This window comes from Janthinobacterium sp. SUN118 (assembly GCF_030397695.1).
GTDB lineage: Bacteria > Pseudomonadota > Gammaproteobacteria > Burkholderiales > Burkholderiaceae_D > Janthinobacterium.
Map to the genome: position 1 here is coordinate 1,952,907 of NZ_JAPUBV010000001.1, position 57,445 is coordinate 2,010,351.

53 protein-coding genes and 1 tRNA gene (2 of these 54 only partly in view) are annotated in these 57,445 nt (G+C 63.4%); 38 read left to right on the plus strand and 16 right to left on the minus strand.

What is annotated here, in order from left to right:
* A protein-coding gene (locus O0880_RS08930) for a pirin family protein (protein ID WP_289886062.1) crosses the window boundary here: on the plus strand, positions 1-206 show its end. It extends 697 nt beyond the left edge of the window; the window shows 206 of its 903 coding nt (coding positions 698-903); its start codon lies beyond the left edge, outside the window; the stop codon is at positions 204-206.
* A 6-nt stretch (positions 207-212) separates the two neighbouring features.
* Here O0880_RS08930 and O0880_RS08935 read toward each other — a convergent pair whose 3' ends face one another.
* From O0880_RS08935 to O0880_RS08955, 5 genes are all read right to left on the minus strand, one after another.
* Complete coding sequence (locus O0880_RS08935) at positions 213-2,675, minus strand: TonB-dependent receptor (RefSeq protein WP_289886064.1); 2,463 nt, start codon at positions 2,673-2,675, stop codon at positions 213-215.
* Between the two features lie 115 nt (positions 2,676-2,790).
* Positions 2,791-3,768 (minus strand): FecR domain-containing protein, encoded by a 978-nt coding sequence (locus O0880_RS08940; protein ID WP_289886065.1) that lies wholly within the window; start codon positions 3,766-3,768, stop codon positions 2,791-2,793.
* Complete coding sequence (locus O0880_RS08945; protein WP_289886066.1) at positions 3,768-4,277, minus strand: sigma-70 family RNA polymerase sigma factor; 510 nt, start codon at positions 4,275-4,277, stop codon at positions 3,768-3,770. The genes O0880_RS08940 and O0880_RS08945 overlap by 1 nt, the downstream gene beginning before the upstream one ends.
* Before the next feature lie 109 nt (positions 4,278-4,386).
* Positions 4,387-4,986, minus strand: coding sequence for a metal-dependent hydrolase (locus O0880_RS08950; RefSeq protein WP_071323094.1), 600 nt, complete (start codon positions 4,984-4,986; stop codon positions 4,387-4,389).
* Between the two features lie 579 nt (positions 4,987-5,565).
* On the minus strand, positions 5,566-6,921 hold the full coding sequence (locus O0880_RS08955) for an FHA domain-containing protein (protein WP_289886067.1): 1,356 nt from the start codon (positions 6,919-6,921) through the stop codon (positions 5,566-5,568).
* 738 nt (positions 6,922-7,659) lie between these two features.
* On the opposite strand from O0880_RS08955, the gene O0880_RS08960 reads away from it, so the two are divergent.
* Entirely contained in the window at positions 7,660-8,085 is a 426-nt protein-coding gene (locus tag O0880_RS08960) for a DUF2177 family protein (protein WP_289886069.1), read from the plus strand.
* On the opposite strand, the gene O0880_RS08965 is transcribed toward O0880_RS08960, so the two are convergent.
* The 3 genes from O0880_RS08965 to O0880_RS08975 form a co-directional block, all read right to left on the minus strand.
* On the minus strand, positions 8,082-9,011 hold the full coding sequence (locus O0880_RS08965) for a protein phosphatase 2C domain-containing protein (protein ID WP_289886071.1): 930 nt from the start codon (positions 9,009-9,011) through the stop codon (positions 8,082-8,084). The genes O0880_RS08960 and O0880_RS08965 overlap by 4 nt on opposite strands.
* A 144-nt stretch (positions 9,012-9,155) precedes the next feature.
* Positions 9,156-9,602 carry a glycine zipper domain-containing protein gene (locus O0880_RS08970; RefSeq protein ID WP_071323097.1) on the minus strand — a complete coding sequence of 149 codons (447 nt, stop codon included), beginning with the start codon at positions 9,600-9,602 and terminating at the stop codon, positions 9,156-9,158.
* Between the two features lie 121 nt (positions 9,603-9,723).
* Positions 9,724-10,233: a GNAT family protein gene (locus O0880_RS08975; RefSeq protein WP_289886074.1), complete on the minus strand. Its 510-nt coding sequence runs from the start codon at positions 10,231-10,233 to the stop codon at positions 9,724-9,726.
* Positions 10,234-10,454: 221 nt separating this feature from the next.
* Here O0880_RS08975 and O0880_RS08980 point away from each other — a divergent pair, with 221 nt between their 5' ends.
* Together O0880_RS08980 and O0880_RS08985 are read left to right on the plus strand one after the other, a co-directional pair.
* Positions 10,455-11,903 carry a M20/M25/M40 family metallo-hydrolase gene (locus tag O0880_RS08980; RefSeq protein ID WP_289886075.1) on the plus strand — a complete coding sequence of 483 codons (1,449 nt, stop codon included), beginning with the start codon at positions 10,455-10,457 and terminating at the stop codon, positions 11,901-11,903.
* Positions 11,904-12,001: 98 nt separating this feature from the next.
* Positions 12,002-12,235 (plus strand): hypothetical protein, encoded by a 234-nt coding sequence (locus tag O0880_RS08985; RefSeq protein ID WP_289886076.1) that lies wholly within the window; start codon positions 12,002-12,004, stop codon positions 12,233-12,235.
* 6 nt (positions 12,236-12,241) lie between these two features.
* On the opposite strand, the gene O0880_RS08990 is transcribed toward O0880_RS08985, so the two are convergent.
* A complete protein-coding gene (locus O0880_RS08990) occupies positions 12,242-13,099 on the minus strand; it encodes an MBL fold metallo-hydrolase (protein ID WP_289886078.1) in 858 nt (285 codons plus the stop codon).
* 176 nt (positions 13,100-13,275) lie between these two features.
* On the opposite strand from O0880_RS08990, the gene O0880_RS08995 reads away from it, so the two are divergent.
* Entirely contained in the window at positions 13,276-13,512 is a 237-nt protein-coding gene (locus O0880_RS08995; protein ID WP_071323102.1) for a hypothetical protein, read from the plus strand.
* Positions 13,513-13,623: 111 nt separating this feature from the next.
* On the plus strand, positions 13,624-13,872 hold the full coding sequence (locus O0880_RS09000) for a hypothetical protein (protein ID WP_034783948.1): 249 nt from the start codon (positions 13,624-13,626) through the stop codon (positions 13,870-13,872).
* Here O0880_RS09000 and O0880_RS09005 read toward each other — a convergent pair.
* Complete coding sequence (locus tag O0880_RS09005) at positions 13,869-14,171, minus strand: hypothetical protein (RefSeq protein ID WP_289886081.1); 303 nt, start codon at positions 14,169-14,171, stop codon at positions 13,869-13,871. The genes O0880_RS09000 and O0880_RS09005 overlap by 4 nt on opposite strands.
* Before the next feature lie 87 nt (positions 14,172-14,258).
* Here O0880_RS09005 and prpB point away from each other — a divergent pair, with 87 nt between their 5' ends.
* The 8 genes from prpB to O0880_RS09045 all read left to right on the plus strand — a co-directional run bounded on the left by prpB (position 14,259) and on the right by O0880_RS09045 (position 25,247).
* Entirely contained in the window at positions 14,259-15,146 is an 888-nt protein-coding gene (prpB, locus tag O0880_RS09010) for a methylisocitrate lyase (RefSeq protein ID WP_070220951.1), read from the plus strand.
* A 69-nt stretch (positions 15,147-15,215) separates the two neighbouring features.
* Complete coding sequence (gene prpC / locus O0880_RS09015) at positions 15,216-16,370, plus strand: 2-methylcitrate synthase (RefSeq protein WP_289886083.1); 1,155 nt, start codon at positions 15,216-15,218, stop codon at positions 16,368-16,370.
* Between the two features lie 23 nt (positions 16,371-16,393).
* Complete coding sequence (gene acnD / locus O0880_RS09020; protein ID WP_289887328.1) at positions 16,394-18,988, plus strand: Fe/S-dependent 2-methylisocitrate dehydratase AcnD; 2,595 nt, start codon at positions 16,394-16,396, stop codon at positions 18,986-18,988.
* A gap of 121 nt (positions 18,989-19,109) precedes the next feature.
* Complete coding sequence (gene prpF / locus O0880_RS09025) at positions 19,110-20,306, plus strand: 2-methylaconitate cis-trans isomerase PrpF (protein WP_289886084.1); 1,197 nt, start codon at positions 19,110-19,112, stop codon at positions 20,304-20,306.
* 168 nt (positions 20,307-20,474) lie between these two features.
* Positions 20,475-22,022: an MBOAT family protein gene (locus tag O0880_RS09030; protein WP_289886085.1), complete on the plus strand. Its 1,548-nt coding sequence runs from the start codon at positions 20,475-20,477 to the stop codon at positions 22,020-22,022.
* 9 nt (positions 22,023-22,031) lie between these two features.
* Entirely contained in the window at positions 22,032-22,910 is an 879-nt protein-coding gene (locus O0880_RS09035; RefSeq protein WP_289886086.1) for a hypothetical protein, read from the plus strand.
* Positions 22,889-23,272 (plus strand): hypothetical protein, encoded by a 384-nt coding sequence (locus O0880_RS09040; protein WP_289886087.1) that lies wholly within the window; start codon positions 22,889-22,891, stop codon positions 23,270-23,272. Before O0880_RS09035 ends, O0880_RS09040 begins: the two co-directional genes overlap by 22 nt.
* Positions 23,273-23,360: 88 nt before the next feature.
* Complete coding sequence (locus tag O0880_RS09045; protein WP_289886088.1) at positions 23,361-25,247, plus strand: propionate--CoA ligase; 1,887 nt, start codon at positions 23,361-23,363, stop codon at positions 25,245-25,247.
* Between the two features lie 45 nt (positions 25,248-25,292).
* Here O0880_RS09045 and O0880_RS09050 read toward each other — a convergent pair whose 3' ends face one another.
* The gene (locus O0880_RS09050) at positions 25,293-26,006 is read right to left on the minus strand and encodes a S24 family peptidase (RefSeq protein WP_289886089.1); all 714 of its coding nucleotides are present in this window, start codon (positions 26,004-26,006) and stop codon (positions 25,293-25,295) included.
* A gap of 169 nt (positions 26,007-26,175) precedes the next feature.
* Here O0880_RS09050 and O0880_RS09055 point away from each other — a divergent pair, with 169 nt between their 5' ends.
* From O0880_RS09055 to O0880_RS09145, 19 genes are all read left to right on the plus strand, one after another.
* The gene (locus tag O0880_RS09055) at positions 26,176-26,568 is read left to right on the plus strand and encodes a FeoC-like transcriptional regulator (protein WP_289886090.1); all 393 of its coding nucleotides are present in this window, start codon (positions 26,176-26,178) and stop codon (positions 26,566-26,568) included.
* Between the two features lie 24 nt (positions 26,569-26,592).
* Positions 26,593-27,135 (plus strand): hypothetical protein, encoded by a 543-nt coding sequence (locus O0880_RS09060; RefSeq protein WP_289886091.1) that lies wholly within the window; start codon positions 26,593-26,595, stop codon positions 27,133-27,135.
* 348 nt (positions 27,136-27,483) lie between these two features.
* The gene (locus O0880_RS09065; protein ID WP_289886092.1) at positions 27,484-28,689 is read left to right on the plus strand and encodes a phage tail tube protein; all 1,206 of its coding nucleotides are present in this window, start codon (positions 27,484-27,486) and stop codon (positions 28,687-28,689) included.
* An 82-nt stretch (positions 28,690-28,771) separates the two neighbouring features.
* Complete coding sequence (locus O0880_RS09070; RefSeq protein WP_289886093.1) at positions 28,772-29,215, plus strand: hypothetical protein; 444 nt, start codon at positions 28,772-28,774, stop codon at positions 29,213-29,215.
* A gap of 11 nt (positions 29,216-29,226) precedes the next feature.
* Complete coding sequence (locus O0880_RS09075; protein ID WP_289886094.1) at positions 29,227-29,559, plus strand: hypothetical protein; 333 nt, start codon at positions 29,227-29,229, stop codon at positions 29,557-29,559.
* 61 nt (positions 29,560-29,620) lie between these two features.
* Positions 29,621-34,264 (plus strand): phage tail length tape measure family protein, encoded by a 4,644-nt coding sequence (locus O0880_RS09080; RefSeq protein ID WP_289886095.1) that lies wholly within the window; start codon positions 29,621-29,623, stop codon positions 34,262-34,264.
* Between the two features lie 20 nt (positions 34,265-34,284).
* Complete coding sequence (locus tag O0880_RS09085; protein WP_289886096.1) at positions 34,285-35,754, plus strand: hypothetical protein; 1,470 nt, start codon at positions 34,285-34,287, stop codon at positions 35,752-35,754.
* Entirely contained in the window at positions 35,751-36,605 is an 855-nt protein-coding gene (locus tag O0880_RS09090; RefSeq protein ID WP_289886097.1) for a hypothetical protein, read from the plus strand. Before O0880_RS09085 ends, O0880_RS09090 begins: the two co-directional genes overlap by 4 nt.
* Positions 36,598-36,888 (plus strand): hypothetical protein, encoded by a 291-nt coding sequence (locus tag O0880_RS09095; RefSeq protein WP_289886098.1) that lies wholly within the window; start codon positions 36,598-36,600, stop codon positions 36,886-36,888. The genes O0880_RS09090 and O0880_RS09095 overlap by 8 nt, the downstream gene beginning before the upstream one ends.
* A complete protein-coding gene (locus O0880_RS09100) occupies positions 36,885-37,613 on the plus strand; it encodes a hypothetical protein (protein WP_289886099.1) in 729 nt (242 codons plus the stop codon). The genes O0880_RS09095 and O0880_RS09100 overlap by 4 nt, the downstream gene beginning before the upstream one ends.
* Positions 37,613-38,482: a hypothetical protein gene (locus O0880_RS09105; RefSeq protein WP_289886100.1), complete on the plus strand. Its 870-nt coding sequence runs from the start codon at positions 37,613-37,615 to the stop codon at positions 38,480-38,482. Before O0880_RS09100 ends, O0880_RS09105 begins: the two co-directional genes overlap by 1 nt.
* On the plus strand, positions 38,482-40,095 hold the full coding sequence (locus O0880_RS09110) for a tail fiber domain-containing protein (protein WP_289886101.1): 1,614 nt from the start codon (positions 38,482-38,484) through the stop codon (positions 40,093-40,095). The genes O0880_RS09105 and O0880_RS09110 overlap by 1 nt, the downstream gene beginning before the upstream one ends.
* A 170-nt stretch (positions 40,096-40,265) precedes the next feature.
* Positions 40,266-41,909 (plus strand): hypothetical protein, encoded by a 1,644-nt coding sequence (locus O0880_RS09115; RefSeq protein ID WP_289886102.1) that lies wholly within the window; start codon positions 40,266-40,268, stop codon positions 41,907-41,909.
* 558 nt (positions 41,910-42,467) lie between these two features.
* Positions 42,468-42,896, plus strand: a complete 429-nt coding sequence (locus O0880_RS09120; protein WP_289886103.1) for a hypothetical protein — start codon at positions 42,468-42,470, stop codon at positions 42,894-42,896.
* Positions 42,893-43,408 carry a glycoside hydrolase family 19 protein gene (locus O0880_RS09125; RefSeq protein WP_289886104.1) on the plus strand — a complete coding sequence of 172 codons (516 nt, stop codon included), beginning with the start codon at positions 42,893-42,895 and terminating at the stop codon, positions 43,406-43,408. The genes O0880_RS09120 and O0880_RS09125 overlap by 4 nt, the downstream gene beginning before the upstream one ends.
* Positions 43,405-43,731, plus strand: coding sequence for a hypothetical protein (locus tag O0880_RS09130; protein ID WP_289886106.1), 327 nt, complete (start codon positions 43,405-43,407; stop codon positions 43,729-43,731). The genes O0880_RS09125 and O0880_RS09130 overlap by 4 nt, the downstream gene beginning before the upstream one ends.
* Before the next feature lie 8 nt (positions 43,732-43,739).
* Positions 43,740-44,036 carry a hypothetical protein gene (locus tag O0880_RS09135; RefSeq protein ID WP_289886107.1) on the plus strand — a complete coding sequence of 99 codons (297 nt, stop codon included), beginning with the start codon at positions 43,740-43,742 and terminating at the stop codon, positions 44,034-44,036.
* Between the two features lie 487 nt (positions 44,037-44,523).
* A complete protein-coding gene (locus tag O0880_RS09140; protein WP_289886108.1) occupies positions 44,524-46,023 on the plus strand; it encodes a nucleobase:cation symporter-2 family protein in 1,500 nt (499 codons plus the stop codon).
* Positions 46,024-46,091: 68 nt separating this feature from the next.
* Positions 46,092-46,178: transfer RNA gene (locus O0880_RS09145), tRNA-Leu, on the plus strand.
* Positions 46,179-46,514: 336 nt separating this feature from the next.
* Here O0880_RS09145 and O0880_RS09150 read toward each other — a convergent pair.
* From O0880_RS09150 to O0880_RS09160, 3 genes are all read right to left on the minus strand, one after another.
* On the minus strand, positions 46,515-48,812 hold the full coding sequence (locus O0880_RS09150; protein ID WP_071326359.1) for a TonB-dependent receptor: 2,298 nt from the start codon (positions 48,810-48,812) through the stop codon (positions 46,515-46,517).
* 438 nt (positions 48,813-49,250) lie between these two features.
* Entirely contained in the window at positions 49,251-49,640 is a 390-nt protein-coding gene (locus tag O0880_RS09155) for a nuclear transport factor 2 family protein (protein WP_289886109.1), read from the minus strand.
* Positions 49,640-49,852, minus strand: coding sequence for a hypothetical protein (locus O0880_RS09160; RefSeq protein ID WP_071323125.1), 213 nt, complete (start codon positions 49,850-49,852; stop codon positions 49,640-49,642). The genes O0880_RS09155 and O0880_RS09160 overlap by 1 nt, the downstream gene beginning before the upstream one ends.
* Positions 49,853-50,098: 246 nt before the next feature.
* Between O0880_RS09160 and O0880_RS09165 the strand changes: the two genes are divergently transcribed.
* The 3 genes from O0880_RS09165 to O0880_RS09175 are packed head-to-tail and all read left to right on the plus strand — an operon-like array spanning position 50,099 to position 52,730.
* On the plus strand, positions 50,099-50,929 hold the full coding sequence (locus tag O0880_RS09165; RefSeq protein WP_289886110.1) for a hypothetical protein: 831 nt from the start codon (positions 50,099-50,101) through the stop codon (positions 50,927-50,929).
* Entirely contained in the window at positions 50,929-51,063 is a 135-nt protein-coding gene (locus O0880_RS09170) for a hypothetical protein (protein WP_289886111.1), read from the plus strand. The genes O0880_RS09165 and O0880_RS09170 overlap by 1 nt, the downstream gene beginning before the upstream one ends.
* Positions 51,063-52,730, plus strand: coding sequence for a tail fiber domain-containing protein (locus O0880_RS09175; protein WP_289886112.1), 1,668 nt, complete (start codon positions 51,063-51,065; stop codon positions 52,728-52,730). The genes O0880_RS09170 and O0880_RS09175 overlap by 1 nt, the downstream gene beginning before the upstream one ends.
* A 584-nt stretch (positions 52,731-53,314) precedes the next feature.
* Here the strand turns inward: O0880_RS09175 and O0880_RS09180 are convergent.
* A complete protein-coding gene (locus O0880_RS09180; protein ID WP_198043897.1) occupies positions 53,315-53,818 on the minus strand; it encodes a DUF2939 domain-containing protein in 504 nt (167 codons plus the stop codon).
* 126 nt (positions 53,819-53,944) lie between these two features.
* Positions 53,945-54,391, minus strand: a complete 447-nt coding sequence (locus O0880_RS09185) for a DUF2939 domain-containing protein (RefSeq protein ID WP_289886113.1) — start codon at positions 54,389-54,391, stop codon at positions 53,945-53,947.
* A gap of 119 nt (positions 54,392-54,510) precedes the next feature.
* On the opposite strand from O0880_RS09185, the gene O0880_RS09190 reads away from it, so the two are divergent.
* Positions 54,511-55,347 carry a hypothetical protein gene (locus O0880_RS09190; protein WP_071323131.1) on the plus strand — a complete coding sequence of 279 codons (837 nt, stop codon included), beginning with the start codon at positions 54,511-54,513 and terminating at the stop codon, positions 55,345-55,347.
* A gap of 168 nt (positions 55,348-55,515) precedes the next feature.
* On the plus strand, positions 55,516-57,445 hold the 5' portion of the coding sequence (locus O0880_RS09195; protein WP_289886114.1) for an acylase. It continues 290 nt past the right edge of the window; the window shows 1,930 of its 2,220 coding nt (coding positions 1-1,930); its start codon is at positions 55,516-55,518; its stop codon lies beyond the right edge, outside the window.

The following is a 57,445-nucleotide window of genomic DNA, read 5'->3' on the forward strand; positions in this document are numbered from 1 at the left end:
CGGCAGGCAGCGGTCCCGTGCAGTTCGTCGTCATCGGCGGCGAGCCGCTGGATGGCCACCGCTTCCTGTTCTGGAATTTCGTCTCGTCCAGCAAGGAGCGTTTGTCGCAGGCGGCCGACGACTGGAGCGCCCAGCGCATGGGGCAGGTGCCGGGCGAGACGGAATTCATCCCGCTGCCGAAGGCGCCCCTGCGCCCGGCGACCTGACAGCGCCTAGAAACGCGCGCGCAAGGTCAGTTGCGCCTTGCGCGGTTCGCCGTAGAAATTGCCCCAGGCCGGCGCGCCCACCGTCTGGTAGTAGCGCTTGTCGAGCAGGTTCGTCACCGACAGCGACGCCGTCCAGTTGCGGTCGATCTGGTAGGCGGCACGCGCGCTCCACAGCGCATAAGCGCCCTGCGCCACCGTGATGCCCTGCGTCACGCGCGAACTCTCGGTCTGGAAGTTCACGCCGCCGCCCACGCTCCACGCCTGCAGGGCGCCGGGCAGGCGGTAGTCGCTCCACGCGCGCAGCATGTGGCGCGGCGAGTAGGTGCTGGCGAACATCACGCCCGCGCTCGACGTCTGTTCCAGGTACTTGAAGTTGTTCAGGGTGTAGCCGGCGAACAGCTGCCAGCCGCGCGCCACCTCGCCGCTGATTTCCGCATCGAGTCCTTCGCTGCGCACCTTGCCCGTCGAGAAATAGCATTCCGTGCCGCTCGAGCAGGTATTGACCAGGTCGAGCTCCGCGCGGTTGCGCTGTTCGATGCGGAACAGGGCCAGCGAGGCATTCACCTTGCCGTCGAACAGTTCGCCCTTCACGCCCACTTCCAGGTTGCGCCCCTTCAGCGGGTCGAGCAGGGCGCCGTCCGCCGTGCGCTGGTTTTGCGGCTGGAAGATGTCGGAAATGCTGGCGTAGCCGGACCAGCGCGGATCGAAGGCGTAGATCACGCCGCCATACGGCGTGACGACGCCGTTTTCGCGGTACGGGTCGATGTATACCTCGCCCGTGTCGCGGTACACGCTGCTCGACTTGTAGTTCGACACGCGCGCGCCGGCCACCACGGTGAGCGGGTCGCTGACGCTGAAGCGGGCCACGCCATAGGCGCCCGTCTGCGTCATGCGGGTGACGCTGGGGTCGCCGCGGTAGCTGTTCTCGCGGAACCAGGCGTCGCTCGGCTCGGCCACGCCGTGGTTCGGCTGCAGCGGGTTGTTCGGCTTTTGCAGCAGGGCCAGGCTGTAGTCGCTGTCGCTTTCCAGGCGGTTGGTGCTGACGCCGGCACTGAAGCCGTGGCGGCGGCCGAAGGCGTTGAATTTGCCATCGAGCGACAGGTCGACGCCCTTGTTGGTGGTGCCGTAGTCGAATACGCCGCCGTACATCATCATGCCGGCCAGCGTGGCGGGATTGATCGCGCCCTGGCTGAACATGTATTTCACGTCATGCCGTTCGCGCGTGTAGTTGGCGCTGGCTTTCAGCGACCAGTCGGCGTCGAAACGGTGTTCGAATTCGGCGAAGACGGCCGTCTGGCGGCTGTCCCAGCGGTTCCAGTCGGCGCCGAGGAAGGTCGAGCGGGGCAGTTGCGGGTCGCTGCCATCGCGGTAGCGCGGCATGCCGGAGAAGAACGGCGTCGACTTCAGTTTTTCATGGCTGGCGCCCGTCGTCAGCTTGCTGCCCGGCGCCAGGTCGAATTCCAGCACGCCATACAGCACGTCGGTGCGGCTGTCGGCCACGTCGTAAAAATAATCGCGCTGGTCGTGCGCGGCCACGGCGCGGCCGCGGATGCTGCCCGACTCGTTGAGCGGGCCGCTAACGTCCACTTCGCCGCGCACATCGTTCCAGCGGCCGGCGCCCAGCGCCAGCTGCACCTGTTTTTCCGCCAGCGGGCGCTTGCGCACCATGTTGATGGCGGCGCCGGGCGAGCCCGTGCCCTGCAGCAGTCCGGTGGCGCCGCGCACGATTTCCACGCGGTCCAGCATGGCCGTGTTGCTGGTAAAGCTGTTCGCCTGCGGGTAGTACATGGCGCGGTTGACGCCGTCGAACTGGTAAGTCTCAACCATGAAGCCGCGCGAATACACATAGCGCCCGCCCATGGGACTGTCGTACATGGTGATGCCGGTGGTGTTGGCCAGCACGGCGTCGATGGTGTTGAGGTTCTGGTCGTCCATCTTCTGGCGCGTGACGACGCTGACCGATTGCGGGATTTCGCGCAGGGTCTGCACGCCCTTGCCGACGGTGACGGCGCGCGCCGCGTAGGAGTTGCTGTGCTCACTGATCGGGTCGCGCTCCATGCTGGCGTTCACGACCACGGGGGCCATGACCTTGTCGCCCGTCGCTGGCGATGCGGCAGGCGCCGCCTGGCGCAGCACATACGCGCCGTTCGGCAGCTGCACGGCTTCCAGGCCGCTGCCGGCCAGCACCTGGGCAAAGCCCTGCGCCACGCCATGGCTGCCGCGCACGCCGGGCGAGCGCAAGCCCCGCGTCTGCGCCGGGTCGGTCGACAGGCTGACGCCGGCGGCCACGGCAAAATCGTTCAGGGCCGTGGCCAGCGGGCCGGCCGGCACGGCGTAGGCTTGCGCGGCAGCGGCGGACTGGCCTTGCGCCAGCGCGGGCGCGGCGACAAAGGCGGCGCAAGCCATGGCGATGATGGCCAGGCGGATGGCGCGGACGGCGGGAAGGAGGACGGGGGTGTTCGGCTGCATGCTCGGTCTTTCTGCTCAGAGGGATAGGAAAATGGCGAATGAATCGGCTACTTACCTGTGAAGCCGAAGCAGCACGCCGAAACACCAACCCCTGGCGCAAAAAAAACGGAAAATATTATGCTGTCCTGGCCGAGACGGTGGCCCAGTAGCGCGTGAAGTACGTCACTTGCAGGCCGTGCGAGGCGCACAGGCCTTCCAGGACGGCGTCGATATCGTCGAGCCGGTAGGTGCCCGTGACGGGCCGCCGCGCCACGGCGGCGTCGCACGCGAGGCGCCCGCGCCGGTAGCGCGCCAGTTCCGACACCAGCTGCCGCAGCGGCCAGTCGGCGGCCACCAGCATGCCGCGCAGCCAGCTGTCCTGGTGCGCGGGCATGGCTTGCACGCCGTCCGCGCCCGCCGCCGTGAAGCGCAGCTGCTGGCCAGCGTCCAGGCGCAGCACGGCGTCGGGCCGCGCCGCGCAGCGCACCTCGACGGCGTGCTCGAAGACGCTGACGGTGCTGGCGCCATCGGCACCTTCGTCGCAGCGCACGCCAAAGCGCGTGCCCAGCGCGCGGATCACGCCGTGCGGCGTGTCGACCAGGAAGGGGCGCGGGTCGGGCGCCGTCGTGATCATGATCTCGCCATGGTGCAGGCGGATGCGGCGCTGCGTGGCGCTGTAATCGACGTCCAGCGCGCTATCCGTGTTTATCGCCATGCGGCCGCCGTCGGCCAATGCCACGTGGCGGCGCTGGCCCGGCGCCGTGCGCAGGGACGCCGTCCACGCTTGCCATTGGCTGCTCTGCCAGCCGGCCTGGCCCAGCGCAATGCCGCCGCCGGCCGCCACCAGCATGGCCAGCACCTTGGTCGCCGCGCGCCGGCGCTGCTGCGCCGCCTGCAGGGCGGGAATCGCCAGCGCTGGCGGTATCGTGCCCAGCTGGCCGCGCATGCGCTGCAGCAGGGTCCAGGCCCGTTCATGCTCGGCGCTGGCATCGCGCCATGCCTGCAGGGCGGCCGGGTCGGCGCTGCCGCATTGCTGTTCCACGTGCCAGTGGGCGGCGGCGGCCAGCACCTTGCGGGCAAGGGGGGCGGAAGGCGAGGTCGCGGGGCCGAACATCAGCCGGCCGCCAGCAGCAGGCATTCGGTGTAGGCGCGCACCAGGTGTTTCTTGACGGTTGGCAGGGACACTCCGAGCCTCTGGCCGATGTCCACGTAGCTCAATTCCTCGATTTGCGCCAGCAGGAAGATGGCGCGCGTGCGCGCACCGAGGCTGTCGAGCAGGCGGTCGATGGCCAGCAGGGTCTCGATGATGATGGCGTGCGTCTCGGCGCAAATCGTTGTCGGCTCGGCCTGCTGCGCCAGCGCTTCCAGGTAGGCTTGCTCCAGCGCGTGGCGCCGGTAGCGGTCGATCAGCAGGCCGCGCGCGATGGTGGCCAGGTAGCCGCGCGGTTCGCGCAGCGGTGCGGCGTCGCGCTTGCCCAGCAGACGCAAAAACGTGTCCTGCGCCAGGTCGGCCGCCTCGGCCCGGTTGCCCAGCTTGCCGCGCAGCCAGCCATACAGCCAGCCGTGGTGTTCGCTGTACAGGGTGCTCAGGTGGGCGGCATGGATGGGACTGACGGTGCTCACTGCGTTCTCCAGGCAATGGATGAGCTGGGCTGACGGAACGCGACGTACCGGCTAGCTGGGCTATTTGAGAATGATACTCATTATCACATTGCCATGCGGGCGGCGTCAATTACTGTGCGCCGCCCAGGCGCCAGCGCTCCTGCCACTGTTGCAGATCCGCCCAGGCTTGCTGCAGGGCCGTGGCGGACCAGTGCAGCAGGCTGTCCAGCGCCAGCAGGGTGCGCCGCAGGTGGATGCCGTCGAAAAACACGTGGTCGGCCACCACGGTGGCGGCCAGCCAGGCGGCGATGATGACGATGATGTCGTGGCGGCCGCTTTTCCACCAGCGCAGCGAGTGGCGGCGGAAGATCCACGGCACGCCCAGCGGATTGGGCCAGTCGGCCAGCAGGTGCATGATGCCGCCGGCGGCAAAGCCGAACAGGGGCGGCGCCCACACATGGTGCGGCAATTGCAGATATGTGTAGACGAGCAGGGCGATCCACGCCAGGCCCCAGTGCGTCCACGTGCGGTGGGTGATCCACAGCCGGTGCGTGCGCGCCCACCAGGCCACTTCCAGCCAGTCCGGCGCCGTGCCGCCCAGCGCGCCCATGACAAAGGCGAGCATGCTCAGCACTTGATAGGGGCCGCCGGCGCCAGCGTGCGCGACCAGGGCCGCGGCGATCACGCCGGCGGCCCAACCGGTCGCATGATGCGCTTTGTTGGAAGCCATAGGAAAGGTAAAACGCCATGCCGGCGTTTTGTGAAATATAGGGGGTGTTAACTGGATGAATATACAGTATGAAAAGGCGTGTCAGGGGCTATTTGCGGAAAAATCGTCAATAATTTGTTAAATTATGTGTCGCGATGGCGCCCAAGGCGAGCCCGGCAAGTCATGCCGGCCCATCAAGTGTATTGTGTGGCTGATAATGTATTTGGCGCGCGGCGCGCTATGCTGAAAGCAGCCGTCTGATTTGAGGAGGTGTCGCCATGAAAATCCCGCGCGAATTGCAGATTCCCGCCATCGTGTTTACGCTGGAAGCGGTGTTCATTCTGGGGCTGTCGATGATTTTTCTCGTGCTGGTGCCGCGCTAGCGCTTGAAGCAAGGCCATAACGGTGTGGCGCTGCCTTGCCGTACGGTTCGTACTGCCTGCGCTGGCGCGCCTTGCGCTGACCATTGTTCAGGCGCCAGCGATCAGGCGGGTGCGTGTAATCGTTGTGTCAGGTGGTTTGCATGGTGCTGCCGCCATGCCGCGTGGCGCGCGTCGCAGGCCGGCCATGCCCGCGCGCCGCAGGTTTGGTTCGGTGTTTCTAAACGGTCAGCATGCCGCTATCGCACAGGGCGGCACCCTCGGTGCGGATGATCCAGCATTCCGGATACGGTTCGCTGGCAAAGCGGTTATGCCGGGCAAAACCGCTGAGCTTGTCGAGCGCCGTGGCGGGCGCCAGGGCGGTTTCCTTGCCGGTGGCGACGTCCAGGTGCCAGAAACCGCCGTTGCGGTGAAACAGCATGGGCAAGGCGGCCGCATTGGGTGCGGCGGCGTGGGCGGTCAGGCTGGGTTGGGCTTCCGGCAGCAGCAGGTAAAAACACTCTGCCCGCGCACCCTGGTCGATGCGGTGCAAAATGACGCCATGGCCGAAGATGGCCGTGACGCTGAGCACGACGATACCCTTGATGCTGGCGGTCAATTCGATGCGCATGCCCAGGCGCAGCGCGACGGGCTTGTGCTTGCCGGGCCAGACGCCATCGAGCAGCAGGCCGTAGCGCGACACGTCTTCGATTTCAAAGCCTTGTGGCCCGCGCCGGATGACGGCGTGGCGGCCCGACAGGCGGCGCGTCAAGCCGTTGTTGTCCTGGCCGTCCGGGCTGAAGTGGCTGAGCAGCACGTCCGCTTCCGGGTCCACCAGTTCGAAGCGGCCCAGCATGCATTCCTCGAGCGCGAACAGGCGGATCTGGCGCTGCGCGCCCGCTTCCGGCGCCGCATTGACGAGACAGGCGGCCTGGCTCGGATGCGGATGGCAATGGCTGGCGGCGGGCAGGTCGACCTCGATCAATTCCTCGTCCCAGGCGATGGTGGTAAAACCCATGTCGATCTTGCCCTGCGGCGCAGACAGGTCCACGTGGGCGATGCCGGCATTGCGCGCCGTGACGTCGAGGTTGCAGCCATCGCCGCCCGTGACGCGGGCGATCGACGCGTCGTCGGCCATCACGCGCACGTTCTTGTGCGTGCTGAGGAAGATCTGGTGGATTTCCGTCAGGGTGGCATCGCGGCGCGGCACGAGGATGACGAACGTGCACACCCATTTCTGGGCCACGGCCCCGTCGACGTGGCTGTGCACTTCCACCTCGATCTGGTACTGGCCATGTTCCTTGTTGCGCGAGGAAAACTCGACAAACACGGGCCGCCAGTCGCCGCGCGTCGTGCGCACGAAATCATGCTGGACGGCGCCGCGCGGTATCAGGTCCGAGCGCAGGCGCAAGGTCAGCTGCGGCGCGCAGGCGGCCGCCATGCCGCGCAATTCCATTTTTAACGTTTGCCGTCCACCTGCCGCGCGCGGATCGAAGCCGCTGATGTGCAGGTGGGCATGGACGGGCTGGTAGGTGGGGCGGGCCGCGGTGCCCGGGGCGGCAGGCGAGGCCGCCGGCATGGCAGCGGATATCGCCATGGGCGCGTAGGCGGGCAGTGCCGGCGCGCTGGCTGCCGGCGCCTTGCCAGTAGCCGGGGCAGGCGGGGCGTCATGGGGGCGGGCAGCGGTAGCGGCCGGGACGTCATGCGGCGCAACATGCGCGCCAACGCCAACGCCAACGCCGGTAAGCGGTGCGATATGCTGTGCTGCAACAGCGTCAGCAGCAGGGGCGTGCGGAAGCTCCGTTGCCGATGGCTCGGAACGGGCGCTGCGCAGTGCGGTCAACAGGTCGTAGCTGCTGGGAGCAATCGTCGCTTGCCGGTGGTTGGCGGCGCAGACGTCTTCCCCAGGCAAGACCCAGAACGTACAGTGCGGGTGCTCCGGGTTGCTGCATTTTTTCATGACATTCTGACTCGAATCGAGCGGGGGCATTCTGCCCTCTGTTATACATGAGAGCTTACGCGCTTTTGCGCCCGCTTGGCAACCTTCGCGGCGAGCCGATGCACTCTTTTTGCAGGTTTCCATGTCGCTGGTCACATCTTGCTATGAATGCCATGGAAACTATTGCCTAAAAGAATATTTTATAATCTTTTGAATATGTCATTTTGATACGTTCATCCGAGCGCGGCGTTTGCTGGCGCCGATTGCCCGCATCCAGTGATGTCGTCGCTTGCGTCGCTGCTTCTCTCCGGCGCGCTGTGTGCTGCAAGGCACGCAGGACCTGCGGCATTTGCTATATGCTCGATTCTGCTACCCACTTTATCCCGGAGAAACCCCATGCCTGCCTTGCGCCCGCTCCAGCTTGCCACCGCCTATGGCGCCGCCCTGGCGGTGTTTCTCGCCATCGATGCCCTGTGGCTGACCGTGCTGATGGGGCAGGTGTATGCGCAGGCGCTGGGCCCCTTGCTGGCCGGGCGGCCCAGGCTGGGGCCGGCGGCCCTGTTTTACCTCTTGTATATGGTGGGCCTGCTGGTATTCGCCATCGTGCCAGGATTACGCAAGGGCAACTGGCGCGCGGCGGCGGCCCTGGGTGCCTTGCTGGGACTGGTTGCCTATGGCACGTATGACTTGAGCAATTATTCCACCTTGCAAGACTGGCCGCTGGCCCTGACGGCGATCGACATGGCCTGGGGCACCGTGCTATCAGGCCTGGCCGCCGTGGCTGGCTATCTGGCGGCGCGCAAGGCGCCCGCCAAAAGCTAGCTATTGAAGCGCAGCACCAGCATGGTGATATTGTCGCTGTGCAAGCCTTCTGGCGGGTGGGCGAGGAAGTCGTCGAATATGGCCGTGACGGCTTGTGCCGCTGTCTTGCCTGCGCACAGGTCCGGCCAGCGGGCCGTGGACGCGAGTGGATGGTCGCAGGCCCAGAAGCCGTCGCTGGCCAGCACATAGTAGGCGCCGGCTTGCACTTCCAGTACGCGGCGGTCGCCCAGGTGGGCCAGGAAGGACGGCAAATTACCGTTGTCGAGCGCCAGCAGCGGTTTGTCGAGCTGGAGGGTATCGCCCATGGCGTTGCCGAGAATAAACGCCTGCGAGATTTGCGGATGATGCTCGCCATGCACGCTGGCGCGCCAGCGCGCCTCGTCCAGTCCGCCGCGCATGGCATAGGCGGTAGCCGGCACATGGTCGACGGTAAGGATGGCGGCCATGCCATCGCGCAATTCATACAGGCGCGTATCGCCCACGTGGTACAGCAGCGGCGCCTGGCCAGGCGGTATTTCCAGCAGGGTCAAGGTGGTGCCGGGCGCGCGCGCCTGTGCTGGTGCGGCGTCGGCGAAGCCCGCTTGCAGGCGTGCATGCAATTGATCGAGGTGACACGCCAGGCTGGCCGTGTCGTGGCAGGCGGGTATGGATAGCAAGCCTTGCACGGCCGCTTCGGCCGCTTCGCGTCCATGGCCGTGGCCGCCCATGCCGTCGAGCACGGCGGCGCGCACGTGGCCGGCGGGCCAGCCCGGCACCTGGCAGTGCACAGGCGCTTGCTGCGACAGGCACACGGCATGGCCGCTGGCGTCGATCAGCAGGAAATTGTCCTGGTTTTCCTGCCGTGGCAGGGTGCCGGCGCCCACGCTGCTGCCAGCGGCGGCGTCCAGCCAGGGGCCGAAATCGAGCGCGTCTTTGATTAAATGCATCGTTTGCTGCAGTCCTGGCGGCCATCAATGTGGATCATGGGATAGAGCTTAGCCGATATTGCTTGCAGACGATACCTTGCTTATCCATCAAAAAAACCTGCGGCAGCAGGCTGGCGCAGGTTTTTTGATGGCACGGGGAAGTGCTTAACGGCGATGGCCCCAGCCGTGACCGTGGCCGTGGCCCCGGTCATAGTAGTCGCGGCGGCCATGGTCGCGGTAGTAGCCGCGGCCCGGTTGCACGTAGACGACGGCTGGCGGGCCGTAGTAGCGCGGAGGCGGCGCGTAATACACGGGCTGCGGCGCAGGCTGGTAGTAGACGGGCTGCGGCGCCGGCTGGTAATACGTTTCACGGTAGCCGCCGCGATAGCCGCCACGGTCGTAATAGCGGTCATTCGTGCTGATGCTGTTGCCGACGGCCGCGCCCAGCACGCCACCGACGATCGCGCCGTTCCGGCCGCCAGTGCTGTTGCCAATGGCCGCTCCGACGACGGCGCCTGCAACGGTATTGAAGTCGCGGTCGCCGGCGACTGCGGCCGAAGACACAGCCACTGCCGCTACCATTACCGCACCCAGGAGTTTCTTGTTCAACATGGCATTTCCTTCCATTCCGGCGAGATCACAATGATCTGCATGAACTGGACTATATCCGCTGCCTCCCGCTTGTTCCACGTCTAATACAACTTATTACAATCAGGGCGCGGCGGTAACAGTTTTAGCCGAACACGGCAGGCGCATGCGCTTGCCATTCCGGGCGCAGCAGGCTATACATTTTCACGTCGCGCATCACGCCATTGATGAAAAAGGCCTGGCGCTTCACGCCTTCCTCGGTAAAGCCGCACCTTTGCGCGATGCGCTCGGACGCCGTGTTCTGCGGATCCATCAGCAATTCCAGGCGGTGGTAGGGATAGGCATTGAACAGGTAGTCGACCATCAGGCGCGTCGCCTCGCCGCCGTAGCCGCGCCCGCCCCACTTGGGATCGAACAGGCGGTAGCCGATTTCGCGGCAGGCCGGCGTGCGGCTCTTGAAGTGCGTGATCGAACCGATGATGTGCTGGTGAAGGTCTTCAATCAGGAACAGTTCGCTATCCTCCGTGACCAGGCCCGTCAGCATGAACTCGCGGCGGATCGCTTCGGGCGACTTGAATTGCATGGAAAAGAACTCGCTGCGCGCGGGCAGGTCGTTGATCAGTGCGATATAGGCGTTGAGGTCGGCGGCGGTCAAGTGCCGTACGGTACAAAGGGTTCCCTTGAGCATGGCGGTATCCGGTGGCGATCACGATCTGCATGGTAATCCAGTCTGGCGGCCACAGGCAATCGCTCGCGGCAAAAGTTGCTGCATTGACAGAAAAAATACGCTATCGTGCACAACTTCGCCATGCCCGATGCCGCTGCTGATGGCCATGGCGGGACCGCTCTTTCTTCATCGACTGGAACAGGAATCCTATGACTACCGTATCGCCCCGCGCGCCATTGCGCCGCTCCGCCTTGTTCATCGCCCTCGGCTGCGCCGTCAGCGCCGGCGCCCTTGCCGCCGCGCCGGGCAATGCGCCGCAGGCACTGGCGCAGGTGCGCGACACGGCCCTGCACAGCGACTGGGCCTATGCGCGCCTGGCCGACATGACGGACTTGATCGGCCCGCGCCTGTCCGGCTCGGCCGGCGCCGCCGCCGCCGTGCAGCAGGTGGCCGAGGCCATGCGCCAGCTGGGCGCCAAGGTCACCCTGCAGCCGGTGAAGGTGCCGCACTGGGTGCGCGGCGTGGAAACGGCGGAAATCGTCGACTATGCGGGCCGTCCGCAGGGCGTCAGCCAGCGCGTCGTGCTGACGGCGCTGGGCGGTTCGGGCGCCACCCCGGCCGCCGGCCTGACGGCGCCCGTGGTCATCGTCAAGAGCCTCGAGGAACTCAAGGCGCGCGCGGCGGAAGTGAAGGGCGCCATCGTGCTGATCGACACGCCATTCGACCAGGAGATGGCCGAGCGCGGCCTGGCCGGCGTCACCTATGGCCAGGGTTCGCGCGCGCGCTTCCTCGGCCCGAAGGCGGCGGCCGACCTGGGCGCGGCCGCCGCGCTGGTGCGCTCGGTCGGCGGCGCCGATTTCCGCATCCCGCACGCGGGCGCCACGGGCCTGGATGACAACAAGCGCATTCCCGCCGCCGCCGTCACCGTGGAAGATGCCTTGCTGATGGGCCGTCTGGCCGCGCGCGGCCCCCTGAAAATGCGCCTGACCCTGACGCCGCAAAACCTGCCGGAAGCCGACAGCTACAACGTCATCGCCGACTGGCCGGGCACGGACAAGGCTGACGAAGTGGTGGTGGTCTCGGGCCACCTCGATTCCTGGGATCTGGCGACGGGCGCGCATGACGACGGCGCCGGCGTCGTGGCGGCCATGGGCGTGGTGGAAACGCTGAAAAAACTCGACTACCGTCCGCGCCGCACGATCCGCGTGATCGCCTGGATGAACGAGGAAAATGGCGGCCGTGGCGGCCAGGCCTATTTCGAGGCCAACAAGCAGGCGCTGGGCAAGCAATATGCGGCCATCGAGATGGACAGCGGCGCCGGGCGTCCGTTCGGCATCCTGGCCAGCGTGGGGCCGAAGGCGGAAAAACTGTTCGCGCCCCTGCGCGCGGCCCTGCAGCCGATCGGTGCGCACGCGTTCACGCGCCGCGACGCGCTGGGCACGGGCGACTTGCACCGGCTGGAAACGGGCGGCGTGCCCAGCTTCGAGCCGCTGGTCGACAGCCACAGTTACTTCCATTATCACCACACGCCGGCCGATACCCTGGACAAGGTCGACCCCGAGAACCTGAAGCGCAACGTGGCGCTGATGTCGTCGCTGGCCTGGTTCCTGGCGAATATCGACGGCGAGATCGGCCGCGCGCCCGAGCAGGGCGAATAAGGTCTGTCGCGTCGTTCCCGCACGCGCCGCGCCGCCTGGCCGGCGCGGTCCCTTGCCGGCATGCGCCCATGCCGGCGCCGTCAACGCATGGAGAGTTCATGATGCAGCCATCTTCCGCCATCGGGCAGGCGCGCGACGCCATCCGCAGCTATCTGCAACGGTATCCGCACGGCGCCGACACGCTGGAAGGCGTGGCGCAGTGGTGGCTGGGCGGGGCTGTTGCGCCGGAAACCGTCGCGGCCGCGCTGGAACAGCTGCGCGCCGCGGGCGAGCTGGAAGAGATCAGGGCTGGCCAGCGCCAGGTGTGGCGCCGCCGTCGCCCGGCGGCATAGCGGCCGTCAGATCGCGTTCAGCGGTATCTTCAGGTAGCGCACGCCGTTTTCTTCCGGTTCGGGCAGCTTGCCCGCATTGATGTTGACCTGGATCGCGGGCAGGATCAGGGTCGGCATGTCGAGGGTGGCATCGCGGCCCGTGCGCATGGCCACGAACTGCTCTTCCGTGATGCCGTCGCGCAAATGGATGTTGCCGGCGCGCTGTTCGGCCACCGTCACTTCCCAGCGCGGCCCGCGGCCGCTGGGCGGGTAATCGTGGCACATGAACAGCCGCGTTTGCGGCGGCAGCGACAGCAGGCGCTGCGCCGAGCGATACAGCAGCGCGGCCGAGCCGCCGGGAAAATCGCAGCGGGCCGAACCGACGTCCGGCATGAACAGGGTGTCGCCGACGAAGACGGCGTCGCCGATCTGGTAAGCGAGGTCGGCCGGCGTGTGGCCGGGCACGTGCAGCGCGCGCACTTCCAGCTTGCCGATATAAAACACCTGGTCGGGCGCGAACAGCCGGTCGAACTGCGAGCCGTCGGCCCTGGCCGCATGCTGATGGTAGACCTCGGCAAACGCCTGCTGCACCGTCTGGATGGCGGCGCCGATGGCCACTTCGCCGCCCAGTTGCTGCTGCAGGTAGGGGGCGGCCGACAGGTGGTCGGCATGCGCATGGGTTTCCAGCAGCCAGCGGCACCGCAAGCCGTGCTCGCGCACGAAGGCGATCACCTTGTCGGCCGAGGTGGTGGCCGTGCGGCCCGCCTTGGGGTCGTAGTCGAGCACGGAATCGATGATGGCGCATTCCTCGCCGTCTCCCTCGTAGACGACATAGGTGACGGTGGCGGTGGCGGGGTCGAAGAAGGCTTGGATTTGTGGAGTCATCACGGCGGCTAGGTCGGGCAGGGAATGGCATTATATCGCCAGAGTTCGCTAAAAAAATGCTGCAAATTCACATTTAACATGCGAAAAACAGATAAGCGGCAGGGCTTGCGCGCCACACAGCCGTGCGCACCCTGCGCCTTGCTGCGTGGTAACCTCATTCTTACAAGGAGGAATTCATGAACGATACCACTGCACGCAGCGAACAGTACCGCGGTTTTACGATTTCGGTGACCCCGCAAAAGGACAATGACGATTTATGGGATTTTACCTACCGCCTGCAGCGCGACGGCGAGCCTGAAGCGCAAGGCATCACGCGCAGCCGCACCCTGGGCGGCTACCTGGCGCCCGAAACGGCGTGCACGGCCGGCCTGGAAGTGGCCAAGACGGAAGTGGATAATCTGCTGCGTCCTTGAGCCAGCGTAAATCGTTTAGCCTGATTGCCCGCGGGCGCATGAAACACGTCGCCTGCGGCCGCGCTTCATGCTACGATTTCCCGTATTCAGTCAGTTCATATGGAGGCACCCATGGATAGCAGTTCTAAAATTCACTATAAAGGCTGGGAAATCGTTCCCTTGGCCGTGCCTACCACCGACGGCAAATGGTCGGCCAGCTGCGACATCGAACGCGCCACCGCGGAAGGCCTGGAAGTGTTCGAAGGCTCGACCATGCAATTCGTGCGCGACGACGAGGAGGGCGCCATCGCCGCTGCCTGCGAAGAAGCCGTGCGCCAGATCGACAACATCATCGCCAATCCGCTGGTGCGGCTGGCCTAGTTTGCCGTTTCATCCGTAGTCTCAGCAGTAATTCTCAGCCGGCGTCCGCCGGCTGTTTTTCTTCCAAGCCATTCCCGTTTCCCATCCTGTTCCGCAGCGCCTGCAGCGCCGCCCTGTTGCGCATTGCTGTTGCGTGTTTCAACCGGGTGTTTCAAAATGCAATGAATGAAACATCGTGAAACGCCAAGCACATGAAACGTGACATCGCCGTTTCCCTGCGTGACGGCCGGAGCGCGCTGGAAAGCGGCCGCCTTGCCCGTGTTGTCACTCTGGCGCGTGGCATAGTCATCGTGCCGCATGGTGCTGGCACGGCATTTGCAATACTGATGCGCATAGCAAGTCCATGAAACATTCGGGCTGACCCGAACTCCCCATAAGGTGCATACATGACTCAATACTCCGCAGGTGCCGCATTCCGCAAGGCCGTCCAGGAAGAATCCCCATTGCAAGTGGTCGGCGCCATCAACGCCAACCACGCGCTGCTGGCCAAGCGCGCCGGCTACAAGGCCATCTACCTGTCCGGCGGCGGCGTCGCGGCCGGCTCGCTGGGCTTGCCCGACCTGGGCATCTCCAGCCTGGACGACGTGCTGACCGACATCCGCCGCATCACCGACGTGTGCGACCTGCCCCTGCTGGTCGATGCCGACACGGGCTTCGGCGCATCCGCCTTCAACGTGGCGCGCACGGTGAAATCGATGATCAAGTTCGGCGCGGCCGGCCTGCATATCGAAGATCAGGTGGGCGCCAAGCGCTGCGGCCACCGCCCGGGCAAGGAAATCGTCAGCAAGGAAGAGATGGTCGACCGCATCAAGGCGGCCGTCGATGCGCGCACGGACCCGAACTTCGTCATCATGGCGCGCACCGATGCGCTGGCCGTCGATGGCCTGGAAGCGGCGCTCGAGCGCGCCGTCGCCTGCGTCGAGGCGGGCGCCGACATGATTTTCCCGGAAGCGATCACGGACCTGGACATGTACGCCACGTTCGCCAAGGCCGTCAACGTGCCTATCCTGGCCAACATCACGGAATTCGGCTCCACGCCGCTGTTCACGCTGGACGAACTGCGCAGCGCCCACGTGGGCCTGGCGCTGTACCCGCTGTCGGCGTTCCGCGCCATGAACAAGGCGGCGGAAAACGTCTACCAGGCGCTGCGCCGCGACGGCACGCAAAAGAATGTCGTCGACACCATGCAGACGCGCATGGAGCTGTATGAATCGATCAATTACCACGATTTCGAGCAAAAGCTCGATGCGCTGTTTGCCGCGCAAAAGAAATAAATAGAGAAGCAGGGGCCGCATGCCGGTCCCGCAGTGACGCACCCGAGACTATTCAATCTGGAGAACACAATGACCGCACCGCAAGCCGCCACTTTCAAGCCTAAAAAATCCGTCGCCCTGTCCGGCGTCACCGCCGGCAACACGGCGCTGTGCTCGGTCGGCAAGACCGGCAACGATTTGCACTATCGCGGCTATGACATCCTGGACGTGGCCGACAGCTGCGAGTTCGAGGAAATCGCCTACCTGCTGGTGCATGGCAAGCTGCCGACCAGCGCGGAACTGAAAGGCTACAAGGCCAAGCTGAAATCCCTGCGCGGCCTGCCGTCGGCCGTCAAGCTGGCGCTGGAAGCGTTGCCGGCCGCCGCCCATCCGATGGACGTGATGCGCACGGGCGTGTCCGTGCTCGGTTGTACCTTGCCGGAAAAAGACGACCATAACGCGCCGGGCGCGCGCGACATCGCCGACCGCCTGATGGCGTCGTTCGGCTCCATGCTGCTGTACTGGTACCACTACAGCCATAACGGCAAGCGCATCGAAGTGGAAACGGACGACGACTCGATCGGCGGCCACTTCCTGCACCTGCTGCACGGCGAAAAACCGTCGGCGTCGTGGGAAAAAGCCATGCACACCTCGCTGATCCTGTACGCGGAACACGAATTCAACGCCTCGACCTTCACCAGCCGCGTCATCGCCGGCACGGGTTCGGACATCCACTCGGCCATCACGGGCGCGATCGGCGCGCTGCGCGGCCCGAAACACGGCGGCGCCAACGAAGTGGCGCTGGAGATCCAGAAACGCTACGACAATGCCGATGAAGCGGAAGCGGACATCCGCGAGCGCGTCGCCAACAAGGAAGTGGTGATCGGCTTCGGCCACCCCGTCTACACGATTTCGGACCCGCGCAACGTGGTCATCAAGGAAGTGGCGCGCAATCTGTCGCTGGAAGCCGGTTCCACGAAAATGTTCGACATCGCCGAGCGCCTGGAGTCGGTCATGTGGGAAATCAAGAACATGTTCCCGAACCTGGACTGGTTCTCGGCCGTGTCCTACCACATGATGGGCGTGCCGACGGCGATGTTCACGCCGCTGTTCGTCATCTCGCGCACCTCGGGCTGGGCCGCGCACATCATCGAGCAGCGCATCGACAACAAGATCATCCGCCCGAGCGCCAACTATGTGGGCCCGGAAGACCTGGAATTCGTCCCGATCAAGGACCGCAAATAATGAGCACCGCAATGAGTACCCCCATGAATACCCTGTACCGCAAATCCTTGCCGGGCACCCAGCTAGACTACTTCGACACGCGCGCCGCCGTCGATGCGATCCAGCCAGGCGCCTATGCCACCTTGCCCTACACCTCGCGCGTGCTGGCCGAAAACCTCGTGCGCCGCTGCGACCCGGCCACCCTGGACGCGTCGCTGAGCCAGTTCATCGAACGCCGCCGCGACCTCGATTTCCCGTGGTTCCCCGCCCGCGTCGTCTGCCATGACATCCTGGGCCAGACGGCCCTGGTCGACCTGGCCGGCCTGCGCGACGCCATCGCGGCCCAGGGCGGCGATCCGGCCCTGGTCAACCCCGTGGTTCCCACGCAGCTGGTGGTCGACCATTCGCTGGCCGTGGAATGCGGCGGTTTCGACCCCGACGCCTTCGCCAAGAACCGCGCCATCGAAGACCGCCGCAATGAAGACCGTTTCGACTTCATCGACTGGACCAAGAAAGCATTCAAGAACGTCGACGTGATTCCGCCAGGCAACGGCATCTTGCACCAGATCAATCTTGAGCGCATGTCGCCCGTGATCCAGGTACAGGATGGCGTCGCCTATCCCGATACCCTGGTGGGCACGGATTCGCACACGCCGATGGTCGACGCGCTGGGCGTGATCGCCATCGGCGTGGGCGGCCTGGAAGCGGAAAGCGTGATGCTGGGCCGCGCTTCGTGGATGCGCCTGCCCGACATCATCGGCGTCAAGCTGACGGGCAAGCCGCAGCCGGGCATCACGGCCACCGACACGGTGCTGGCGCTGACGGAATTCCTGCGCAAGCAGAAGGTGGTTTCGTCCTACCTGGAATTCTTCGGCGAAGGCGCTTCGCACCTGACCCTGGGCGACCGCGCCACGATTTCCAATATGGCGCCGGAATTTGGCGCCACGGCCGCCATGTTCTACATCGACGCGCAAACCATCAAGTACCTGAAACTGACGGGCCGCGACGACGAACTGGTGAAACTGGTGGAGTTGTACGCGAAAGAGACGGGCCTGTGGGCCGACAGCCTGGCCGACGCCCAGTACGAGCGCGTCCTGAGCTTCGACCTGTCGTCCGTCGTGCGCAATATCGCCGGTCCGTCGAACCCGCACAACCGCGTGCCGACGTCGGAACTGGCCGCGCGCGGGATTTCCGGCGTGGTGGAAAACGAGCCGGGCAAGATGCCGGACGGCGCCGTCATCATCGCGGCCATCACCAGCTGCACGAATACGAACAACCCGCGCAACATGATCGCCGCGGGCCTGATCGCGCGCAATGCGAACCGCCTGGGCCTCACGCGCAAGCCATGGGTGAAATCGTCGCTGGCGCCCGGCTCGAAAACCGTGGAACTGTATCTGCAGGAAGCGGGCCTGATGCCGGAGCTGGAACAACTGGGCTTTGGCGTCGTGGCGTTTGCCTGCACCTCGTGCAACGGCATGTCGGGCGCGCTCGACCCCGTCATCCAGGACGAAGTGGTATCGCGCGACCTGTACGCCACGGCCGTCCTGTCGGGCAACCGCAACTTCGACGGCCGCATCCACCCGTACGCGAAACAGGCTTTCCTCGCCTCGCCGCCGCTGGTGGTGGCCTACGCGATCGCCGGCACCATCCGCTTCGATATCGAGAAGGACGTGCTGGGCATCGCCCCGGACGGCAAGCCTGTCCTGCTCAAGGATATCTGGCCGTCGGACGAGGAAATCGACGCCATCGTCGCTTCCAGCGTCAAGCCCGAGCAGTTCCGCAAGGTGTACATCCCGATGTTCGCCGCGCAGGTCGACGATGGACAGAAGGTCAGCCCCCTGTACGACTGGCGTCCGCAGACGACGTACATCCGCCGCCCGCCGTACTGGGAAGGCGCGCTGGCCGGCGCCCGCCCCTTGAAAGGCATGCGTCCGCTGGCCGTCCTGGGCGACAACATCACCACCGACCACCTGTCGCCATCGAACGCCATCATGCTCGATAGCGCGGCCGGAGAATACCTGGCGAAAATGGGCTTGCCAGAGGAAGACTTCAACTCCTACGCCACGCACCGGGGCGACCATTTGACGGCGCAGCGCGCCACCTTCGCCAACCCGACCCTGAAGAACGAGATGGTCATCGAGGATGGCAAGGTGAAAACGGGTTCGCTCACGCGCATCGAGCCGGAAGGCACGATTTCGCGCATGTGGGAAGCCATCGAGGTGTACATGGAGCGCAAGCAGCCATTGATCATCATCGCCGGCGCCGACTATGGCCAGGGATCCTCGCGCGACTGGGCCGCCAAGGGCGTGCGCCTGGCCGGCGTGGAAGCCATCGTGGCCGAAGGCTTCGAGCGCATCCACCGCACCAACCTGGTGGGCATGGGCGTCCTGCCGCTGGAGTTCCTGCCTGGCGTGAATCGCAAGACCCTGGGCCTGGACGGCAGCGAAACCTATGACGTCGTGGGCGAGCGCACGCCGCGTTCCACCCTGACCCTGCTGATCCACCGCAAGAACGGCGACACGGTCGAAGTGCCCGTCACCTGCCGCCTCGATACGGCGGAAGAGGTGTCGATCTACGAGGCCGGTGGCGTGCTGCAGCGCTTCGCGCAGGATTTCCTGGAGTCGTCGAAAGCCGCATAAATCGGGTAGGTCGGATTAGCGTGGCGTAATCCGACAATATTTGTGAAAAAACCGCCAGCAATGTGTCGGATTACGCGTGGCGATGCCCGCTAATCCGACCTACCTCTTTCCAGAAAATGACATGAGCCATACTCCCCAAATCAAAATCCCCGCCACCTATATGCGTGGCGGTACCAGCAAGGGCGTGTTTTTCCGCCTGCAGGACTTGCCGCCCAGCGCGCAAGTGCCGGGCGCGGCGCGCGATGCGCTGCTGCTGCGCGTGATCGGCAGCCCTGACCCGTACGGCAAGCAGATCGATGGCATGGGCGGCGCCACCTCGAGCACCAGCAAGACCGTGATCCTGGCGACAAGCACGAAACCGGAGCATGACGTCGATTACCTGTTCGGCCAGGTCTCCATCGACAAGCCGTTCGTCGACTGGAGCGGCAACTGCGGCAACCTGTCGGCCGCCGTCGGTTCGTTCGCCATCGCCAGCGGCCTGGTGGACGCCGCGCGCGTGCCGCAAGATGGCATCGCCACGGTGCGCATCTGGCAAGCCAATATCGGCAAGACGATCATTGCCCACGTACCCATGACCAATGGCGAAGTACAGGAAACGGGCGACTTCGAACTTGATGGCGTGACCTTCCCGGCCGCCGAAGTGAAACTGGAATTCCTCGATCCGGCGGCGGAAGAGGAGGGCGGCGGTGGTGCGATGTTCCCCACTGGCAAGCTGGTCGACGACCTCGAGGTGCCCGGCATCGGTACCCTGAAAGTCACGATGATCAACGCCGGCATCCCGACCATCTTTGTCGACGCGGACGCCATCGGCTATACGGGCACGGAACTGCAGGACGCCATCAATGGCGATGCGGCCGCGCTGGCCCGCTTCGAGACCATCCGCGCGCATGGCGCGCTGCGCATGGGTTTGATTTCCCACCTGGATGAAGCGGCCAAGCGCCAGCACACGCCGAAGGTGGCGTTTGTCGCCAGGCCGGCCGGCTATGTGTCGTCCAGCGGCAAGCGCGTGGAGGCGGGCGAAATCGACCTGCTGGTGCGCGCCATGTCCATGGGCAAGCTGCACCACGCCATGATGGGCACGGCGGCTGTCGCCATCGGCACGGCTGCTGCCATCCCCGGCACCCTGGTGAACCTGGCGGCGGGCGGCGGCGAAAAAAGCAGCGTGCGCTTCGGCCACCCGTCCGGCACCCTGATGGTGGGCGCGGAAGCGGCGCTGGTCGATGGCGCATGGAGCGTCATCAAGGCCATCATGAGCCGCAGCGCGCGCGTGCTGATGGAAGGCAGCGTGCGCATTCCCGGCGACGCCTTCGGCGCATAAGCACTGCGGCCGGGCCGCGTTGGCCCGGCTGGCCATTTATCTCGAGAATAATTGATTTTTCCGCTATTCAAAACCTGAACGGCAAGGAAAATGGAAGGGCGCGCAAGGGACGCGGTTTTGCCGCGTGAGGCCGCGCTGCGCGCACGTCCATCCTGACTGGTGAAATCCATGCTATTCAATTCCTGGGTCTTCCTGCTTGCCTATCTGCCCGTCACGGTGGCGGGATTCTTCATCCTGGGACGGCGCAGCGAATCATGGGGCGCCGCCTGGCTCGCATGCGCCTCGCTGTTTTTCTATGGCTGGTGGGACTACCGCTATCTGCCGCTGCTGACTGGATCCGTCGTCTTCAATTATGGCTGCGCCGCGCTGCTCGGGCCAGGGCGCGCAAGCCACCGCAAAGCCTTGCTGGCGGCGGCCATCGCCGCCAATCTGGGCCTGCTCGCCTACTATAAATACGCGGGTTTTTTTGTCGCCGGCGTGGCGGAACTGCTGGCGCAGCCGATGCCCGTCCTGCACGTGGTGCTGCCGATCGGGATCTCGTTTTTCACCTTCACGCAGATCGCCTTCCTCGTCGACACCTACACGGGCAAGGCGCAGGAAAGCCGCTTCGTCCACTACCTGCTGTTCGTCACGTATTTTCCCCATCTGATCGCAGGCCCCGTGTTGCACCACAAGGAAATGATGCCGCAGTTCGCCGCGCGGCGCACGTTCCGCCTCTCCGAACGCAATATCGCCATCGGCAGCACGATCTTTTTCATCGGCCTGGCGAAGAAGGTGCTGGTCGCCGACAATATCGGCGCCTATGCGGCGCCCCTGTTCAACGATCCCGTCGCGCCATCGCTGCTGATCGCCTGGGGCGGCGTGCTGGCTTATGCCTTCCAGCTGTATTTCGATTTTTCCGGCTACTCCGACATGGCCATCGGCCTGTCGCGCCTGTTCGGCGTGCGCCTGCCGCTGAACTTCGATTCGCCGTACAAATCGCGCAATATCGCGCAATTCTGGCGCCGCTGGCACATGACCCTGTCGCGCTTCCTGCGCGATTACCTGTACATCCCGCTGGGCGGCAAGCGCTGCGGCCCCGTGCGGCGCTACCTGAACCTTATGGTGACCATGGTGCTGGGCGGCCTGTGGCATGGCGCCGGCTGGAATTTCATCGTCTGGGGTTTCCTGCACGGCGCGTACCTGGCCATCCACAAGGGCTGGAGCGCGCTGGCACGCACCCTGCGCCTGCCGGCCGGCACGCGCGCCGGCAACGTGGCGGCCACCATCCTCACCTTCACCGCCGTCTGCGTTGCCTGGGTCTTTTTCCGCGCGCCCGACATGGCCAGCGCCGTGACCATCGTGCAGGGCATGGCGGGCGGCTTCGGCCTGGCCTTGCCCGATGCGCTGGCGCGCCAGTTGCAACCGCTGCAGCCCTTGCTGGCGTCGCTGGGCGTGTCGTTCTACCTGGGCGGCGGCACGGCCTTCATCGAAAGCTGGACGTGGATCGCCATCGCCGCGCTGCTCGTCTTTGCCATGCCGAATACGCAGCAGATCATGCGCCGCTTCGAGCCAGCCCTTGATTTCCAGCATGCTGGCGCGGCGCGCGGCCATGGCGTGGCGCGGCTGCTCACCTGGCGCGCCTCGCCCGCATGGGCCGCCGCCATCGCCTTGCTGGCGCTGGCCAGCATGCTGGCCTTGAGCCGTCCCGCCGAATTCCTGTATTTCCAATTCTAGGGCGGATATATGACGAGATCCCCCTTCAAGTCTTATCTGGTCGCGCTGGCGCTGCTGCTGTGGACGGGCGCCATTGCCGTTTGCGCCTTCGTGGTCATCGTCGACCCGTACGGGCTGTACGGCGTGGTCCGGCGCGACAGTTTCAATGCCGTCAAGCCGGGCCTGACCCGCTACCAGAGCCAGATCAAGCACGAGCATGCGCTGCGCCTGCGGCCGCAATTCATCATCCTCGGCAACTCCCGCGCCGAGATCGGTTTCGACCCGCGCGCCGGCGCCTTTTCAGGGCAGGGCGGCGCCGGCTACAACCTGGCCATTCCCGGCACGGGGCTGGCCACGTCCGCCCGCCAGTTCGCGCAACTGGTGCAGGCGGGCGTCAAGCCGCGCACGGTCATCGTCGGCATGGAATTCATCGATTTTCTCAATCCGGCGGCCACGCAGCCTGCGCGCCCCGTGACGGCGGCCGCGCCGCCCGCGCATGGCGGCGCATACTGGCGCTTCGATGCGCTGTTCTCGCTGGCGACCCTGCGCGATGCCGCGCATACCTTGCGCATCCAGCATGACGGGGAAGCGGCCACCATCTCGGCCGATGGCTACAATCCCTTGCTGGAATATGGCGCGCACGTGCGCCAGGATGGCTACCACAAGCTGTTTAGCCAGCGGGCCCAGGAAAACGCGGCCAGTTTCCGGAAGAAATCCACGCGCGGCCTTGCCAATGAAGACTTCCAGGCGCTGCGCGCCTTCCTGCTGGCGATGGCGGCCACCCAGGCCGATATCCGGCTGGTGATTTATCCGTATCACGCGCAACTGCTCGCCATGGTCGAGGCGGCGGCCTGTGGCCCCTGTTCGAGCAGTGGAAGACCCGGCTGGTGCGCGAAGTCGCGCTGGTAAAGGAGCAGTACCCGGCCGCGCAGCTCACGCTGGCCGATTTCAGCGGCTTTGGCGTTTACAACTGCGAGCGCATACCGGCGGCCGCTGAGCGCGGCGCGGCCACGCGCTGGTACTGGGAAGCCGGGCATTTCAAGAAGGCGCTGGGCGATATCGTGCTGCAGCGCGTGATGCGGCAAAACACGCTGGCAGATGGCCGGTTCGGCATGGCGCTCGATGGCGCCACCCTGGCCGCCAACCGCGACAGGATCGCGGCCGAGCGCGTCGCCTGCGCAGCGGCGCAGCCGGAGCTGTTCCTGTCGTCAAGGCAGCTGTTTGCCGCGCGGCGCAGCCGCTTTAAGGAATCAGGAGTACAAGGAGAGTGATGGTGAAGGAGGCACTGGGTCGCAGATAGCAGAAATACGCATACGCAGGAAAATAGACCAAATCAATTATATGCATACCGGAGGAGACATGGAATTCGCGGCATTTTATCAACGCTCGATCGACACGCCTGACGCTTTCTGGCGCGAGGAAGCGGACAGGATCGACTGGCATACCCCGTTTTCGCAAGTACTCGATTACTCGCGTCCGCCATTTGCCAGATGGTTCGTGGACGGCACCACCAATTTGTGCCACAACGCCGTCGACCGCTGGGTCGATAGCCAGGGCGACGCGGCGGCGCTGATCGCCATTTCCACCGAGACCAATACCGAGCGCACCTACAGCTACCGCGAGCTGCAGCGCGAAGTGGAGCGCTGCGCCGCCGTCCTGCAATCGCTGGGTGTCGCCAGGGGCGACCGGGTGCTGATCTACATGCCGATGATCGCCGAGGCGGCGTTCGCCATGCTGGCCTGCGCCCGCATCGGCGCCGTCCATTCCGTCGTCTTCGGCGGTTTTGCCGCCAACAGCCTGGCCAGCCGCATCGACGATGCGCAGCCCAAGCTGGTGTTTTCCGCCGATGCCGGCTCGCGCAATGGCAAGGCGATCGCCTACAAGCCGCTGCTCGACGAAGCGATCCGCCTGGCCGCGCACCAGCCACGGCACGTGCTGCTGGTCGACCGCCATCTTGTGCCGATGGAACTGGTGCCGGGCCGCGACGTCGATTACGCCGCGCTGCGCGAGCAGCACCTCGATGCGCGCGTGCCCGTCACCTGGCTCGAATCGAACGAACCCTCGTACGTGCTGTACACCTCGGGCACGACGGGCAAGCCGAAGGGCGTGCAGCGCGACGTGGGCGGCTATGCGGTGGCGCTGGCGTCCTCGATGCAGTACACGTTTTGCGGCAAGCCGGGCGAAACCTTCTTCGCTACCTCGGATATCGGCTGGGTGGTGGGCCACTCCTACATCGTGTACGGGCCGCTGATCGCCGGCATGGCCACCATCCTGTACGAAGGCTTGCCGATTTGCCCCGATGCAGGCGTCTGGTGGAGCATCGTTGAAAAATACAGGGTCACGCGCATGTTTTCGGCGCCGACGGCCATCCGCGTATTGCGCAAGCATCCGGTGGAGCTGATGCGCAAGCACGACCTGTCGTCGCTGAAGGCGCTGTACCTGGCGGGCGAGCCGCTGGACGAAACCACCTCGCAATGGATCGCCGACGAGCTGAAAGTGGACATCATCGACAACTACTGGCAGACGGAAACGGGCTGGCCCATCCTGTCGGTGGCGAAGGGCGTGGCGGAAACGCCGACGCGCCTGGGTAGCCCCGGCCTGGCCATGTACGGCTATAGGGTCAAGCTGCTCAACGAGGCGACGGGCGAGGAGTGCTGCGCCAACGAGAAGGGCGTGCTGGTGCTGGAAGGCCCGCTGCCGCCCGGCTGCATGCAGACCGTGTACGGCGACGACGAGCGCTTCGTCGACACCTACTGGTCCACCTTCAGCGAGCGGCAAGTGTATTCCACGTTCGACTGGGGCCTGCGCGACGCGGACGGCTATTACTTCATCCTGGGACGCACGGACGACGTGATCAACGTGGCCGGCCACCGCCTGGGCACGCGCGAAATCGAGGAAAGCATCTCCAGCCATCCGAACGTGTCGGAAGTGGCCGTGGTGGGCATGGAGGACAAGCTCAAGGGCCAGGTGGCGATGGCTTTCGTGATCCTGAAAAACCCGCAGGGCGTCGACAGCGTCGACGCGAAGGCGCTGCTGGAGCGCGAAGTGATGGCCGTCGTCGACCGCCAGCTGGGCGCCGTGGCGCGGCCCGCGCGCGTGCTGTTCGTGTCACAGCTGCCGAAGACGCGTTCGGGCAAGCTGCTGCGCCGCTCGATCCAGGCCATCTGCGAAGGGCGCAGCCCGGGCGACCTGACGTCGATCGAAGACCCGTCCTCGCTGCAGCAGATCGCCGCCGCACTCGCTTGACGGCGCGCGACGATATCGGAGTTTATCAATCGGTAAATTCCGGTATCAAATCCGGTCGCTTTCCTTGCGCACGACGCGCCCGACGATCAGGCATTCGTTGCCGCGGCACAGCTTGCGGTGGTATTTGCGCTGGTCCGGGTTGTCCGACGTCAGCCACCATTCGCCGATATCGCGCGCCATGCGCTTGACCACCGGCTCGCCTTCGTAGTTGATGGCAAACACCACGCCGTCGGCCGGCCGGCTGTCGGCCGTGTTGATGATCACCACGTCGTCCTCGTACAGGGCCGGCTCCATGCTCTCGCCCTTGACTTTGATGGCCACCAGTTTTTCAGGGTGGTAGCCGTTGCGCTCGACCCAGCTGCGCGGCACGCTGATGGTGCTGCCGTCGTGCGTTTCCGGCTCGATGGCAAAGCCCGTGATGCCGGCCGACAGGCGCAGCTTGACCTTGCGGATCGGGTAGAAGCGTTCATCTTCGCCATCTTCCACCACCACGGGCTGTGCGCCGGCCAGCGCGCGCGCCGCCATGGCTGCCTGGTCGGGCGCCGCGCCCTGGTCGAAGTACATGGCTTCCAGCTGCAGGTCGGTTTCCAGCTTGCGCGCGATCTTTTCGCTGAAGGCGCGGCCTTCGCGGTAGGTGGGCGAAAGGATTTGCGAGATGCGCGCCTCGCTCCAGCCGCTGGCATCGGAAATTTTCTTGCGCGTGTTGTCGTAGCGCTCGCGTATCAGGGCCAGCAGGCGATCGCGTCTGTATTGATACATATTCATCTCCACATTAAACCTGAAATTTACCGTTTGATAAATTACCAAATGCTTGACTTTAACATTAGCGATTGATAAAGTCTACCTGTTGCCTGTCGCAAATTCGCACAAGAGCGTCTGCCGGCTGGCGACACCACGGGAGGTCAGGCAGATGTTGAACAGCAGTCAGATGGTTGAAAGCAGGGCGGCGCCGCGGCAGGGGCGCCAGTTACAGGGACGCAGCAAGAAGTCGCAGCTGCATATCGCCCGCATCGCACAGTACATCCGCGAGCAGGGCCAGGCCAGCGCGGCGCAATTGTCCGCCTTGCTGGGACTCGATGCGGGCACCATGAGCCGCTATTTGCGCCACATGTGCGGCATGGGGCAGATCCACCTGGCGCAGCGTCACTGCACGGAACCGGGGCGCCAGCGGCCCGCCCTGTATGCGCCGGGCGAGCAGGACGACGAAGTCGACGGCTGGGCCGAATTGCCGCCGCAGGTGCGCCGCACGGCCAGCTGGCCACGCGGCACGGCCAGCCGTGATCCGCTGGTGGCGGCGCTGTTCGGCCCGGCGAGCAACTAATACAAGCATCAACGAGGAGAAATCATGGGGTTTGCAGAAAAATTCATCGCATCGCTGTCATCGCAGAATTTGCGCGACGATGCCGTCCACCACGACCTGGATGTCATCGCGGCGGCGGCGCTGGCCGGCGACATGGGCGCCTTGCTGTGCCGCGTCAAGTATGCGGATGGCACCGTCAGCCGCCTGTTCGAGGGCAACGCCGGCAACCTGGCGCAGCTGCTGCGCGCATGGACGGCGGCCGTCACGGCAAAAGGCCGCGCGCGGCGCTGGGTCAAGGCGCATACGGCCTGGGATGCGCAGGCGGCCAATACCCTGTACCGTCGCGTGGCCGAGGCATCGCTCGCACACTGGCTCGACAGCAAATGCAAGGTATGCCATGGCACGGGAATCGTCGCCGCCGTGCCGGTGGGCATGCCCGTCGTCTGCAAGGCCTGCCATGGCAGCGGCGAGGCGGCCATCAGCTGCTCCGGCGGCTTTGAGCTGGAACGCATCAAGGACATGGTCAGCGAACTGGAAGGCATCTTCCAGTCGCACGGCGCACGTGCCATGCGCCGGCTGGGACACTGAAAAAAAATCTGCAATATGCCTGGCGATGCAAAAAACGCCCCTACAATAGAGTCTCGTTCAGGCAGCAACAGCAGCAACACATGTCGTACCGCAGCACCGCAAGACCACATGCTTCTCCACTCGTAATAGACGCACCTCTGGTGCGACACCGATAGGGGAAATCAGCGCAGCGAACCGCCTTCATGGCCCACTTCGCCCATTTTTCGTCCGGCACGGCCCCGCGCCGTCCGCACGCCAGCCCGCCGCCTCACCGCGTGCGGGTTTTTCATTTGTCTTCCTGATTATTGGCAGTTCCCTCCCAAGACCGCATCTGCGGTCTTTTTTTTCATCCCACGAAAGGTATTACTTATGGCATCGACAGCAAACGGCATCGACAGCTTGATCGTTATCAGCAAACAAACCGCGGAAGGCAGCAAGGCCGCCGCCGGCGGCGGCCAGATTTATCCCCGCGTCACGGCCACCTTCGACACGGAAGCGGACAAATACGCGAGCGCCGAAATCGACGCCAGCCAGCAGCAGGGCGATACCCGCCTGGGTAACTTCCGCACCTCGGGTGCCATCAAGGCGGAAGCGGCGTGCGGCACGTATGCGCCGCTGATGGCCGCGCTGCTGCGCCGCGACTTTACGGCCGGCGGCGTCGCTGCGGCGCAGACCACCATCGCCGCCGCCGCCACGGGCCTGATCCGCAGCGCCGGCTCCTGGCTGGCCGACGGCTTCCGCGCCGGCAGCGTGGTGCGCATCAGCGGCATGACGGCGCCAGCGGCCGCCAACAACGCGAAGAACTTCTTCGTGACCTCCGTCACGGCCACCAACCTGAATGGCCAGTTCATGGATGGTTCGGCGATGATCGTCAAGGCGGCCGGCGACTCGGTCGGCGTGGCGGCAGCGGGCAAGCGCAGCTTCACTCCGCTGAGCGGCCACACCACCGACTGGTTCACGGCCGAAGTGCAGGATCCGAACATCGGCGTGCACCGCAGCTTCGTCGATCAATTGGTCAGCAAGATGGATATCGCCGTGCAGCCGAACGGCATCACCAGCCTGGACTTCACCCTGATGGGCAAGGCGGAAGGCCCGACCACGGCCGTGCCGCATTTTGCCGCGCCCCTGGCCGCGCCGGGTACCGGCAAATTCTCGGGCGCCACGGCGATGCTGTCGGTGAACGGCATTCCGTCGCAGATCTGCACCGGCATGTCGGTATCGCTCGATGGCCAGGTCAAGGTCGATCCCGTGATCGGCTCCAAGTACGCCACGGCAGCCTCGCGCGGCAAGGTGATGGGCTCGGGCCAGTTCACGGTGCTGCTGCAGGACGCCACCTACCTCGACTACTTCAAGGCCGAGACGGAAATCCCGCTGGCCTACGCCATGGCGTCGGGCACGGCACCGACCGCCGACGTGCTGGCGCTGGCCATGGGCCGCATCAAGATCACTTCGGCCAAGATCGACGATGGCGAGAAAAACAAGATCGTCACCTGCGCCTTCGACGTCCTGCGCTACAAGGGCGCCGACGCGCAGCATGAAGCGACCACGCTGACCATCCAGGACAGCGCGCTGTAAGCGGCTAACACCTGCTTTGGGGCCGCCATGAGGCGGCCCTTTTACTTTTTATCCCATTGAATTCATTCAGAAAGCGGTACACATGAACAACGCACAAAAAATCCAGGCAGGTTTCGACATTGGCAACATCAACGCGGTGGCCGCGCCCGTCACGTTCGACGTGCCCGTCATCTTCGACGCGGACGGCGAAGCGGTGGCCGGCCTGACCATCGTCGGCAAGAACAGCGAGCAATACCGCGTGGCCAACAATGCCGTGCGCGCCGAAGGCTACAAGAAATCTGCGCGCCGCAAGACGGCCATCGACGCTTCCACCGACGAAGGCGCCGAACTGCTGGTGCAAGCCATCGACGGCAACCAGAAGCGCCTGGCGCTGGCGGTGGTCACGGGCTGGTACGGCTTCACCAGCAATGGAGCGCCCGTGCCGCTCGACGCTGTCCTGCTGGAAGCGGCCTTTGAAAAATACCCGACCTGGCAGGAAAAAGTCACGACGGCGCTGGAAAACGAGTCGAATTTTTTGAAACTCTGACGGCCAGCCTGTTGCGCTACGCCGGCCACCAGTTCGAGCGCGGCGCGAGGGCGGCCGATGGCCATGCCAAGGGTGAGCATATCGACGCCGCCCGGCGCCATCCGCTGTACCGCGCGCCACCGGAACCGGAGGCGCCGAGCATGCCGTTCGAGCTGGCCCACGTGTGGGAGTGGTTTGCGCAATTGAACCGCAAGCGGCAGAACGGCATGGCCGTCAATCCCATCGCCAGCACGGAAATCCTCGCCTGGCAGGCGCGCCACGCCATCGCCATCGAGCCGTTCGAGCACCAGTTGCTGGACCAGCTCGACGCGCTGTTTCTGTCGCACCAGCACGCGAAGGCGTAGCAGTGCGCCACCGCGCACCACGCCGCCGGCAAGCCTGCTGGCATTTTCCAACCAGGCCGCCATGCGCGGCCATTTTTATGGGCCAACCATGCCAGAAATAACGGAAATATTAATTGTTGTGAATACGGCGGAGGTAAGGGCGGGCACGCAGGCGGTCAGCGACCTGGCCGACGCCAGCGGCGAGGCTGGGCACCAGGTCCAGGATGTCAACGCCAGGATGCGCGACTCCGAACAGGTCATGCGCGCGCAGGCTGAAGCGGCTCGCGCGGCGGCAGACGCGTCCAAAGTCCTTGGTGACGAAAGCAGTGACGCCTCGGATGCCTTGTTCAAGGGCATGACCGCGCTCGAAGGCTTTGCCAAGGCATCGCTGAAAATCGGCGAAGGCGGCATGAACGCCGATGTCGGGAAAATCAAGGATGGCCTGGGCGAACTGGCGAATGCCTCCGGCCTGACGGAACTGGCAATCACGCGCCTGGGCGCGGGGCCGGTATTGGCGCTGCAAATGCTCGCGGAAGCTGCCGCATTTGCAGCGAGTGCCTACGTGAAGGGTCAACAGGAGTCGGATAATTTTGCCAGGGCAATGCTACTGACAGGCAATTCGGCTGGCATCACGGAAGGGCAGTTCAATGACATGGTCAAGTCGATTGCCAATCTCGAGAACGCAGGTATGGGCGACGCGCGCGTAGCCTTGCAAACATTGCTGGAAACGGGAGAGTTTACGGGCGAGGCCTTGTTGTCGGTTGGCGCTGCCGCTGTAGCCACGGCACAGAGTACAAATAAGCCAGCAGCGGAGGTTGCCGCGAACTTTGCCACGATGGCTGACGGTGTTGTGAACTGGGTCGATACCCATGCCGAGGTGTATCGAACACTGGATGCCAGCCAGTACCAGCATATCAAGACGCTCGAGGAGGAGGGCAAGACCCAGGAAGCGATGATTGCGACGGCGAAGAATTACAACGAGGAGCTGAAAAAACGCGGCGAAAACCTGAGCATTGTTGGTACTGCGATGCGGGCCATGAAGACCCTCTGGTCGAATGGCGAAGATAGTGTCAATGGCATGGGACGCAGGACCACAACGAAACAGGAGATCGAGCAGCTCGATCTGGAAGTTGCGTCGGCCAAAGTCACCGGCCATACCAGCGTGGGCACGCATGAAGGCATGGGAATGAGTGGCAAGGAACTGCAGCGCTATCTTGAGCAGAAAGCAAAGGAGCGGCAGGTGCTGGTGACCAGGTTAGACCAAGAGAAAGAGGTTGCTGATGCGCAGCGCGGAGTTCAAGAAAAAAATCATGCACAAAAACAAGCACAAAAGGGCATTGACGCAATCACTGAGATTTATGCCCAAAAAATTAGCCAGGAATCCGCATTACTTGAAAAATACAACAAACACGTTGCCACACTGAATGGAACGCCACTGGCGGTTCCCAAGGCAGAGCAGGAAAAGATGCGCGCCGACATTCGTGCTGCATTCAAGGTTGCGCCACCTGCGCCCGCCTTTGGTTCTGACGATCGCGAGGCAAAGCGTGCCGGGCAGTTGCAAGCCATACAAGATGAATTGCGCCTGAAAACGGAGGGCTATGAGCAGAGCGCCAAACTCGATGAATTGCATCGCAAGGGGGGCGACTTAAGCGACGAGCAGTACTTTGAACGTCGTAAGAACGCCATTCGCGAGCGGGGCAAGGCGGAAGCGGATGCCTACCAGAAGCAGATCGATGTGTTGAGCGCCTTTAAGGCTAAAACGCCGCAAGCGGTTCAGGAAAACAGGAACAAGATCGCCGAGGCTGGCGCCGCCAAAGAGCGGGTGGAGCCGAAGATGCAGGCCGAGTTGGCACAGGTGAATGAAATCGCGCGCCAGCAAAGTGCGGAAACGCTGAAGAAGCGGGAAGAGGATGCGAAGGCCAAAAAGGACAAGGACCGCGCCGATGCCAAGGCGGCCGACGAGCAGCAATGGAAAGAGGCGGCAGATGGTGCCAAGGCCCTCGGTGATGCGCTGGAAAAGGCTTTCGGCAAGGTGGGTGGCACGATAGGCAAGGTGACTTCCGCGCTGGTTGAGCACAAGAAGGCCCAGCAAGACATTCAAAGAACCCTGGCGAACGCGAAGGACGATGCCAATGGGGACAAACCTAAGGAAATCGCCGCGGAATCGAAAGCGCAGCTTGATTCCACGCAAGCCCAGATGAAAGGCTACAGCGACATGGCCGGTGCCGCGGCCGGCTTCTTCGACGAGCAAAGTGCCGGCTACAAGGCGTTAACCACGGTTTCCCAGGTATTTCATGCGGCCGAAGTGGCCATGACCCTGGCCGAACTGGTGCCCAAGGGTATCAGCGCAGTACTGAGCCAGGGCTCGGGGGACCCTTATACGGCGTTTGGCCGCATGGCGGCCATGGCGGCGATCGTGGCTGGCCTGGGGGTGGCGATTGGCGGTGGAGGCGGAGGCAATGTCGACGTTGCCAAGGAACGCCAGAAAGCAAATGGTACGGGTACCGTGCTCGGTGATTCATCCGCAAAAAGCGATTCGATCGCGCGCAGCCTAGCCATCATGGAAAAAAATTCCGGGCTGGGCCTGGCGCATACCATTTCGATGGACAACTCGCTGCGCAAGCTGGCTGCGGGCATCGGCAACCTGGCCAACCTGCTGGCACGCGAATCGGTAGCGACGGGAGCTGGCGGGGCCGCTGCAAGCGTGCAGACGGGGACCAAGGCTCTGGGAGGTACGATGGGCATCCTGGCCGGCACTTCCGCTGGCGGCGTGGGCGGCGCCATGCTGGGTACCTATCTGGGCATGGGCATGGCGGCCATTGGCGGCCCTATCGGATTGGTACTGGGCAGTGTGGTGGGGACGGTATTGGGCAGCGTTGTTTCCAAGCTGTTCAACACCTCCAAGACGGTAGTCGACCAGGGCATTACCGGCAAGGCCATGAATCTGGGCCAGATCGAGGATATTGGTTTTACCGCGCAGTCGTACGCCGATGTCAATACCAAGAAGAAAGCGCTGGGTTTTACTTATAGCAATAAGAATAAAACCGAGACGGCAGAAATGTCCGATGATATCAATCGGCAGTTCACGATGATTATCGTCAGCATGGGCAACGCCATTCGAGGGGCCGCCAACGTCATGGGCGTGGCTGGTGGCGATTTCAATGCGCGGATGGACAACTTCAAGGTCGATCTGGGCAAGATCAGTTTGAAGGGGCTGTCGGCCGAGGAGCAGCAAAAAGCACTGGAAACGGCATTCTCCGCGCTGGGCGACAAGATGGCTGATGCTGGCGTGGCCGGTTTGCGCAATTTTGCCAAGATAGGCGAAGGCGCTTTTGAAACGCTGAACCGCATCGCCAACGACTTCCAGCAGGTCAGCGACGTTTTGTTTGTACTGGGCAAGTCCTTTGGCGTGAGCGGCATGGCCGCCGTCAAGCTGACGGAAGACTTGATCGATGTGGCAGGGGGCCTGGAAAAGCTGACGGGTGGAACCTCGTACTTCTATGAGAACTTCCTGTCTGAATCCGAAAAAATGGCGCCGATCACCAAGTCGGTCAACGAAGCGATGGGCAAGCTGGGCTTGGGTGGCGTTACCACGATGGATGGCTTCAAGGCTGCCGTGCTGTCCGCTGCCGATGGCATCGCCATCGGAAAAGAAGGTTCGGCCGAATTGTATGTAGCGTTGCTGTCCCTGGCGGAACCTTTCAAAAAGGCGGCCGAGTATGCGGCGGACCTGGCTGCTGCTACGGGCGAGTATGCCACGGCGGCGAAAACGGCCGCTGAAGTTGCCAGCGAGCGTCGCGGCCTGCAATCCCAGCTGGATAGTCTGACCTCGACCACGGCGCAATTGCGTGCCAGGGAGCGTGCGCAGATCGCGGAGGCGAATCGTGCGCTGTACGACGAGGTGACGGCACGCAATGACCTTACCGCCGCCTACACGACGCAATCGGACGCCCTCAAATCCACCATCGACCGCCTGAAGACGTTCTCGGACAGCATACGCTCCTTCAAGGATTCGCTGCTGCTGGGCAGCCTGTCGACCCTGACGCCGATGCAGAAAATGGCCGAGGCGCAGCGCCAGTATGAGGAAACGCTGGCCAATGCGAAGACGGGCGACGCGGCGGCGCAGTCGGCGCTCACGGCGGCGGCCACCGCCTACCTGACGGCGAACCAGGTGGTGAAATCGTCGAGCGATTCCTATGCCGCCGATGCGGCGCGGGTGCAGGCCGACCTGGCGGCGCTGGCGGCGATTGCCGGCACGCAGATGAGCGATGCGCAGAAGCAGTTGACGGCGCTCGACACGCAGGTGGGCCAGTTGATCAATCTTAACAAGACGGCGGTGGGCATCCAGGAAGCGGTCGATGCGCTGGGCGCCGCATTGCGGGCCGGCGGCAAGGCCGACATCACGCAGGGCATGCAGTTTGGTGCCGGCTTCGGCATGCCGCTCGCCGCCGCTTTTGACGAAGTGGTGGTCGATGCGCCGGCGGCGCAAGCCATGCAGCGCTACTTCAGTGCCGGCGACGGCGCCAACGAAGCGCTGGTGGCCGAGATCAAGGGCTTGCGCGAGGAAGTGCGCCAGCTGCGCGCCGACCAGGACCAGCAGACGGGCGCCATCATCAGCAGCAATTACGACGCCAATGAACGCGCCGCCGACAAGGTGTCGGCCGGCGCCTCGGAAGCGGCCCGGGCCTCGGTCTGGGCCAGTCAATCGAAAGCGAGCATAGTATGAATGAAACCTTGAGTGAGGCCATGAGCGACGCGCAGTTCACCGCGTGGCTGCGCAGCACCTCGGCGCGCCGTCTGGTGCTGATCGAGGTGGCCGTGCGCAGCGGCGCCACGGAAGTGACGCGCTTCCTGAGCACGGGCGCGTATGTCACGGCGCCCGACGATACGCCGCCCAACCTGGCGTACCAATCCATCGTCTCGACGGGCATGCAGTTCACCGAGCAGCTGTCGCTGGGCGGCGAGGCCAGCCTGTCGGCGGGCGATATCGAGATCCACAACCCGTCCGGCATCCGCGACGGCTGGCTCGATGACGTGTGGATGAACCGGCCGATCCGCGCCTGGATCGGCGACCCGCGCTGGCGCCGCGGCGACTTCCGCATGATCTTCAATGGCGTGGTGGCCGACATCGCGCCAAAAGGGCGCGACAAGCTGGCCCTGAAGCTGCGCGACAAGCTGCAGCGCCTGAACACGCCCGTCAGCGAGGCCAAGCTGGGTGGCGCGACGCCGAACAAGGACGCCGTGCTGCCGCTGACTTTTGGCGAGGTGCACAACATCACGCCGCTGCTGGCCGATCCGGCCCTGCTGCAGTACCAGGTGCACGGCGGCGCCATCGAAGCCGTCATCGAGGTGCGCGACAACGGCCTGCCGGTGCGCATCACGGCGGACAACGCCAGCGGCAAGTTCACGCTGGCGGCGGCGCCCGCCGGGACGGTCACTGTTTCAGTGCAGGGCGACCGTCCGGCCGCCTACGCCAATACGGTGGCCGCGCTGGTGCGGCGCCTGGCGACTGCCTACGGCAAGGCGGGTGACCGCTTTGCCGACAGTGACCTCGACGTGGGCAATCTCGCGGCTTTCGATGCCGCGCATCCGCAAGCCGTCGGCCTGTTCCTGGCCGGTCGCACGAATGTGCTCAACGCTTGCCAGATGCTCGCGTCCAGCCTGGGCGCACAGCTGGTGATGTCGCGCCTGGGGCAGCTGCGGCTGCTGCAAATCAGCCTGCCGCCCGTCGGCTCGCCAGCGCAGGTGGGGCCGCAGCACATGGTGGCGGGCACCCTGACGCCTGTCAGCCGCAGCGCGCCGACGGCATCCGTCAAGCTGGGTTTCTGCAAGAACTGGACGCTGCAAACGGGTCTGCTGACTGGTATTCCGGTCCAGCACAAGGATCTGTTTGAAACGGAATGGCTGACGGCCACCCACTCGGATGCCGGCGTGCAGGCCGATTACCGGCTCGATGCGGAACCGGTACAGCAGGACACCATGCTGCTGCGCCGCGTCGATGCCGAGGCCGAGGCGCAGCGCCGCTTGGCGATCGGCCGGGTGCCGCGCACGGTCTATGAATTCGACGGCACGGCGGAAATGCTGGCGCTGGAACTGGGGCAGGCCGTGACGGTGACGCATCCGCGCTTCGGCATGGACAAGGGTATGCCGGGCCAGGTCGTTTCGCTGGCGCCTGACTGGCTGACGGGACACGTGAAAGTGGGGTTTATCGTATGAGCATCATCATGAATGACCGCGACGCGCTGCTGCAGGCGACGTCGCCACGCCTGACGGCACCGGAAGCGGGCGCCGCGCTGCTGCTGACGGTGGATACGCCCGTGTTTCACGTCAGCACCAGCGGCGCCGGCGCGCCGGCCGCCGTCAATTTCAAGGCCACGCAAATCAACCTGCCCGGCATCGTGCAATTCAGCTGCAGCGCTGGTGGCGTTCTGAGCGGTAGCGGCAATACGCGCAGTCTGGTCTTCAACGCCATGTCGGTGCCGCAAGTCACCGTCACTGCTACCTTGCTGCACGATAGCGGCGTGACTTTTACGGCGCAGCAGATTGTCAACAAGGTGCAGGACGGAGCAAATGGCGTACCCGGTTCGAATGGCTCAAATGGCAGCAGCGGCCGCTCGGCGCGCCTATGTTTCACCTTGATCGACGGCTATGCACTGGCCTTCAACCCAACCAGCGTGACGGTACCTGGCGATGCCTATCCGCCAATCGGGACTTGGGGCGAGACACGTGCCTGGGGGGCTGCCATCAATGGCGCGCCGGCGGAACGGCAGGTGTGGTTCCAGTCCAGCGGCAGCTACGACCCCGTATCGAACCAGACCGTATGGACCACGCCCTTTCAGAGCTATGCGAAATTTGGTTCGCTTGAGGCGATTTCGACCAAGACGGGGGCGTTGACATTCAGTGATACCTGCAAATCAGCCAATGGAAATGTAGTGATCAATGCGGATGGCACGTTTTTCTTGCGCTCTGGTGCTTCCGCGAATCGCATCGAAATCAATGCCAAAGGCTTTTATGCCTTTAACGGGGGCGCCAAGCCTGTTATCGAGCTAGGGTGGCCATATGAGTGACGCAGTCCTGATACTTCGAACGGCAGCGGGGCAATTGAAGTTCGATTCCCGGCATGCCGCTGGCGGTGTTTGCCTGGGTATTTTTGCGATTCCGGTAGAAGGTATTTCGCTGGAATTTCCCACCCTGCCGCGCGGGAGAACGCCGATTGTCGTGTATAGCGATGGTCAGGGCCATGCGAAGTGGACGTATGACGAAACACGGGGCTATCCGCGTTTTTCGTTCGCGGCCTCGGGTTTCAACCCTGTTGGATACAGCGTGACTGCAGGAGTGTATTTAAAATGAACAACATTCTTCGAGTACGCAATACTGCGGGCGATCTCGTCGTCGATAGCGATACGCTGGGAACGGAGTGCATAGGCAAGGCTTCGTTCAGCCGCATCGTGCAGCCATATCAGGAGTTTTCCGCTCGCCAGTCAGGCTGGTCCAACTATACCTTTGCCAGTGACCGCACGGTGCTTTGGGCGATGGGCATGCCGCCTGGCCGGCGAGTCGGGATCCTCGGCACCTCCTATCTGAATGGGCTACATACCGTGGCTGTCTATTGCGGGGCAAATCCTGACGGGGATGGTTTTGACGTTCAGGAACCGGTAGATATATGGGCTTTTTCCACGTTATTGGATAGCAAACCCTCGCCTTTCGGCCTGATTTTGCGGCATAGCGTCACGGGCAGACTGACCCATGATTTTGGCCGCCCCAATGTCACATTTCCCATCGCTGGAGGAGACCTGGATTCCCTCGTTCAATTGCCGGCGGTGGGGCGCCCAGTTGCCATCGGCAATAGCCCCTTCCGTCATGTCAGTTATTCCCCATATGACCCTGATGATCCTCGAAGTGGATACGTCAAGACCGATACGCGCAGGTTTTTGATCCGATATGAGAACAATGCCGTCGCGTATTCATCCGGCACGACGCACCGTTCCAGTAATGAAAACGGGCCTATGCCTGAGGACACTACTTTCACCGAGCCGTCGCCATTTTTTATCATTGATGGCACCTTCTTGCCTTAGTGAATAACACTTTGTTGAATCAAGGGAAAGAGTACCTTATGACGAATTTACGCATCATCCACCACAATGCGGCTGACCTGGCCGCGATTACGGCGTCCAGTCAGTCGGGGGCACTCACCGTGGTGAACCTGTTGACGGACATTAAGTCCGAAGTCTGGCGCTCCACGGGCATGCACGCCACCCTGAGCGCCGTTTTCCCCTTGGCTTCGCTGATTGGCGCAGTGGTGCTGCCATTCTGTAACTTGAGCTCCGCGGCCACCTTGCGCGTGCGCGGCTATGCGCTGGCAGTCGATGCCACACCTGCATTTGACACGGGTTTCGTGCAGGCCTGTGCTTACCAGCCGCTGGGTGCCTGGGATTGGGGCCTTGAACCCCTGGGTGTCAATGCGTTCGCCTATGGCGGCGGCGTATATGGACGCATCTGGTTTGCGCCGGCATGGGTGGAAAAACTGGAGATCGATATCGATGATCCGCTCAATCCTGCTGGCTACATCGAAGCTTCGCGCCTGGTTGCTGGCATGTACTGGTCGCCGGAAAGCAATGCCGATTATGGCGCCTCGGTGACGGCGGATGACGCCAGCCAGCACTACCGCAACGAGGGCGGCGATTTGTTGACGAACGTGGGGCCGCGCAACCGCAAGCTGGCGCTGAGCCTGAATACCATGTCACCGCAAGACCGCAGCAAGTTGATGGCCATCTTGCGTGGCAATGGCAAATCGCGCCCGATATTCGTCAGTTTGTTTCCGGAATCTGCTGATCCCCTGCTGGAACAAGACCACCAACTGTACGGCAAGCTGCCCGAGGCGGTTGCCATTGCCACGCCGCAATTCGAACGTTATTCGGCATCCATCACAGTGGAGGAGATCTGATGTCTGCCCCTTTCTATCCAGGACAGACCGACTATCTGTGCAAGCTCAATGACCTGGCACTGGCGCAGGATATCGCCGAAATTCCAGGCAATGCCGCCGCTGCCGCCGCCAGTGCCGCCGCCGCGGCACTGGCCGCTACCAGCGCCCATGTAGATGCGGGTAAAGCATCTGTGCAGGCCGTATCCGCAGGCGCCGCGTTTGCTTCGTTCGACGCGCGCTATCTCGGTGCCAAGGCGTCTGCGCCCACGCGTGACAATGCCGGGGCAACACTGTTAAACGGCGCAATCTATTGGGATACCGTATTGAATGGCGGTTGTCTGCGCGTCTATCAGAATGAGCAATGGGTGGACGTGCCCACGAATACCGCCGAGCAAGTGACCGTCACCCCTGTGGGGGCCATTACTTCAAGTAATGTCCAGGCAGCGCTGAGTGAACTCGATGCCAAGAAGGTTGCCTTGACGCAATTGGCCAAGGTTGCGACGACAGGCAACAAGGCTGACGTAGGCCTGGCATACGTGGATAACACGACAGACCTTAACAAACCAGTCAGCAGCGCGACACTATCGGCGCTGAATGCGATGGATGCGAAAAAGGTCGACGCTTCGAGAGTAAGTAATGTCGACAATACGTCTGACCTCGGCAAACCAGTCAGTATGGCAACCCAGGCTGCGTTGAGCAGTAAGGTCAATGCAGCCGATATGAACGCGGCGCTAGCTGGCAAGCAAGCTAATTTGGGATTTGCTCCTGTTCAGCAAGGCGGCGGTTTTGGCCAAGGGAGCAATAAGGTATTTCTGGGATGGTCCGAATCAGGCCTCAAGCTCACCGTGGACGCTACTGATTTGGGAAGCATGGCCTTGCGAGGGCAGCCTAATCGCTGGACGGATGTGAATTACTTCATGAAAAGACCATATCTGGAGTTTCCGGATGTCGAGCGGATTACAAACAGCATTCCGGGTATCGGCCAGGTTTCCGTATGGGGAGCGACGGCGGATTGGCCGCTGTGTGTGTTGAACCGGGCAACAGATTCCTGGTCGTTGGTGGTCACGAACACTGGCGATGTCCAGGCGGCGCGCGATCTGACGGCCAATCGCAATCTGCTGGTGCAGAACGGCTATTTTGCCCAGGATGTCCAGGCCAAAAGAACGCAGGTCTTGGTGCCGCATGGCGAGGGCGACCCGCGTATGGAAATGATACGCCAGGGTGCTTGGGGCAGGACATGTCGTCTCGATAGTAATGCAATGATTGTTTGGGAAAGCACAGCGGGAACTACCGCGGCTTATCTGGACAATGGCGGTACTTTGTTTGCCAGCAGCTTTAATCAGATATCGGATGAACGCCTCAAAGACTCATGGGATGAACTTGATGAAGATTGGCTGGTCAAGCTGGCGTTGACCAGGGTGGGTACCTATTGCTTGAAGGCTACAGGCGAACGTCGGATCGGCGTATCGGCACAATCTTTGCAAAAGTCCACACCTGTTGCCGTGAATGCCGACATAGACGGGATGCTTTCCATCGATGCTATCGGTACGGCCATTGCGGCGAGCGTAAGACTGGCCGCCAAGGTGTGCGAACTGGAACAGCGACTGGCGCAACTAGAGTCCGGCTTTGCATAGTAGGTGTGCAGTCCGGTGCCTGCGCCATGCCTGTTGCTACGGATAAGTATCGCAGCCGGATGATGGCTCGCAGGTATCGGCGCCGCATCGTACGCAAAGCTGTTCAGGACGCAACTTCCTTGGTTCCTGGCTCTTATCTTATTCGTCATCTATTCCGAAAGGGAAATATCATGTCAGCTAATTTCTATCCGGGCCAGACCGACTATCTGCGCAAGCTTAACGAACTGGCGCTTGTCCAGGACATTGTCGATATCCCGGCCATTGCCGCTGCCGCTGCGGCCAGCGCGGCAGCGGCAGAACAGGCGGCGACTGGCGCCAGTGCGGATGCGGCCAGTGCGTCGGCATCCGGTGCCTTCGCTTCTGCCGCCTTCGCCTCGTTCGACGCCCGCTATCTGGGGGCCAAGGCCCTAGCTCCTGTCAAAGATAACAGCGGTGGCGTACTAGTGGATGGTGCTTGCTACTGGGACACAGTGTTGAACGGTGGCTGCCTGCGCGTTTTCCAGGCCAACGTCTGGGTAACGGTCCCCGCCAATGTGGCATCGCAGGTGAGCAGTACCCCGGCGGGTGCGCTGCTGGCGACGAACGTCCAGGCGGCGTTGAGCGAGCTTGAACTGAAAAAAGCGGCGACGGCCAGCTTGGCCAAAGTGGCCACTTCTGGCAACAAAGCAGATATTGGCCTGGGCAATGTAGACAATACATCCGATGGTGCGAAGCCTGTCAGCATTGCACAACGGGCGGCGCTTGATGAAAAAGCTGCCCTTGCCGGTAGCGCAGCACAGCCCTTTAACTTGGCCAGCATCAATGGTGGTCCCGTAGGCGGTTCACGCAACCGTATTTTGAACGGCTCTTTCCGCGTCAATCAGCGCGGGGTGACGGGAGCATCCACGGACAATGTGTATATCGCGGACGGCTGGCGCACGGGTATTTCGGCATTGCTCAGTGCTTTTGCGAACTGTGGAGTGAACTACAACGGCCCGGTGTCATCGAATGGATATCCTGGTGCTTACATTCAAACCGCGAAAGTGAAAGCATCTTTAGCTTCAGTCGATTATGTGGGCCTGGGCACCGGGATTGAAGGCGTCCACATTGCAGACTTTCTTTTCGGTACTACTGCAGCAAAAAGTATTTCGGTGTCCTTTCGTGCCCACGCCAGTGAGGTGACAACAATAGCAGTCACCGTTCGTAACGGTAATAGCGACCGTAGCTATGTGGCCCCGGTGACATTGGCCGCCGGCCCAGGTTCTTATGTCGTAGTCATCCCCGGCGACGTTTCCGGTACCTGGCGAAACGATACCGGTCCGGGTTTGTCATTATGGTTCTTCGTGGCATGCGGAAGTGAGTTTCATGCACCCACGGCGAATGTTTGGAGCGCTGGCAATAAGTTCGGTCATAGCTCTGTATCCAATATGCTCAATGTGGCCGAGCGATTCATCACTATCTCGGACGTACAACTTGAGAAAGGTCCCGCTACGCCGCTTTGCGTCGAGGAACCTGGAGCATTGCTGGCTGCCTGCCTACGCCGTTGTCGAGTAATTAACCTGGCCATGGGCTATGTAAGTTCGGCAACGCATGCCCGGTTCATACATCATGGCGTACCTATGCGGGGTGCCCCGGCGATGAGCTTTAATGGCCCACAAACTGGTGCTATCGGTAATGTGGTAGGCGAAAATGGTACGCCAACAAATATTCTTTATACGCAGGTATATCCTGACGGTGCGCTTTTCTGGGGATGTAATACAGCTGCCATGCCAAATGTCACGGCTGGCATGGCAACTACCTATTTGGGCAGCATGGTCGCGAGTGCCGACCTCTAGTGCTCAAAACGGACTCTGCAGATTTTGGCTCAGGTCTGCCCAGACGTCGTACAAAGCCGGATGTCGTGGTTTGTCATAGCCACCGGCTCTTTCTCCGGTAGCCGACCTGGCCTCAGTGGGCGTCAATGTGGGCATGCTGCAGCCGCGTCCGGAAGCAGAACGAGGGCCAGAAAGGAGGTCTCCAGGGCCACTGTGCCGGTGATCGCGAACGCCGGCATGTGGCAGGATGCCGAGGTCATGGTCACCTTGACGCCACGCAGGGAAACGAACTCAAAAGATCGACTGCATGGCCGTCACTTGTCGCGCGCGGGTCATTGTGCTGGATGCCCAGGCGGACGGTTACATCGTGCCGGTACACGGAAGCCGCGGGTACCAAGGGCATCGCCATGCACGAGGACGATCTCGCATGCCGCAGTACTTGTGCACGGCCGGTCGGGTGATCCCGATCAAGCCGAACGGCGGAACCTTCGTGATGGTCAATATCGTGTAATCAATCAGCAATCAACTCCCCAACCCGCTCCGGCGGGTTTTTTCATTTCCACCACCTGAAAGGCAATCATGGCCATCGAAACCACCGCCGCCGGCGGCGCACTGATCAAACTGTTTGGCGTGCCCGTGCTGGCCGGCGCCGCCGCCACCTCGCTGGGCTTCATGTTCATGTGGCCCCAGTCGACGAAGGAGGCGTTCATCCGCTTTTGCTCCAGCATCATCATTTCCACTTTTCTCGGCCCCGTCCTCGTGGCGGCCGTGCTGTCCTGGTGGCCCAGCCTGTTCGACAGCGCGAAGACCGTGGCTGGCCTGTATGGCGGCGATCCGGCCACCGGTTTTTTGTTCATCGCCGCGCCGCTGATGGTGGCGGCCGGCTTGCCCGCCTGGTGGGTGCTGGGCGCCTGCGTGCGCTGGTTCGACAAGCGCCGCGGCAAGGATATCGGCGAACTGGCGGCCGATGCGGCCGCCGTCGTCAAGGACGTGCGAGGCGTACTGTGACGGGCGCCCAATTGATACAGATCATGCCGCTGGCCGGCCATCGCGCTAACCTGTTCCTGGCGTACTTGAACGCAGCGATGGCGGAATTCGGCATTAATACGCCGCTGCGCCAGGCCGCGTTCCTGGCGCAGGTGGGCCACGAGTCTGGCCAGTTGCGTTATGTGCGCGAACTGGCCAGCGGAGCGGCGTACGAGGGACGCGCCAATCTCGGCAATGTCATCGCGGGCGACGGCGTGCGTTTCAAGGGCCGCGGCTTGCTGCAGGTGACGGGACGCGCCAATTATGCGGCGTGCGGCGTGGCGCTGGGTCTCGACTTGCTGGCCAGGCCGGATTTGCTCGAGCAGACGGCCTATGCCTGCCGCTCGGCGGGCTGGTTCTGGCAATCGCGTGGCTTGAACGGACTGGCCGATGCGGACGACCAGGAAAAGGTGACGCGCCGCATCAATGGCGGCGTCAATGGCCTGGCCGAGCGACTGGCCCTGTACCAGACGGCGCGCAAGGTGCTCGCATGAAGCCGCCATTGGCCGTGCTGGCCATGCTGCTGTTGCTTGGGGCGGCTGTGTTTTCCGCCCAGCGCTGGGGCCGCGAAGCGGGCCGTGCCGCCTGCGCCGTGCAAGTAGAGGCGATGCAAGCGGCGTCGCGGCGCCAGAATGATGCCTTGAAGGTGATGCGCGAGGAGGGCGCGCGCCGCTCTGCGCGGGTCCAGCAGGCGCTGGCCGGTGCGCATACCGGGCAGGTGGACGCGCAGGCGGCTGCCGGCCGCATCCTGGCGCTGCAGCCAGATGGCGACGCCTGCCGCGCGGCCGAGGCATTGATCGCCAGCGAGTTGCCATGAAGCCGTCGATGATGCCATCGTCCAGGAGGGCGCCAGGCGTATCCGGCTTGCCGCGCGGTTGCCCGCTGTTTGCCTGTCTGATGTTTGTTGTCTTGCTCAGCGGCTGTGCGGCAGGGCCAGCGGCGCCGGAACCGTGGCCGGTAGCTCAGCCGTGCATCACGTCGCGGCCTGTGGCGCCAGCCTTGCCGCCGGTGCCGGCCCGCGGCATCTTTGCGCAAGTGCAAGCCCTGCTGGCGCGCGAACACCTGCATGCCGCTTATGCGCGGCAACTGGAGGCGCTGCTGGACGCTTGCGCCAGCAACTGAGCAACTGAGCAGCTGGGCTTCCAGTTTCTGGATTTCTGCTTTCAGTTGTCTTCTGGCGCATGGCGCCTGACAAAATCGTGGCGAGCAGAAGGAAGGCTTGGCGCCTCCGCTGGATCAGAAGCACGGCTGTACGAAGGTAAGGGGCGCCGCGTCAGTGAGCATCGCAGATCGTCAATTCCACATGCAGCAGGTTTTCATAGCGCATAGCGGTTCTTGGCCCACCTTCTGCCACCGGCTGGTGCACAGGGCACGCCGCCATGCCAGAAAACAGTGCGTCCGGTGCCTGACGTTGCGATGGTGACGGGTTTTCGCACAATGGCTGTATACAATCGGCCTGGCACGAAGCGTGCATGGCTTTCCTTGCCTGTCCCATCTCAAGGAGCTTCGCATGCCTCATCCGCCGCTGCCGTATTCCTGTCGTCCAGCATTCCTTTCCGCATCTATCCCCGCCCATCGCGGTTGTCGCATGACAGGAAGGGGAGCGTAAATGGCCTCGCCCCGCTTGAAGTCGATCCACCGCCGCAGTGCCGGCGCCACCGTGCCAGCCATATCGCCCGTCGATGAAATACTGCCTGCCGGCAAGCTATTTACCCTGGGCCTGCAGCATGTGCTGGTCATGTATGCGGGCGCCATTGCCGTGCCCTTGATCGTGGGACGTGCTCTTAAACTGCCGCCGGAGCAGGTGGCCGCGCTGATCAGCGCCGACCTGTTCTGTTGTGGCCTGGTGACCCTGATCCAGTCGCTGGGACTCGGCAAATACTTCGGCATCCGCCTGCCCGTGATGATGGGCGTGACCTTTGCCGCCGTCAGCCCCATGCTGGCCATGGCCGGCGATCCCGCTCTGGGCATCACCGGCATCTTTGGCGCCGTGATCGGCGCCGGCGTCGTCTCCATGCTGATCGCCCCCTTCATCAGCCGATTGCTGGCGTTGTTTCCGCCCGTCGTGACGGGCAGCATCATCGCCGTGATCGGCGTGTCGCTGATGCGCGTGGGCGTCAACTGGGCCATGGGCGGGCCGCCGGCCATGGCGCAAATTGCCGACCCCGCCTTCGTCAAGATGGCCGCTGCCGCCACGGCGGCCGGCTTGCCCGCGCCAGCCGGGTCCGCGCCCATGATCGCCAATCCCGGCTACGGCGCGCTGGACAACATGGGCATCGCCTTCTTTGTGCTGGCCGTCATCTTGCTGGTGGCCAAGTATGGACGCGGTTTCCTGTCGAATATTGCCGTATTGATTGGCATCATCGCGGGCACGGCCCTGTCATTCGCGCTGGGTAAGGCCGATTTCGCCAAGGTAGCCAGCGCCCAGCTGTTTGCCATTGTCACGCCGTTCCAGTTCGGCATGCCGACGTTCGACCTGGTCGCCATCGTCACCATGAGCCTGGTGATGATCGTCGTCATGATCGAATCGCTGGGCATGTTTCTGGCGCTGGGCGACATGACGGACAGGCGCATCACGCAAGCCGACATCAGCCGCGGTCTGCGCGTCGATGGCCTGGGCACGTTGATCGGCGGCATCTTCAACACCTTCCCCTACACCTCGTTTTCGCAAAACGTGGGCCTGGTGGGCGTGACGGGCGTGCGCAGCCGCTGGGTCTGCGTCGCGGCCGGCATCATTTTGCTGGTGATGGGCGTGATCCCGAAAATCGCACAGGCGGCCGAAGCCGTGCCCGCGTTCGTGCTGGGCGGGGCAGGGCTGGTCATGTTCGGCATGGTTGCCGCCACCGGCATCCGTATCCTGGCCGGCGTCGATTACAAGAGCAATCGCAACAACCTGTTCATCGTGGCCCTGTCGATCGGCTTCGGCATGCTGCCCCTGGTGGCCGAGCAATACGCGCAGCACATGCCGAAAGCCCTGTCGCCGCTGTTGCACAGTGGCATCTTGCTGGCGGCCGTCGTTGCCGTGCTGCTGAACCTGTTCTTCAACGGGGTGGCGTCAAGGGAGGAAGCGCAGGACAAGGCCAGGGAGAGCAGCCACGGCAGCGAGTGACGGCGATATGCCAATTGCCGGGCAAGATGGTGTAATCGGTATCACTTGTGCTAGAATCTTGCCGCGCTGCCCGGATGGTGAAACTGGTAGACACTGGAGACTTAAAATCTCCCGCCTGTAAGGGCGTGCCGGTTCGATTCCGGCTCCGGGCACCAAGCGCGCATGCCATTTTCCAAGATAGTGATCACTATTTTGCCAGTCTTCGCCAGTGCCGTAAAACCGGCTTTGTTCCGCAAACGTGCCCCTGCACTGATATTCTCGGCTTCATAGGCTGCCTCGGCCATGCCGAACATCGTGCGCCGCCGTCGTTGCTGTTGAAACAGCAAAGAGGGCATGCCGTGGCCAAATGTCGCCACCGTTTGCCAAAATTTACCAATGCATTTGGCGAAATGGCTTTCGGGCAAGCCTGGATGCATGGAATGGGCAAAAGGCCGTTCAACTCGCATTGAACGGCCTTTCTGGCAGCGCGGATTTCCCCTATTTTTTAACCCTCAAAACGACGCCTTGAACTGTACGCCATACGTGCGCGGTTCGTTGACGATGCCCGTCAGGTTGTCGAAATCGATCGCGCCCAGCGACTGGATCTGGTTGGTGATGTTGCGGCCGTAGGCGGCGATTTCGTATTTGTCCCATTTGTAGCCGACGCGCAAGCCGCCTTCCAGCAATTCCTTGGCCTTGTATTCCTTCGCTTCATACAGGAAGAAGTTGTAGCTGGTGCGGTAGGACCAGTCCGTGTAGGCGAAGAATTCGCCGTTGGCGACGGGGATGCTGTATTTCAGGGTGAAGTTGGCTTGCCACTCCGGCGCGCGCGGCAGCGGATTGCCGTCGATGTAGGCCGTGCCTTTGAACGGACCCAGCGGGTCGGTGACGGTACAGCCGCTGGCCGGGTTGTTCTGCGCATTGCCGCAGCTTTGCACGAACAGCTTCTTGTCCTGGATTTCCGTGTGGTTGTAGCTGCCGCCCAGGGTCATGCTGAGCGAGTCGCTGAGGTTGGCCTGGAAGTCCAGTTCCACGCCCTGGCCCGTGGCCTTGTCCGCGTTGATCAGCTGGTTCATGTTGACGGCGCCGCTGCCGGCCGTCAATTGCTTGTCCTTCACGCGGTACTGGAACACGGCCAGGCTGAGGCGCGCGCGCTTGTCGAACAGGTCTTGCTTGATGCCGGCCTCGACGGACAGCGCTTTTTCGGCGCCGGCAAACGAAGGGCGGTCGGCCAGGCCGTTCAGCCGGCCCTGCATCGACGGTGCGCGGTAGCCGGTGGCGATGCGCGCGTAGGCGTTCGTTTCCGGCGTCAGCACATAGGTGCCGCTCAAGTCCCAGCTGACGTTGTGCGAGGTGTCGTTCAGGTTGAACGGACCGGCCGTGGTCGCTTCCACTCGCTTGGCCGAGAAATCCTTCTTGTCCGTCGTGTAGCGCAGGCCGGCGCGCAGTTTCAGCGCGTCGGACACCGTGTAGTTGAGAGAGCCGAAGGCCGCGTACGACTTCGAGCTCTGGTTTTGCGTGGCGTAGGCGCTGTTTTGCGGATTGCCCGGCGCCAGGCTGTTGAAGCTGATGCTGTCGATCTGGATATCTTCCTTGAAATAGAACAGGCCGGCGATCCATTGCAGCGGTCCCTTGGCGCTGGACTCGGCGCGGAATTCCTGCGAAATCTGCTTGTGGTCCGGGATCACGTCGGCCGTTTCCACGACGAAGGGGATGAAACCCGGGCCCATCGGGGGCGCGTACACGGCGCCGTAGCCGCCGTCGACGTCGGCGCGGCTGTAGAAATCGAGTTTTTCATAGCCGGTGATCGAGTGCAGGGTCACGCCGTCGAGGTCCCATTTCAGGCGCATGCTGCCGCCCTTGGTTTTCAGGTGCTGGCGGTTGATGCCGTCCGTGGGATAGGAGCCGTAGTCGAAATTGTCGACCAGGTCGTTGGTGCCCTGTTTCAGGATGTTGGCGCGGAACAGCGTCGCCGTGCCATCGAGGTTGCGCGCGTGCACGTTGAACAGGGCGCTGAAGTCGCGCGTGGGCTTGACCAGCACCTGCAGGCGGGCGGCGCTGTCTTCATAGCCTTCGAAGTCGCGCGTGCCGGTGGGGCGCGGGTTGTGCACGCGGTCGTCGCGGCGCTGCGTCTGGCCGGAAAAGCGCAAGGCCACGGTGTCGCTGACGGGCACATTGAACGCGCCTTCCAGGTTCTTCATGCCATCCTTGCCGAAGCCGCCGCTCAGGTAGCCTTCCGTCTTGAAGACGGGCTTGGCGGAATCGAACTTGATCACGCCGGCCGGCGAGTTGCGGCCGAACAAGGTGCCTTGCGGGCCGCGCAGCACCTCGACCTGGTCCACGTCAAACACGGGGAACCCCTTCAGCATGGCGTTTTCCTGCACCACGTCGTCCATCACCAGGCCCACCGGCTGTGAGGCGTTCAAGTCGAAGTCGGTATTGCCCAGGCCGCGGATGTAGAAACGGGGGAAGGTGCGGCCGTAGTCGGACTCGACGGAAACGCTGGGCGAGCGGCTGTTGAGGAAGCGGATGTCGGCGCCGCCTGCCGTCAGCGTGTCGAGCTTGTCGCCCTTCAGGGTGGCGATCGACATGGGCACGTCCTTGATGTTTTCCGCGCGTCGCTGCGCCGTGACGATCACCGTTTCCAGCTGTCCCGGCCCCGCCTGCGCGACGGCAGCGGCGGGCGTGCCGGCGGTCGCCGCCGGAATGCTGTCCTGCGTCTGTCCCTGCGCCATCGTCTGCAAGGGGAAGGCGGCAGTGATGGCCAGGGCGATCAGGGTGTGGCGGACTGTGCTGGCATGCGGTGTCATCATGAAACGGCTCCTATCGGTCGAGGTTGTTCGAAAGGTCCAGGCAGGCGTTGCTTGGCTGGACGAAAAGTCATGCTAGCACGGAAAGTTTTGGTATTCATGCCATTTTCCAGGCGCAACAATTCATATGAAATTCGACTGAATAGACGAATAAAATCGTATTTGTCGTCAATATCAGGCGGGTGCATAGTGGAGAGCCGGCAGGCGTGTCCGGCCGTGCATTGTGCTGCGCCTGGCGCCGCTGTTCCCTGTGGCGGCGCAAGACAAGGGCGATCTGGCCGTGCCGATCACGTCGTCACGCTCGTAATACAACACGGATGCAGCGATTTTTTTTCGCGACGGGCTTGTTGTTGCCGTGCGACAGGCCAGACTCCCGATTGCGCTGCCAGTGTGCGCTGGCATGCCGGCAGCGTGTACTCATGGAGAGGGATGGGGCGCTCAGCCGGGAATCGGCGTGCCCTGATGGAAAGCCATTTGCCAGCGGCCATCGCGCCACTTCCAGAGCGAACTGCGCCAGCTGGCGCCGGCCGGCAGGGCGGCGCTGGCGTGCCGCAGGCAATGGTAGGTGACGAAGGCCGCGTCATCGGCCAGCCAGCGGGCCTGGAACTGGCTGATGCTGCGCTGGCAGAATTGCTCCTCGGGCAGGTCGGCGAGGGTGGCCGCGCGCGTCCAGCGATTGCCCGAACTGCCGAACTCGACGAATTCCTCGGCCAGCAGCGCGGCCAGCCTGGCGCTATCGGCGCGCACGGCCTGGCTTTGCAGCGCCGTCTCCAGTGCCAGCAACTGCGCGGCCAGGTCCGCGCCGCCACGTCCTGCCGGTGGCGTCATCAGATGGGGAAGGCGCCCGCGCCCGAGACATTCAGGCAGGCAACCTTGTCGCTGGAAAAGTATTTGATCTGCCCCAGGCCGATCGCGTAGCAGCCATCGCTCAGCGGCGAGATGGGGCCCGTGAGTTTTTCGCCGTTGACGAGGGTGACCACCCACGGCGTGGTGGCCGGTTTGCCCGCGTGGGCCAGTGCGTGTTGTACGACATCGTTCATGGTGTCTCCCTTTTTTGTTGATCTACATGGCGGCCTGCTGGCCGTGCCGGATTTTCCCGCAATTCTACCGTTTCCTGGCGCCGTCCCGCATGCGCGCGCGGACGGCCGCCGCTTGATGCCGACGTTCCCGCTTTCCCGCTTGCCGGCCAGGGTTACCTGCGCCCGCTTTTTTTACACATCGACACTACAAAGGAAAACTATCGTGCCTATGCCTGATACCCGTCCAACTGCGCGCATGGAGGCTGCATGAGCCATCTGCGCATCATCCACGACAATGCCGCCGACCGGGCCGCGCTGGCGGCGTCCAGCCAGAGCGGCGCGCTGGGCCCGGCAAACCTGCTGACGGAAGACCGCGCCCAGGTGCTGCGCTCGCTTGGCACCGCGCTGAGCATCAGCGCCATCTGGCCGACGCCGGAGCTCGGCGGCTGTGTCGCGTTGCCGTTTTGCAACTTGACGCCCCTGGCCAGGATACGGGTGCGCGGCTATGCGCAGCCCGGCGACAGCGTCCCGCTGTTCGATACGGGCGCGGTGGCGGCGTGCGACTACGCACCGCTGGGCTTGTGGGACTGGGGCGCCTTGCCGCTGGGCGTGAATGCCTTCTCATATGGCGGCGGCACCTATGCGCGCGTCTGGTTTCCCATCACCAGTTTCCGGGTCCTGCTGATCGACTTGAGCGACCCGGAGAATCCGGCCGGCTTCCTGGAGGCGGCGCGCCTGGTGGTCGGCAGCTACTGGAGTCCGCAGAACAACGCCGCGTACGGCGCCGGACTGGCCCTCGTCGACACCAGCACGCAGTACCGCACGGCCGCCGGCCAGCAAAACGTGGAACTGGGAGCGCAGTACCGCAAGCTGACTCTGCCGTTGTCGAACATGACGGCGATGGACCGCGCCGGCCTGTGGCGCATCGTGCGCGGCAGCGGCCTGTCGCGGCCTCTTTTTGCCAGCCTGTTTCCCGACGACGAGGACCCTGAACTGGAACAGGCGCACCAGGTCTACGGGCGGCTGGCCAACCTGGCCGCCATCGCCACGCCGTCCTTTCAAACCTATGCCACCACCATCGACATCGAGGAAATCTGATGACTGACTTTTTTTACCACCGACAGAAGGACCTGGTCTGCCAGCTGATTTATGCACGCTGGGCCGACCTGGCCTCCATCGCCAATCAATACCATCAGGCATATGCCGCGAAACTTGAAATCGAGGAACTGTAATGAATGACGCTTTTTACCACGGTCAGAAAGACTTGATCCGACAGCTGAACCAGCTGGCTCTGGCGAAAGATATCATTGATATACCGCAAAACGCAGCCGCAGCGGCCGCGAGTGCTGCCGCAGCGGCTGCGTCGGCAGTGGCTGCGGAACTGTCGGATGAGACTGCGGAAACCTCGGCATCGGCCGCTGCGGCATCCTTCAAATCGCTGGATGCGCGCTATCTTGGCGCCAAGGCGCTGCCTCCCACCGTAGACAGCAATGGTGGGGCGCTGCTGACCGGTGCCATCTATTGGGATACGCTGATGAACGGCGGCTGCCTGCGCGTGTTTCAGGCCGGCGCCTGGGTGACGATTCCGACCAACGTGGCCTCGCAAATCAGCAGCACGCCAGTGGGCGGGATCGCTGCGGCGAATGTGCAGGCGGCGCTGGCCGAGCTGGACAGCAAAAAAGCGGTGCGCGCGACGACGCTGGCAGCTTATGGCATTACGGATGCGCTGCCGGCCACCTACGTTCCGGTCTGGTCGAGCATTGCTGGTCGACCGGCGTTTGCAGCGGTGGCCACGTCAGGCAAAAAGGCCGATGTCGGTTTGGGTAGCGTCGACAATACCCCGGATGCAGAAAAGCCAGTAAGTGCCGCGCAAAAAGCAGAGCTGGATTTGAAAGCGCCCAAAAGCAATCCTTTATTCACGGGATCAGTGCAGGCAACCGTCGGGTATCTGATCGGCACCGGTGGGCATGGCCTGTATTCGCCGGTAGCAGGCACGCTGTCGATGATTACGAATGCAGTTGAGCGATTCCGTGTCACGGATGCCGGGGCGATGACGTTCAGCAATTTAGTTTATGCCGAGATAAGTTCCCCTAAGCTGACGGTCACTTCAGGGGGAACAACTGAAATTATTTCGAAGGGGCAAAATGGCTACGGTGTGTTCTCGGCGAAGGCCTCGGGCCTGAACCCCTCGATATGGGATTCGTATAACGACTATGGCCTGTGCGGGCGTATGTTAAGCAACAATAGTGCCGTGGATTCCACGTTCTTGTTTCAGCTGCGAAAAGGTGGCGTGTTAAGCGATATCGTCGCCATGAATCCGCAACAGTTGTACCCCACGTCAGATAACGTGCTGTCCCTTGGCGCATCTGCAACCAGGTACACCACGGTATATGCCGCAACAGGCGCCATCAACACATCCGACGCCAGGATGAAGACAGCTATCCGTGCAATGACAGACGGTGAGATCAGCGCGGCGGAGGCCGTCGCTGCAAGCATCGGTACTTATAAGTGGTTGGAATCGATCCAGGCAAAAGGGGCGGATGCGCGTCGGCACATCGGCGCCACGGTGCAGGGCATCATTGCCATCATGGAACAGCATGGACTTGATCCCTTCGAATACGGCTTCATCTGTTTCGACCAGTGGGAAGAGGAGCTGGGTTATCGGGCGGCTGTGCCAGCTCAGCCGGCTCATGTCGACGCCGCTGGGAATGTCGTTGTACCCGCCGCGGAGGCCGTGGAGGCCTCGCAAGTGGTAATCAGGGAGGCTGGTAGTCTGTATTCCCTGCGCAACGATCAACTCAACTTGTTCATTGCCCGTGGCCTCGTGGCTCGTATCGCCAGAACAGAGGCGCGTCATGAGGCCCTGGAACTGCGCCTTGCTGCTCTTGAGGCCGTGTAGCCCATATCGCTCATCCTCACTTCAAACCCGCTTCGGCGGGTTTTTAGTTCCCTGGTGCGGGCAGTGCCAAATTGACTGTAAAACTGTGCTAGTACGCGCGGCGCTTTTCCGGTGGGTGCTGCCGGCATGTCGCTGGCGCAGTACCGGACTGCCGTGGGGCGCGTGATCGCCGTCGACGTTGACGGCCGTGTCTGCATCATGGTCAAGGCCGGTTGGCCGCCATCGAGGCCAGCCGCGCTGCACGCATGTAGCGTGGCTGGCACCGCTTATTCATGCATAGGGAGAAAGGATGGCGAGGACGCAAACGCAGTCTTCGCTGGCGCTGCCTTTCTTGCCCATGCCATCATTTCCCTCGGCGGCGGCGGCAGGCTGGCGGCCGGGTGCAACGGCTTGGGCCTGCCGACGGCTGGCGATGGCCTGGCATCCGTGGCTGGCTGGTATCCGACCGATAGCCGTATTGACTACGTGATACCTGGGCGCCAATCCGGGGCGGCGGCAGGACACGGCCCGCGACCCGACAGTGGAAACTGCTCAGGGTATCTTGGGGAGCGGCGGCTGGCTGGCCAGGTGCGCCGTCGTGTGGATCACGCGTCGGCCAGCAAATTCTTCGGCAGGGCGACCGACACCAGCTTCCAGCGCCACAGGCCGTCGCGCGCCAGGGTCAGTTCGCCGATGTGGCTCTTGCTGTGGGAGCGCTGCACGACGACGCTGTCCCAGGACGTGTAGTGCAGCTTGTATTCGGGCTTGTTCTTGCGCTTGCGGCCGCTGATGTCGCTGACCTTGGCGATGGGATGTTCGTAGCGGTCGTTGAGCTTCATCAAGGCGACTATGCCTTCGGGCATCAACATGGTGTCGAGCAGCGGGTCGATGACGTCCGGGTCGATGTCGTCGGCCACTTCCGGCGCGGAAAACAGGGTGTGCAATTGGCTTCCCAGGCTGCCGCGCAGCTGGTCCAGGTCGATATGCGCGGCCAGCGCCTGCGTATCCTCATCCATGGTGGCTTCACGGATCTGGTTCATGGTGAAGTACGGGCTGCCATAGAAGACGCCGGCCAGCGCGACCAGTGCCACTAGGGCGAGAAGCAACATTCTTTTCATCGTGCAATCTCTCGGATGCCTGGCGACCCGGTGCGCCTGAAGTGTTGGCATTCTACATAATATTTCTCAAAATCAATATAGAGGTTTAGGTAATTGTTGTTCTAGATCAATATTTCTTTACATGAGCTCTGGCGGCAGGGTGATATCCGCCAGCCGCCAGTCCCAGATGCCATGGCGCCGCAGCAGGAACTGGCTGGCGGCGGGGCCGGCGCCGGCGCGCCGCAGCACCACTTCGTTCCACGAGCGGTAAGCCATGCCGAAGTCGTGGCGCTTGCCATCGGCGCCGTGCTTGCCGTGCAGGATCAGGACCGTGATGCCGGGCGGCGAGACGATGGTGTCGAGCATCTCTTTCAAGTCTTCCTCGCTGGCCGTTTCGCCGGCCGCACGCAGCTGGCGCGCCACGCTGGCGCGCACGGCGGGCAGGTCGGCGTGCTGCGCCAGGGTGTCCAGGCGCACGGATTTGGCCGCGATGCTGATGCGGTACATGGCGATGTAGGGGCTGACCCAGGTGAAGCCGATGGCGGCAACGGCAAAAATGATCGCGGTGGCGTACTTTCTTTTCATGGTCTGTGTCTTCGGATGAGCTGTGCCGCCGTGATTTTACCCGGCCAGGGCCGGCGGATGGTGTAGCATTCGTGCCGGCGCGGACCATCGCGCCGCCAGCTGTATTATTGAGGACAACCATGAATATCACTATCAATCAGGTGCTGCAGTCGTATATCGACCCGCTCACCGCCAGCGAATACGCGGCGCTCGAGCGCAGCCTGCTGGCCGAAGGCTGCCGCGACGCGCTGGTGCTGTGGAACGACGTGCTGATCGACGGGCATAACCGCTACGCCATCTGCCGCCAGCACGGCATCGAATTCAAGACCATCCAGAACACCAGTTTTACCTCGCTCGACGACGTCATGCTGTGGATGATCGACAATCACCTGGCGCGCCGCAGCGTGTCGGATTTCCAGCGCGGCGTGCTGGCCTTGCGCAAGAAGGAGATCGTCGCCGCGCGCAGCCCGGCGCCCGTCAGCGCAGCCGACGCGCCCGATGGCGAAAACGCGCCCAAGCCGGCCATGAGCACGCGCGAAGAGGTGGCCAAGGCGGCGCGCCTGAGCAGCAACCAGATCAGCCAGATCGAAAAGATCCAGAAGGCGGCCTCGCCGGAGCTGGTGGAAGCCGTCCGTTCGGGCACGATTTCCATCAATGCGGCGGCCACCGTGGCGTCCTTGCCGCCGGAAGAGCAGGTGGCGGCCGTCGCCGGCGGCAAGAAGCTGTTGCGCCAGGCGGCCAAGGAAATCCGCGAACAGCGCGCCGCCACGCGCACGCCGCGCGAACCGAAAGTCCACGTGCCGCAGGACACGCCGGAAACGGGCAACGAACCATGGGCCGAGAACGCGGCGCAGGCGCCGTCCGAAACGGAGCGCCTGCGCGCCGAGATCGCCAGCCTGAAACAGCGGGTGGCGCAACTGCAGGCGGACAACGTGGAGCTGAACCAGCGCATAGCCGCCCTGATCGACGCATCGTAGGGCACCCGCTCAAACCGCGCACGTCGCGCCGTGCGGCGTGCCATGCTCACCGGCCCGGCACCGCCGTATCCAGTACGGTGGCGCTTCCTGGCCACCAGGGCGCGCCGGGCCGCACTGCCGCCCGCGACGGTTTTGTCAGGTGCCGTGACTGTATTTCTGGAGCCGTACATGCTACATCGCAGTGATTTTTTCGCCGCCATCGCCTGCGGCATCGTCGCCAGCGCCCCCGCGCTGGCCGCGCCCGCTGCCTCCGCTGCCGTTCCTGCCGCCGAGATGGTCCGCTGGCAGGCGCAGGCTGCCAACGTCAGCATCGCGCGCGACACGTGGGGCATTCCCCATGTGACGGGCAAGAGCGATGCGGACGCCGTCTTCGGCCTGATGTATGCGCAGGCCGAGGATGATTTCCCGCGCGTGGAACTCAATTACATCAACGCCATGGGACGCCTGGCGGAAGTCGAGGGCGAGCAGGAACTGTACCGCGACCTGCGCATGAAGCTTTTCATCGATCCGCAGGAGCTGCAGGCGCAGTACCGCGCCAGCCCGCCGTGGCTGCAAAAGCTGATGCAGGCGTTCGCCGATGGCCTGAATTTTTACCTGGCCACGCATCCGCACGTGAAACCAAAGTTGATCACGCATTTCGAGCCGTGGATGGTCTTGAGTTTCAGCGAAGGCAGCATCGGCGGCGATATCGAATCCGTCAGCCTGGCGCAGCTCGAAGCATTCTATGGCCAGCAGGCCAGGCCCGCCGCCCTGGCGCTGGCCAGCCTGGAATCCGGCATGGACCCCGAGCCGAGCGGCTCGAACGGCTTTGCCATCGCGCCCGCCATCACGCGCAATGGCCATGCGCTCCTGATGATCAACCCGCACACCTCGTTCTACTTCCGCCCCGAAGTGCAAATGACCAGCGGCGAAGGTCTGAACGCGTATGGCGCCGTCACCTGGGGCCAGTTCTTCGTCTACCAGGGCTTCAATGAACGCGTGGGCTGGATGCACACGTCCGGCGGCGGCGACGTCATCGACGAATACCTGGAAAGCATCGTCGACAGGGATGGCGCGTGGCACTACCGCTACGACGGCGCGCTGCGTCCCTTGAAGGCCGTGCCCATCACCTTGCCCTATAAGCTGGCCGGCGGCGGCATGGGCAGCAAGACCATGACGGTCTACTACAGCCACCACGGCCCCATCGTGCGCGCGCAGGACGGTAAATGGGTGGCCGTGCGCCTGATGAACGAACCCTTGAAGGCGCTCACGCAGTCGTACGCGCGCACCAAGGCGCGCGACTATGCGGCGTTCTACAAGACGATGGAATTGCGCACGAATTCGTCGAACAACACCGTGTATGCGGATGCGGACGGCAATATCGCTTATTTCCACGGCAATTTCATCCCCGTGCGCGACCCGCGCTTCAACTGGAAGCAGCCCGTCGACGGCAGCGACCCGGCCACCGAGTGGCAGGGCTTGCACACGGTGGCGCAAACCATCACCCTGTTCAACCCGAAGAATGGCTGGATACAGAACACGAATAACTGGCCGTATTCGGCGGCCGGGGCCAGCAGCCCGCGCCAGCAGGACTACCCCGCCTACATGTCCGTGTATGGCGAAAACGCGCGCGGCCTGCATGCGGTGAAGGTCTTCCGGAATAGGACGGGTTTTACCCTCGACAGCCTGATCGCCGCCTCCTACGACAGCGAACTGACGGCGTTCGAAGCGCTGCTGCCGCCGCTGTTTGCCGCCTGGGATGCGCTGCCGGAGCATGTCCCGCAAAAGCTGGCGCTGGCGCAAAAGATCGCGCTGCTGCGGGCCTGGGACTGGCGCTATGCGCTGGACTCCACGCCCACCTCATTGGCCGTGTTCTGGGGCCAGGAGCTGGCGGAGCTGACGGGGAAACAGGCGCGCGAGCAGGGCGTGCCCGTGGTCAACTTCATGGCGACGGACAAGGTCACGGCGGCGCAGCGCCTGGCCGCGCTGGCGACGGCGGCCGACAAACTGCAGCGCGACTTCGGCAACTGGCAAACGCCGTGGGGCGAGATCAACCGCTTCCAGCGCCTGACGGGCGACGTGGTGCAGCCGTTCGACGATGCGAAGCCCAGCTTGCCCG

Bases quoted from the DNA above. Each gene is read 5' to 3' on its own strand.
- O0880_RS08935 (WP_289886064.1), bottom strand. From the start codon at position 2,675: ATGCAGCCGAACACCCCCGTCCTCCTTCCCGCCGTCCGCGCCATCCGC.
- O0880_RS08940 (WP_289886065.1), bottom strand. From the start codon at position 3,768: ATGTTCGGCCCCGCGACCTCGCCTTCCGCCCCCCTTGCCCGCAAGGTG.
- O0880_RS08950 (WP_071323094.1), bottom strand. From the start codon at position 4,986: ATGGCTTCCAACAAAGCGCATCATGCGACCGGTTGGGCCGCCGGCGTG.
- O0880_RS08955 (WP_289886067.1), bottom strand. From the start codon at position 6,921: ATGGCGATATCCGCTGCCATGCCGGCGGCCTCGCCTGCCGCCCCGGGC.
- O0880_RS08960 (WP_289886069.1), top strand. From the start codon at position 7,660: ATGCCTGCCTTGCGCCCGCTCCAGCTTGCCACCGCCTATGGCGCCGCC.
- O0880_RS08965 (WP_289886071.1), bottom strand. From the start codon at position 9,011: ATGCATTTAATCAAAGACGCGCTCGATTTCGGCCCCTGGCTGGACGCC.
- O0880_RS08970 (WP_071323097.1), bottom strand. From the start codon at position 9,602: ATGTTGAACAAGAAACTCCTGGGTGCGGTAATGGTAGCGGCAGTGGCT.
- O0880_RS08980 (WP_289886075.1), top strand. From the start codon at position 10,455: ATGACTACCGTATCGCCCCGCGCGCCATTGCGCCGCTCCGCCTTGTTC.
- O0880_RS08985 (WP_289886076.1), top strand. From the start codon at position 12,002: ATGATGCAGCCATCTTCCGCCATCGGGCAGGCGCGCGACGCCATCCGC.
- O0880_RS08990 (WP_289886078.1), bottom strand. From the start codon at position 13,099: ATGACTCCACAAATCCAAGCCTTCTTCGACCCCGCCACCGCCACCGTC.
- O0880_RS08995 (WP_071323102.1), top strand. From the start codon at position 13,276: ATGAACGATACCACTGCACGCAGCGAACAGTACCGCGGTTTTACGATT.
- O0880_RS09000 (WP_034783948.1), top strand. From the start codon at position 13,624: ATGGATAGCAGTTCTAAAATTCACTATAAAGGCTGGGAAATCGTTCCC.
- O0880_RS09005 (WP_289886081.1), bottom strand. From the start codon at position 14,171: ATGCGGCACGATGACTATGCCACGCGCCAGAGTGACAACACGGGCAAG.
- prpB (WP_070220951.1), top strand. From the start codon at position 14,259: ATGACTCAATACTCCGCAGGTGCCGCATTCCGCAAGGCCGTCCAGGAA.
- prpC (WP_289886083.1), top strand. From the start codon at position 15,216: ATGACCGCACCGCAAGCCGCCACTTTCAAGCCTAAAAAATCCGTCGCC.
- acnD (WP_289887328.1), top strand. From the start codon at position 16,394: ATGAATACCCTGTACCGCAAATCCTTGCCGGGCACCCAGCTAGACTAC.
- prpF (WP_289886084.1), top strand. From the start codon at position 19,110: ATGAGCCATACTCCCCAAATCAAAATCCCCGCCACCTATATGCGTGGC.
- O0880_RS09030 (WP_289886085.1), top strand. From the start codon at position 20,475: ATGCTATTCAATTCCTGGGTCTTCCTGCTTGCCTATCTGCCCGTCACG.
- O0880_RS09035 (WP_289886086.1), top strand. From the start codon at position 22,032: ATGACGAGATCCCCCTTCAAGTCTTATCTGGTCGCGCTGGCGCTGCTG.
- O0880_RS09045 (WP_289886088.1), top strand. From the start codon at position 23,361: ATGGAATTCGCGGCATTTTATCAACGCTCGATCGACACGCCTGACGCT.
- O0880_RS09050 (WP_289886089.1), bottom strand. From the start codon at position 26,006: ATGTATCAATACAGACGCGATCGCCTGCTGGCCCTGATACGCGAGCGC.
- O0880_RS09055 (WP_289886090.1), top strand. From the start codon at position 26,176: ATGGTTGAAAGCAGGGCGGCGCCGCGGCAGGGGCGCCAGTTACAGGGA.
- O0880_RS09060 (WP_289886091.1), top strand. From the start codon at position 26,593: ATGGGGTTTGCAGAAAAATTCATCGCATCGCTGTCATCGCAGAATTTG.
- O0880_RS09065 (WP_289886092.1), top strand. From the start codon at position 27,484: ATGGCATCGACAGCAAACGGCATCGACAGCTTGATCGTTATCAGCAAA.
- O0880_RS09070 (WP_289886093.1), top strand. From the start codon at position 28,772: ATGAACAACGCACAAAAAATCCAGGCAGGTTTCGACATTGGCAACATC.
- O0880_RS09080 (WP_289886095.1), top strand. From the start codon at position 29,621: ATGCGCGGCCATTTTTATGGGCCAACCATGCCAGAAATAACGGAAATA.
- O0880_RS09085 (WP_289886096.1), top strand. From the start codon at position 34,285: ATGAGCGACGCGCAGTTCACCGCGTGGCTGCGCAGCACCTCGGCGCGC.
- O0880_RS09090 (WP_289886097.1), top strand. From the start codon at position 35,751: ATGAGCATCATCATGAATGACCGCGACGCGCTGCTGCAGGCGACGTCG.
- O0880_RS09095 (WP_289886098.1), top strand. From the start codon at position 36,598: ATGAGTGACGCAGTCCTGATACTTCGAACGGCAGCGGGGCAATTGAAG.
- O0880_RS09100 (WP_289886099.1), top strand. From the start codon at position 36,885: ATGAACAACATTCTTCGAGTACGCAATACTGCGGGCGATCTCGTCGTC.
- O0880_RS09110 (WP_289886101.1), top strand. From the start codon at position 38,482: ATGTCTGCCCCTTTCTATCCAGGACAGACCGACTATCTGTGCAAGCTC.
- O0880_RS09115 (WP_289886102.1), top strand. From the start codon at position 40,266: ATGTCAGCTAATTTCTATCCGGGCCAGACCGACTATCTGCGCAAGCTT.
- O0880_RS09120 (WP_289886103.1), top strand. From the start codon at position 42,468: ATGGCCATCGAAACCACCGCCGCCGGCGGCGCACTGATCAAACTGTTT.
- O0880_RS09130 (WP_289886106.1), top strand. From the start codon at position 43,405: ATGAAGCCGCCATTGGCCGTGCTGGCCATGCTGCTGTTGCTTGGGGCG.
- O0880_RS09135 (WP_289886107.1), top strand. From the start codon at position 43,740: ATGATGCCATCGTCCAGGAGGGCGCCAGGCGTATCCGGCTTGCCGCGC.
- O0880_RS09140 (WP_289886108.1), top strand. From the start codon at position 44,524: ATGGCCTCGCCCCGCTTGAAGTCGATCCACCGCCGCAGTGCCGGCGCC.
- O0880_RS09150 (WP_071326359.1), bottom strand. From the start codon at position 48,812: ATGACACCGCATGCCAGCACAGTCCGCCACACCCTGATCGCCCTGGCC.
- O0880_RS09155 (WP_289886109.1), bottom strand. From the start codon at position 49,640: ATGACGCCACCGGCAGGACGTGGCGGCGCGGACCTGGCCGCGCAGTTG.
- O0880_RS09160 (WP_071323125.1), bottom strand. From the start codon at position 49,852: ATGAACGATGTCGTACAACACGCACTGGCCCACGCGGGCAAACCGGCC.
- O0880_RS09165 (WP_289886110.1), top strand. From the start codon at position 50,099: ATGAGCCATCTGCGCATCATCCACGACAATGCCGCCGACCGGGCCGCG.
- O0880_RS09170 (WP_289886111.1), top strand. From the start codon at position 50,929: ATGACTGACTTTTTTTACCACCGACAGAAGGACCTGGTCTGCCAGCTG.
- O0880_RS09175 (WP_289886112.1), top strand. From the start codon at position 51,063: ATGAATGACGCTTTTTACCACGGTCAGAAAGACTTGATCCGACAGCTG.
- O0880_RS09180 (WP_198043897.1), bottom strand. From the start codon at position 53,818: ATGTTGCTTCTCGCCCTAGTGGCACTGGTCGCGCTGGCCGGCGTCTTC.
- O0880_RS09185 (WP_289886113.1), bottom strand. From the start codon at position 54,391: ATGAAAAGAAAGTACGCCACCGCGATCATTTTTGCCGTTGCCGCCATC.
- O0880_RS09190 (WP_071323131.1), top strand. From the start codon at position 54,511: ATGAATATCACTATCAATCAGGTGCTGCAGTCGTATATCGACCCGCTC.